This window comes from Marinobacter sediminicola (assembly GCF_031157525.1).
GTDB classification, from domain to species: domain Bacteria; phylum Pseudomonadota; class Gammaproteobacteria; order Pseudomonadales; family Oleiphilaceae; genus Marinobacter; species Marinobacter sediminicola.
This window is the reverse complement of the sequence record NZ_JAVIXR010000004.1, coordinates 344993-401774: the sequence shown is the minus strand read 5'-3', so window position 1 is coordinate 401774 and position 56782 is coordinate 344993. Positions and strand designations below refer to the sequence as shown.

Here is a 56782-nt window from a genome sequence, read left to right as displayed (position 1 = left end):
ATAAATCTTGTTGAGGTTTTTAACGGAAATATCCGGTTGCACGGGCGTATTCCTGTTTTCGAATGTGGGTCAGATATGCGAGCGCGGCATTTTCTCATGTATGGCGCTGGTTTAGAAATCTTTGCCTTGACGCAGATAGTGTTCATAATGCTTGGTGGTTTTCAACAGGGGGTTTAAGCCCGGTATCGGTATGTTACGAGCGATTTTGATTTCAGGTTTCGTTTTGGGCCTGGCGATAGTAGCTGTATTGGGTGTTCGCTGGTTACAAACCCCGGACAATGGGGCTGTAGCCGTTGCGCTACCTGCATGCGACTTACTCGGGCCTACCTGTGAATGGGAAACGGGATCGGGCGTTTGGAATGCTAGCCTGCAGAATATCGGCGACAAAGGGCAGGGCACGGAATACCAGCTAACCGTTTCTGCGCCGGTCGCACCAGAGCGCTTCATCGCAGTTTTGCGGGGGGAATCCATGTACATGGGAGAGTATCCCGTACCGCTGCGTAGGGGAGATAACGGGCAATATTCTGCGCAGTTTGTTGCACCTTTGTGCACCACGGGCACTGAAATGGTGTGGCGTGTTGATCTACAGAGTGGCCAGCAGCCCCTTTTAGAGTCCGTACCCTTGAAGCTTATATTTCAGAGTGAGGGCCATTGAGTAGACCAAACTGGCCCTTATTCACCCTATGCCTTGGCTGACAAAACCTTAGAAAAGTGTAAAATCATGCAAGAATTCGCGCTAACTTCAGAGAAAATATGATGGATTATGGGGAAAGTGTACAAAAAGTACTACTGAGGAAGATTCGCAAGGCAGAACAAGATCTGATGCAGCTGAAGTTGGATTATTGCCGTTTTGTTTTTGGCCTTACCCATCGGGCCAGAGTGTTGTCGGGTGGAGATACCTACCTGATTCTCTCAGTAGATGTGGAGTCTATGAAATCTACGGAGGATGGTGCATTTACTCGCCCGTCCGTTGCAGGTGTGCCAGTAGAGACGCCGAACCAGACAGATCCAATGCCCTTGGGCACAGACTGGGTATTGGAGCAGCACAACAAAAGTTAAGAAATCAGATCAGTGCGTTCGCGGTAATAGCTGAGTAAAGACTGCTTTCAGGCTGAACGTACTGGTGGGTCTGCCAGAATTCCGCGCCTTCAAGCCCGGCGCGGAAACAGGCCAGCAGTACACCGCAGGAAGTCAGCGTTGCAATCGCCTGCACGGCCTCTGACTGTCGAATACCGGTTTTACGGGCGGCGATCTGGGCCACCAAGCCCGCCAATGAATCACTGTGCCGTTCTGATTGGTCGCACAGAGCGCAACCGGCTCCGTATAGCCAGGCTGCGGCGTATGCACGAACCGTTTCCGGCGCTTCATTCAGCTGTAGGCCACTTATTCGACAATCCCGCTCTTGAAGCCCTGCAAGAATGTGCAGCTGGGTAAACAACTCTGTACGATCTGCAGAAGCTAGACGTTTCTGCTTTTGAACAACCGGCTTTTCTTTGCGTGTTACCGGTAGGAGTTGGTTGTCAGTTGCAGTAGCTAGTAGAGGTTCGGAGCGAGTCAGCATTAGCATTCGCCACACCAGGGTCACAACCAAAACCAGTAGGCCGACCTGAGTCAGTACAACAAGTCCTTCGATCATGAGCGGTGCTACCTTGAATGAACTATTACAGAACGTTTCAACAGTGTAACGGATTGTATCCTTAAGTCGCCGCGAACTCTTGGTCATTACCGGCCTTTAAGCCGACCGACCTGCAGAAATTGTGACAAGGTTCCCAGTGGCTAGTGAAAGAGAGAAGGCCCCAATACCACTAAAGGCAGCCTGATGACGGTTATTCTGGTACTCCACACTCTTTTGGTTCTCACGTTTACCATTCGGATTTTGCTCCGGGATGATCTCTCGCCTCCTGGCCGGCTTGCATGGTTTGTGGTTCTCAATTTGTTGCCTTATTTCGGCAGCGCAATTTATTTCCTGTTCGGCGAAACAGATATTGGCAATCGCGCAAGCAAGCGACACAAAGAAGTTTTCCACGAAATAAGGGCGAAAGCGTCCTGGTTTATGGGTGATGCTGCCAATACCGAGGCGCTAATTGAGCCGGTGTATCGGCCTGCATTTCGTTATGCAGGTTCCATCAATGGCTTCCATCCTTCAACGGGTAATACCGCCGAGCTGATGAAAGACGGCAATGAAACTCTTGAAAGAATGGTGGCCGATATAGATGCAGCTACCGATCACGTTCACGTGCTCTATTACATCTGGCTTGACGACAATACCGGTCACGCCATTGCTGAAGCCCTGATTCGAGCGGCTCATAGGGGAGTGGTATGCCGGGCCATGGCGGATGGGCTGGGTTCACGTGCGATTATTAACTCCCCGCTCTGGCAACGTATGGAAGAGGCGGGCGTTCGTATGGCGGTTGCTCTATCCTTGAAGCATCCTATTCGCACCATTCTGACCAGCCGGCTGGATCTCCGGAACCACCGCAAAATTACGGTAATTGATGCTCGCATCACTTATTGCGGCAGCCGGAACTCAGCAGACCCGGAGTTTCTGATCAAGGCAAAATACGCGCCCTGGGTCGATATCATGCTTCGGTTTACCGGGCCGGTAGTGGTTCAGAATCAATTGCTGTTTGCCAGTGACTGGATGCAGGCCACCAACGAGTCACTGGATGGCATACCATTATCGTCAGGGCGTGGCGAAGGCGGTTTTCCTGCACAGGTTATGGGCGTTGGCCCAACTGAGCGCCACGGTGCCACGCCTCATCTCTTTGCTAACCTGTTTGCCTGCGCCCAAAGCGAACTGATCCTTTCTACGCCTTATTTCGTTCCGGACGCTACGGTTCTGGAAGCCCTTTGTGCCGCTGCATACAGGGGCGTGAAAGTTGCGCTGATCTTCCCCAAAATTAATGATAGCTTGATTGTGGCCGCTGCCAGCCGCAGCTATTATCATCGGCTTCTCGATGCGGGCTGCGTTATTCATGAGTTCAAAGGAGGGTTACTGCATGCAAAGACCCTCACCATTGATGGAAAAATCAGCCTGATAGGGTCGTCGAATCTCGACTTGAGAAGCTTCGATCTCAACTACGAAAACAATATCCTTCTGCAAGATGAGGCCACAACAAAGGCCATTAAGGAACGCCAGCAGAGCTATATCGACCGATCTGAGGTGGTCAGTTTGCCAGAGGTTCTTGCCTGGCATTATCACGAAAGGATTTGGCACAACGTTATCGCAACCATTGGTCCTGTTTTATAACCACGGGTATCTGCGACAAACCGGAAACTCAAAATGAAATCAGGATGTATCAGGTTCAGCGTCTGTCTGAGCCTTTGTTTAACTGCGGGTGGTGGTTACGCCAGCCTGCCGGACACCCGAACGTCTGTTAACGAAGTGCCCGCAGGCACAGTTGGCCTTGGGGCCGCCTTGCGCAGAGGGACTAGCCCTTACGTTGGGGTGGATAATATATCCGGCGTACTCAATGACAGCAAAGCAGACCTTATTCCGCTATATCTCTATGAAGGAAAATGGCTTTTTGCCCATGGCACTTCAGCGGGAGCGCACCTTGTTAAATCGGATTGGTTGAATGTCGATTTGCTTGCCAAGTATAGGTTTAACCGGCTTGAATCGGATGCTACCCCTTATTTCAATGGCATCAGCGATAGGGATCAGACTGTCGATATGGGCTTCTCAGCCACGGTTTTTGGCGATTGGGGCGCACTTTCAACAACTTGGGCAAATGATGTTCTTGGTGTTCACAACGGTTATGAGTGGGACTTTACCTACTCCTACGGCTGGGAACTTGGCCGCTGGTCTTTCACGCCGTTTGTCAGCTACGTGTACCAGGACAGCGACCTTACAGATTACTACTATGGCGTTGACGCCAATGAGGCGAGGGCTGACAGGCCCGTCTATGAGCCTGATTCCGCAACTTTCTGGCGCGCCGGCATTAACTCTTCTTATCAGGCAACATCACGCTTGCTGCTGTTTACAAACGTCGCCTCCCAACATGTGGATAGCGAGATCTACAACAGCCCGCTGGTGGACGAGTCGCAGCTTGTTTCGGCCACATTCGGTTTTGCCTACCTGTTCGGGAACGCACTGAACGATTCAACCAAGCAGCCTGGCTCTGAGCGCTCAGGGGAGTGGTCATGGCGACTGAATTCTGGCTATCAGGCAGAAGGTCCATTTACTCGAACACTCACAGGCACTCTAAAGCGCAGCGAAGATGTTCACGCCTACATGGCCGGCTTAACGCTGGGAAAACTGATTTCTGACGGCAAGTACGTCGATTACTGGGGCAGGCTGTCGCTCAACCGGCGTTTCGAAAACGGATACCAGGATGATTTTGGTGAATACAACGCGTATGTGATGGCCATGACGCCAGCTAACCCGCCTTGGTCATCGAAGGAGTGGTTTCGTTTCGGGATTGGCTTTGGCTTTTCTTACGCCACGGAAGTGCCTTATGTAGAGCAGGTCAAACAAGCAAAGCGTGAGCGAAATACCTCACGTTTCCTCAATTACCTTGAGGGGCAGCTTGATGTGCCACTTCGCCTGTTTACTGATAACAAAGCGGTAAGCAACTGTTATGGCGGCGTTTCCTTACTGCACCGCTCAGGTATCTTTGCCAAATCTGATATTCTGGGCAGCGTTTCAGGCGGTTCCGATATGGTGTCTGGGCACATAGAGTGTAAGCGCTAAGATTCTATTCTCTATGGCGCTGTGCCTTAGCAAGTTGGCATGGTCTGGAGTGCAAGCTTTCGACGTATATAGCGCCCTAGTGTATCCACACCGATGTTGAGCAGGGCGGTTACCAGTATCAGTACCATGGCTCGATCAAACCGGATGTTCTGTATGGCACTGTCTACATAGAAACCCAGGGTGTAGATGCCGAGAATCCCCAGAATGGCTGTTTCCCGCATGATGATTTCCCAGCGATAGAACAAAAACGCCAAAAACGAACGGTAAACACGGGGCACCAGTTCCCAGCCATATCGATTTAAGCCGCTTGGCGCATCCGGGCGAAGTTTGATTGAGCTGGTTTGCCGGCCTATCAGGTGCCCAATGATGCCGCCATTGTGCAACGCCAAAGCTACAACCGCTGGCAACATGGAAGGCCCCCAGAGCTGCAAAAGAATATAAGCCAGAATGTACTCAGGTGTAGAGCGCGCAATCACCAATGCAACATGGCCGGCATTGCGCCTTATGGGGCCGCCAAAGTGATTTGAGATCAACGGGAATGCCAGCAACGATATAATCCCCGTAGCCACCAAGGCAATCTGAGTGAGCACAATGGTGTTCCAGATGCCCGGCATGGCCTCGTTAATCATCAAGTCATTCAACCAGGGGGTAAGGCCCGCGAGACCTTCGCCGTTCCGCAGTGGCGCAGGCACTATGTCTTCCGTAAAGAAACGCTGCACGTTGCCCCACACAATGGGCAAACCCTCGCCAAGAAAGAAGGGGGCACCAAGAATGTATACAGGCAGAAGCTTTGGCCGCACCCAGAGGGGCATGGTGGCAATCAGGATGTAAAACAGAATCAGCATGGCGCCGGCGTCTGAATACAGCCCTTGGGAGAACGAGGCCTCCAGATAAAACCCGAGTGTTGGCAAACCAACAAAGCCAAGAATCGCGCTGGAGCGCAAGCCGCATTCAAGGCGGTAAGCAGTATAGGTGCGCATTTTCACCCAGCAATCGGGGATGCGGGTATAGAGAAACGCAGAGATAACTCCGGTGCCCGGAGGCAAGGCCCGACCGGGTTCCGGATCTGCCTCTTCGAGAATTTCCGAGTACACCTTGGCGAAAATGCCCGCGTAGGGGATAGCAATAGCCAGCACGCCCGTTAAGGGGTGAAAGCCAAAAAACTGCAGAAAAATCAGCGCCCAGAACAGTTCGTGTATGGCACGCACAAAGGCGCAGAACATGCGCACGGGTAAGGACCGGTACACCAGCGCCAGAAGGAACCCGGCAATACCACCTAGCGCCACACCAACAAACGCAAAAGCAACCGTTCTTAACAGGGCAGTCATCAGCCCTTCGCTACTGAAGAAGTTGGGCGTTACGATTCCCAGGAAGAAATTACCAAGATCTCGCCAGGGGTTGGAGGCTGTAATGGCAATATCGGCAAACAGAAGCCCCACCAAGGCAATGGCAAGGAAAATAAGGCTGGTACGAACCGTTGGGGAAGAGAGCATGAAACGGCCGGGTTACCTAGTAAAGAGACATGATGTCTGAAGCCGCAAGGCGTTCGGCAGCTTCGTCCAGGGCGATTTGCCCATCCTGTATGCCAACAATTCTGGTGCAGTATTTCAGCGCCAGTTCCACATCGTGCAGCGCAATAATGCTGGTTGAAAAGCCGTCCCGCAGCAGTGTCATTACCGAATGCGCCATAGGGCCATCCAGCGCCGAAACCGGCTCATCTGCGAGCAGCACCGGTGCATTACGATAGAGAGCACGGGCAATGGCAACTCGCTGTCGCTGACCACCCGACAGGGATGCCGTGGGTGTCCACAGCTTTTCTGTCATGCCAAGTGACTGCAACAAGCTGTTTACTTCGGTACGGTCCTTGGCGAAGGGGCGCGCCAGGGTAACCGTGTTGTACCAGGTGGCATGTTTATCCAACTGCCCCATGTAGACGTTATGGAACACAGAGAGGGCGCTCACCAAACCCAGCTCTTGCGGGATGAGGGAAGAATCCCGGTTAACGCGTTCGTGGATAAGCCGAATGAGGGTGGATTTTCCCGCACCGCTTTTACCCACCAGCGCAATCTTTTCGCCCGGGTTAATCTGCAGCGACAGCGGGCCTATAACCCGCTTGCCGCTGAATGAAGCCGTAAGGCCAGAGAAATCAAAGCCTGACATCAATCGAGGATTCCAATCTCTTCGGCTGTTTTACGAATCGGCTCATAGTCGTCGTTGGAGGCAGGAATAAAGCCTGAACGCGGAAAGCTTTCAAGCAGTTCGGGGTTATCCAGATTCAGCAGTGCTTCGGTAACACGCTTCTTGAAGCCTTCACCAAACCGCTCATCTACATCTCCACGAATGGTCCATTGGTAATCAGGGTATGCAGGTGTTTTCCAGATAACCTGAACGGCATCGGTATCAATGTTTCCGTCACCCAGTTCTTTCTCCCAAACCTGGAAGTTAAGTGCGCCTACATCGTAAGTGCCGGCCTCAACCAAACGAAGGGTACGCGTGTGGTTGCCACTGAAGCCAACCCGCGAAAAGAAATCCTCTGGCTTGGAATCAAACGTATCGCGCACATAAAATTCAGGCATAAGGCGACCAGATGTTGAACCCTTGGATCCAAAGGTGAAGGTTTTGCCCTTGAGCTGGCTTTCCAGATCGCTCAGTTCACCAGCCGGTTTAATACCTGTGTTGGTATTGGCAATAAAGTAGGTCTCGAACGCTTCGTCTTCAACGCCTTGAGCGATCGCTTCTGACCCTTCAACCAGTCGTCGGGCCTGTACGCCGGAAAGGCCGCCAAACCATGCCAACTGCACCTGGTTGTTACGGAATGCTGAAACCGCCGCAGCGTATGATTTTACCGGGATGTAACGCACTTCAACATCCAACTGCTCAGAAAGGTAATCCGCCACACCGCGAAAACGCTCTACCAGTTTGGTTTCGTCTTCGTCGGGGATTGCGGTAAATACAAACGTCTCCGCCGATGCGGTAACCGCGGTGACGCAGAACAAACTGGAAACCACTAACTTCCGTATAAGATTCAAAGCCATTTGAATTCCTTGATCGGTTGTGTGATTGATATAGCAAAGGCGTAGGATACTCTGATTGTTGCCGAGCCTGAACAGCTATACGTTTTGCGTGTTTAAATAGGTCAGGTTTCCGGGCACTATTCTCCGGAAACGCGATGCAAGTCTATCAAAGTTTCACCCGGGCCCTGAAACAGTGTCCTTATACCAAAGATACCTATGGATATTATCATCATCACGCCTGCGGCCCCTGGCTCGAAAGCTGGCAACAGGGCTACTGCAGAACGTTGGCAGGGGTTGCTGGAACGTTCAGGGCATCAGGTGTCAGTTGTCACGGAATATCGTGGTGAACCCTGTGAGCTATTCTTAGCCCTTCATGCTTGGCGCAGCTACGATGCCGTGCACTTGTTTCGTGAGACCTGGCCGGGCAAACCTTTGGTGGTGGCTCTTACGGGAACAGACATATATGGGCACCAGTACAAATATCCTGAGCAAACCCTTTGCTCCATGCAGGCGGCCGACGCGCTGATTGGACTGCATGCACAAGTGGGGGACGATATCCCTGAGAGTTTTCGGGACAAGCTGGTCACGCTTTTTCAGTCAGCTGATAAGCCGGCAGGAGTGCCCGGAAATGGTGGCCCTGCCACACATGATTTTGATGTGTGTGTTATCGGCCACCTCAGGGCTGAAAAGGACTCACTGCGGGCGGCTAAGGCCGCAAGGTTGTTGCCCACAACATCTCGAATCCGTGTTTTGTGCGCGGGCAAGGCCCACGATGAACATTGGGAAAAACTTGCGACCCAGGAAGTAGATGAGAACCCAAGGTTTCACTGGCTTGGCGAGCTTGAGAAAGCCGATGTTGTGCAGCTGATGGCGAATAGCCAGTTATTGGTAATGAGCTCGGTGATGGAAGGTGGGGCCAACGTGGTATCGGAAGCCTGTCGAGCGGGTTTACCGGTGATTGCCTCTGATATTTCCGGTAATACTGGGTTGCTTGGTAAGGATTACGCCGGGTATTACCCGGTGGGCGACACGTCTGCGTTGGCCGCTGTGCTTGAACTGGCTGAAACCGATTCAGCATTTTTGGAGCAATTACGAGAGCAAGTGAACCAGCTGGCAAGCCAGTTTACGCCTGAAAAAGAACAGGAATCCCTGGAGCGGGCGCTTGCATTTGCGGTGCAGCGCTGCTCCGGGAATGAATCCTGAATTCAATCCTTTAAGGTAATCGGCTCGATTGGCCCGCTTTCATCCTGCGGGGTGATCCGACCGATTATTGCGGTATGCGGGTAGCCAAGGGCTTTTAGCTCTCGAACACACTCTTCTGCTTTATCTGCCGCAATACTCGCCAACAAGCCGCCGGCAGTTTGTGGATCAAAAATCAGCGGATAGCGTGGGTGATTCACCCATTTTTCCTGATCCCGAATACCACGACGCAAGCGTATGTTGGCCGGTTGAAGAGAACTGAGAATGCCTGCGGCAGCGGTTTCTTCCGCACCCGGCAAGATGGGAATGGCAGAGAGGTCCAATTCCGCATCCACACCGGATGGCCGAGTCATTTCAACCAAATGCCCCAACAATCCAAAACCGGTCACATCGGTACAGGCTTTGGAGCCTAAACGACGCAGGCAGTCTGCTGCCGCTTTGTTCGACTGTACCATTGAGGCGAGGGCAGAATCGATCCAGCGGCCTTTGGCCGCCAAACGGGCGTGGGCTGCAAAGAGCGTTCCGGTGCCTATTGGCTTGGTGATAATGAGTACATCGCCCGCCCGCAAGCCACCTTTGCTCATTACTTCATCAGGATCGATCAAGCCATTAACGGCAAAGCCCAGCGCAAGCTCTTGGCCTTCACCTGTATGACCGCCCACCAGAGCACAGCCGGCTTCATTCAGCACATCCACGGCGCCAGACATCATCTGGAAAACCACGTCTTCCACCTTGGATTCGATACCGTAAGGTACCGTCGCGACGGCAGTCGCGCTTTGGGCTTCCGCGCCCATGGCAAAAACGTCACCCAAGGCATGGTTGGCGGCAACGCGGCCAAACGTATAGGGATCGTCAATAAAAGCCCTGAAAAAGTCGACAGTATGCACCACCGCTTTCCCTGGCGGGACTCTCAGTACGGCAGCATCATCGGGCGCATGCAGGCCTATAATAATATCGTCCCGTTCGATGGGGCGTAGCTCGCCCAGGGCGCGGGAAAGAACCGTACTGCCTACCTTGGCACCGCAACCACCGCAGCGCATGGCAACCGCAGAAATGGCTTGTGATGCTTCCTCAGGATTCTGGGCTGCCGTGGTGTCGGGTAGAACGCCAGATTCTTCCATGGGAGGAAGGTCGGTGAATTTTTCCATGAACCGACGGTCGATCCAGTCTTTCCAGCGCCACACCAGGGCACCATCGAACTGCAAATCGCCACGAGAGGCTACGGCATACTTGTCACCGGTACTGATCAACGCCAGCCATTTTTTCTGGGGGTGGAAATCTTTCGGGGCTTTGCCCAATGCCATGCGTTTAAGGTTGTCCGCCAGTGGTGGGCCTTGACGCACGGCAAACACACCCGCTTTTTCACGGGGGTGATTAACCACATTAGCTATATCACCGACGGCAAAAATGCTGTCGTCGTTTTCAACCTGCAAGGTGTCACGCACCCGGAGGAACAGGCCGTCGTCCAGTGCCAGGCCGGTTTCTTGAAGCCAGGCGGGCCCGCCAGCTCGGGTAACCCAAAGAACTTCATCTACCTGCTGGGTTTCGCCAGAGGCAGTGCGCAACAACCCATCGCTGACTTTTTCTACCGGGGACCCAAGGTGGAGCTTTACGCCACGATCAGAGAGTGTATTTCGGAAAATCTCACGCACTTTGGTGTTGTGGGTCGGAAGAATTTCTTTGGCTGCATCAAATAAATGGAAGTGCAGCTGGTCGGAATCCCGCCCACGCTTTTCCAGCTCGTTCTTGAGGCGGAATTGCATCGCGAGTGTGAGTTCCACGCCTCCCGCACCTGCACCTACAACGCCAACCGTCAGAGGCCCCTGGTGATTCTCGATACGGGAGAGCAGCGAAAGCCACCGGTTGTTGAAACCCGTGATTGGCTTTACAGGCACCGCGAATTCAGAAGCCCCTTCAACCTCATTCACTCTGGGGGAAGAGCCAATGTTGATCGAAAGTATGTCGTAAGGCACATCCGGACGACCTTTGCAGATCACGCGTTTGCTGTTGCGATCTATGCCTATGGCTTCAGAACGATAGAATCGTGCGCCGGCAAATTCAGCCAGCCGGCTCAGGTCGATGTGCACATCGTCGTAGCTGTAATGCCCAGCCACATAACCTGGCAGCATTCCGGAGTAGGGGGTGTGAGTGTCACGGCAAATGAGGGTCAAGCGCACGCCGGGAACCGGTTTCATTGCAAACCGTTTCAGTACCCCGACGTGGCTGTGCCCGCCGCCAATCAGGACTATGTCCCGTAATACAGGCTGCTCAGGCGTTCGCATCAGTTAATTTTCTTGGCTTCGGCTGTGAGTTGGTCGAACCCCTTGATGCTGGAGAAAGCCTTCAGCTTTTCCGTATCCGCTGCCGATGGATTGGCAATCTGGTCAATGGAGGTAATGCCGGCGTCTTTCATCTTTTTGGCTGTGGCAGGCCCAATGCCTTTAACCAAGGTAAGATCGCTTCTGTCCGCGGCTTTCTTAGCCTTGGCTGCCGGTGCTTTCTTTGCTGCGGGCTTTTTGGCTGCTGCCTTTTTAGGTGCGGCTTTTTTGACCGCAGGTGCTTTTGCCTTGGTTTCTTTGGCAGTAGTACTTTTGGCCGGCGCTTTCTTTAGCTGCTTCTTGCTCTCTTTCTCGGCTTTGCGTATATCTTCTTTGGAGGCAACACCCAAACGCTCGAGGATGTTGGATTGCAGTTCGTGGAACTCTTCCAGCCGGCGCTCAAACTCATCGGTAAAGCGCTTCATTTCGCGCTCACGAAGCTCATCCACTTCTTTCAGTAATCTGCGCACCGGGTCTTGAACCTGATGCTGCAGAGAGTCGAAGTGTTTCATGGCATCGTTGATCAACGTTTCTATCTGGGCAGAGGTTTTTTCAAATTCTTTGTTGACCTTCTTTACAATTTTATCAACGCTCGATTTGGCATTTTTCGCCATGGTATTGACTCCTTGCAGGCGGGTAGAACGGATAGGAATCAGGCCATATGCCGCATGTTGGACACAGAACCCGAGGAACGTCGTGACTTCAACGACTGCTTTTTGGAAAGCACCTCTCTGATACGGCGTAATTTTTCTTCAAGAGTGGTGTCACCATCTGACTTTAAATCGGAAAAGTCGATCGAATAAAAAAAGTTGCTGCAGTGCTTTCTGCGTTCAGTAATCAACCCAGACACATTCTCCGCCCGGATTTTATCAAACGGCATGTCCATAATCAGATCGAGCGTGACGGTATCGCCTGGATTGAACATCTTGTCCGTCTTCATAACGCACCCGTATGAGTCCAATTCAAAAAGCGCAGCCTCAACCCGTTCCTTACGGAAGAGACCATGCCGAATTGTGAATCGGGCAATAAGATCGGGCAACGCTTCGTTCATGAATACCAAGTCTCTACAGATCCGGTTTGGATATTGATTAAACAATTGATTAAACAATAGACACTGAAATCGGGATTTGCAACGCCATCAGTGCCATACGATAAACCTTTAACACTGTTCTTCAACAGCTATCGGGTGATAATTTCATACATATCAATTCTACGGTCTTTAAGGTTGGTAACAGACCCTTCATTGCGGACCAATGTGAGCTTTTCCAGATCCATATCCGAGAACATGATCATCTCGGTATTGGGTGTTGTTTCAGCCATGACTGCATCGTGTGGGAATGCGAAATCAGACGGCGAAAATACCGATGACTGAGCGTACTGCACATCCAGGTTTTCCACTTTCGGCAAGTTCCCGACGCTGCCCGTGATGACCACATAGCACTCGTTTTCAATAGCCCGGGCCTGGGCGCAATGACGAACCCGCAAATAGCCGTTCTTGGTGTCTGTCCAGAAAGGCACGCAGATTATGTCAACTTCCTTCATGGCTGCAATTCGCCCAAGTTCGGGGAATTCGATGTCATAACAGATAAGGATCGCAACCCGCCCTGAGTCTGTATCGAATACTTCGAACTTGTTTCCACCTTCAACAACCCAGTCGCGGCGTTCATGAGGGGTAATGTGGATCTTGCGCTGTTCGTCTACCCGGCCATCACGATGGCAAAGATAGGACACGTTATAGACCCGGTCGTTCTCCAGCAATGGCATGGAACCGGTGATGATATTGATGTTGTAGCTCACCGCCATCTCTGACATACGGTCCCGGAACTGCTGCGTAAAGCCGGCGAGGAACCGTATGGCTCGGGTTTGATCTACTTGATCGGTCAAGCCCATTAGCGGCGCGTTGAAAAACTCCGGGAAAAGCGCGAAGTCGCTCTTGTAATCAGAAAGAGCATCAACAAAGTACTCAACCTGCTCAAGTACTTCCTCGACCGAACCGAACTCACGCATCTGCCACTGAACGGCGCCCATACGAACCTGGGTTTTCTTTTCGTTCAACACAGAGGAGGGCGGGGTATAGAGAATATTTCGCCACTCCAGCAAGGTTGCATACCCCAGAGACTTTTCATCCTCCGGCAGGTATTTGTGCATCAGCCGGGTAACCTGAAAATCGTTGGAAAGCTGGAAGCTCAAAATCGGATCGTAGATGTCTTTGCGGTCAACGCGATCAATGTATTCGGCCGGAGAATACTGTTCTGAATATTTGTGATAACCAGGTATCCGCCCACCAGCAAGAATAGCGCGCAGGTTGATTGAGCGGCAAAGTTCCTTGCGAGCTTCGTACAGCCGGCGACCAAGCCGGTAGCCGCGATATTCAGGATGAATAAACACATCCAGCCCATAAAGCGAGTCGCCCTTTGGATTATGCCGGATCTGCTCATTGCTCAGAATCAGGTCGTCATAGGTGTGAGGGTTACTGAATCGCTCATACTTGACCGAGACTGTCAGGGCGACGGCCACCAGCTGGCCGTTATCTTCAATGCAAATCTGACCGTCCGGGAACTGTTCAACCAGCGCTTTAATGGTATCTTTGGGCCAAGCTCCGCCAATGTCGTCGTAAACCCGATCCATGAGTACCTGGAGCTGTTCATAATCATCAAGCTTCAGGTTGCGGAGATTTAAGTGCAGCTCTTCATGGGCCATTCAGTAGGGCTCCTGTACGGCGGTGAAATGAATGTTCGAAACAAGTTTATCAGAAGGCATTAAAGAGTTCGCACAGACCGCCGTTAATCAATGAAGTAAATTCAGGAGTACGCCGTGCATCTTACATTTGGTCAAAAACTGCTGGTCACCTTCAGCATTCTCCTGATATTGGTGATGGCGGCCTTTACCATTTCCGGAAACCTCCGCCTGCAGAATACATCGCAAACCTATGTGGATTCGTTAATCGAAAACACAGCGGAGCAGAATACGTCGAGTATTGCTGAATGGCTCAACACACGCCTTGTCATGACTGAATCAACAGCTAAAGCCCTCGAAACAGTGTCAGACGATTCACAGGCACATACGTTGTTGCAGGCGATTTCAACCGGCGGCAATTTCAAGGATGTGTACGTTGGCCGCGCCGATGGTTTCATGCTGATGAAAACCCAGGCCGACACCGATGCATTGCCTGAAGGCTATGACCCTCGCACTCGCCCCTGGTACAAGAGGGCCATGGATCTCGGGCGTGGATCCTTTACTACGCCTTATCTCGACGCTGCAACCGGCGAGATTGTTATCTCAACCTTCGCGCCTGTGAGGCGTGGGCCGTATCAAGGCGTTGCCGGCGCGGATATTACACTCAATGCCATTGAGCAAATGTTGTCAGTGATCAACCTGGCAGGCACCGGGTATGCAGCTCTGATCAGTAAAGACGGCACAGTTCTGTACCATCCGAACAAAAGCCTGATTGGCAAAAAAATCAGCTCACTGCTTGGTGAGGCTCCAAAGCTGAACAAAGACGTGCACAGCTATGAGCAGGAAGGTTCTGCCTGGAGCGCCAGCTTTCACTCAATCAGCAATGCCCGTGGTGTTGACTGGTATCTGGGTACCTTCGTTAACCAGGACAAAATAAACGCCCCTGTGCGAAGCGCCATGATAACCGGTGCGATTATCGCCATCGTTGGGCTTTTGGTGTCGCTCGTCGTGCTTCATCTGGGAATTCGCACCTTGATGGCGCCCGTGCGCAGGTTGAATGCTGCCATGGCAGACATTGGATCAAACGATGCTGACCTCACCCAGCGCCTGGATGACAGCGCCCGTGATGAATTTGGGCAGTTGGCTGCAAGTTTTAATCAGTTTGTCGGTAAAATCCATCAGGTTGTTCGTGAAGTCCAACAGGGAAGCGGCGAGCTGGCCAGCAACGTAACCGCCCTGAGAAATACAGCCAAGACTAGCCGCAGCAGCGTTGACAATCAGCAGGCCGAAATCGATATGGTCGCGGCGGCGATAAACGAGATGTCCGCAGCGGCGCATGAAATTGCACAAAATGCTCAGCAAACCGCAGATGCGGCCAACACTGCAGATGACGACAGTCGTGCATCGCTGGAAACCATGTCTGCCTCGCGGGATGCGGTGCAAAAGCTTTCCCACGAAGTAAGCGCGGCTGCCGAGGTCATCGACTCACTGGGGCGCGATGTTGCCTCCATCACAACCGTGCTGGAAGTTATTCAGGGCATTGCTGAGCAGACCAACCTGTTGGCACTGAACGCCGCCATTGAAGCTGCGCGGGCAGGGGATGCTGGTCGCGGTTTTGCAGTGGTTGCCGACGAAGTAAGAAACCTTGCAAGACGAACTCAAACAAGCACTGAAGAAATCAACAATATGATTGAGCGCCTGCAAACGGGTGCCAATGACGCGGTAGAGGTAATGAAAGCATCAACCGCGGTGTCTAACGTGAGCATGGAAAAAGCTCAGGATGCCATGGATTCCCTGAACCGTATTACTGGCGCCATTACCGCCATTAGCGAGATGACCTCTCAGATTGCTACGGCCTCTGAGGAGCAAACATCGGTAACGGAAGAGCTGAATTCGTCGATTACCCGTATTGCGGATCAAGGCCAGGAAGCCGCTGCAGCCGCAAGCGAAAACGATGTTTATAGTGGGCATATCGAAAAGATTGGCCACACCCTCGATGGTAACGTATCTCGCTTTCGGGTTTGATTGAGGCTCAGTTGCGAAGCAACTCAATGCGCCAGCGTAGGTTATTCAGTGTATCGCGGCCAATGTTGCCTGATTCCTCGCTCAGGAAAGGGTTATCCAGAACGATGATCGTGCGCTTATCCAGATTGAGGGTGGCGACTGCCTCACCATAATACTGGTCAAGAAACACACCAAAGCTGCCATCACGGATAGCGCGCTCCATTCCCAGTTGCAAACGATGCGCTGTTACCTGGTCTTCCGGACCCACAAACAGGTACGAGGGCATGGGGTAGGCCAGCACAAGGTTGGGTTCTACCGTCATCTCTGGGTCGTTTTCCATTTGCAGGTCGTTAATCACCTCACTGACACCTCTGGCAAAGCAGTCGAAACGGTGTTTTCTCAGCATTCCAAATAGAATTTCATAACGGGAGTGGGTAATCACAGGTATTTCGTTGTTTCTGAGAATTGGTGTGTCTGGCCAGTGATCACCTTGACCAATTCGTACACCACTTTCGCGAAGATCGTCGAGGGAGTGGATATCCTCGAACAGTGACAGGCTTTCTGGCATCACCACGCACACGCGAAAGCCAAGCAGCCCTCCATCTACAGGTACTGGAACAGGCGTCAAAAACTGCTCCCGCTCTGCCGAAGTGGCCACATTGGCGATATCCACCATGCGGTTAACGCCTCGGGCCAGTTCGCGCAATGCCCGTCCCTGGCTAAGCTCCTGGCTCCGGATAATGCGGAACTCCCCATACTCGGGTGTTTTTTCCAATGCCAGAGTAACCAGCGCATGGATGGCGGGGCTATCGAAATTCCGATACCAGAGAACATACTCCTGAACAGGGGGCGGCGCCGGATTTGCCTGAACAAAGCCACTCAACAGAAGCGCACAAAAGAGCGCCAGGGAGAGCCTGGTTGCAACAGGCAGTTTGGGGCCTGCGTGACCACAAGTCAGAATGGTGTGGGCATATGGCACTATCCGTATCCTTGTGAAATGTTCCGAATCCATTCCAGCAAGCGAAAGCCAGCTGCTTTGACGTTATAACAATGATTTCAAGTAATGACACTTTAGATCAGAATTCTCCGGAGAGCCGCCAAATCTCACCACAAATATGTAAAAGAGTGTTGCGATGTGTGTTCGGCATTGTAATGATCCGCCTCAATAAAACTATCGGAGCAGAATAATGGCATTTATAGACAGTATTATCGGGGCCACCGGTCAATGGATTTCCACCACGGATCCTAAAGCAACCTTGGCAAAACCCCTGGAGTGGTTAAAGAAGACCGGGGGCTACGCTGCCGTTAACCGTCTAATAGGGATGTCGATCCCGTTCGCGCCCCGGAACCGGTTCAGCGTTGAAGAGGTTCGCCCAGGTTACGTGCGGGCGCGTATTCAACTCAAAGGTAACAAAAACCACTTTGGCAGCTTGTACGCAGGAGCCTACTTTCTTGTGGCGGAAATTCCGGGTGGGGTACTGACACTATTTGATCTTGGCCCAGCCTACACACCGATCCTGAAGGAAATGACTCTGCAGTTTTTGCTGCCCGCCAATTCGGATGTGACGGTAGAGTTTGAATTATCACCGGAAGAAGTTGCAGGGATTCTCGCGGATGCCGACGCTACTGGTCGGGCGAAGTTCAGCCTCACCGGAGAACTGCGGGATATGGAGGGCAATCACGTTGCTACATCCATCGCTCAGTACCGGGTTCGCAAGAAAGGCTTCAAGCCCGCGGCATAATGGAAAGCCTGAGGTTGTTCCTCAGGCTGGATCCAGCTCGGCAATGGCGGCGAGAAATATCTCGCCGTATTTCTCCAGTTTTGCCGCACCCACACCGCTCACGCCGCCAAGCTCATCGAGCGTTTTCGGTTTGCGTTCCAGCATGTCGAACAGCGTGGTGTCGTGGAAAATAACGTAAGGCGGCACGCCTTGCTTGTCCGCAAGCTCCTTACGGCACGCTCTTAGTGCCTCCCAGCCCACGTGGTCTGTCACTTGGTCTTTAACCGGGCTGCCGGCTCTTCCACCTGAAGAGCGGCTTGAAGTCTTCTTAACTATTGGGTCCTTGCGCAATTCAACCTTGTGCTCGCCTTTCAGCAAGGGGCGGCATTCCTCAGTGAGCTGCAGCGCGCCATAGCCATCGGGATCTGTTCTCAAATAGCCGTTAGCCACCAGTTGACGGAACACCGACTTCCATTCGCTAACCGAAAACTCCGCACCAATGCCGTAGGTTGATACCTGGTGATGCCCCAATTGGAGGACGCGCTCATTTTCTGAACCTCGCAACACATCAATAAGGTGGGTAACGCCAAAACGTTGCCCGGTGCGGAACACGCAAGACAGTGCTTTTTGAACGGCAACTGTGCCGTCCCAGGTTGCAGGTGGATTCAGGCAGGTATCACAGTTACCACAGGGAATATCCAGCGCATCGCCAAAATAGTTCAACAGGACTTGCCGACGGCACTTGGTCACCTCACACAGCCCGAGCATGGCATCCAACTTCTGCCGCTCAATGCGCTTGAAGTGATCGTTCCCCTGGGAGGCTTCCAGCATCTGCCGCAGCTTGATCACGTCCTGAAGGCCATACACCATCCAGGCCGTAGAAGGCTTTCCATCACGGCCCGCACGGCCGGTTTCCTGGTAATAGGCTTCCAGGCTTTTAGGTAAGTCGAGGTGTGCTACAAAGCGCACATCTGGTTTATCTATGCCCATACCGAAGGCGATGGTGGCGACAATAATCACACCATCTTCCCGGAGAAAGCGCTCCTGATTGCGAGCCCGATCGTTTGCCGGAAGCCCGGCATGGTAGGGCAATGCGGTGTAACCTTTCTGGGAAAGCATCTTCGCGGTGGCATCCACTTTGTTGCGAGACAAGCAATAAACTATGCCGCAGTCAGCTTCATGCTCTGCTTTAATAAAGTCCAGCAACTGCTTGTTCGCATTCACCTTCGGAGCTATACGGTATTGAATATTTGGGCGATCAAAACCGCTAATGAAGTGCCGCGCCTCGGTGAGGGACAGACGCTCCGCGATCTCTTTGCGAGTACGCTCGTCGGCCGTTGCCGTTAACGCAATTCGGGGAATAGCTGGGAACTCATTCGCGAGTACCGCCAGTTGCAGATAGTCAGAACGGAAGTCATGCCCCCATTGAGATACGCAGTGGGCTTCGTCAATGGCGAATAACGAAATAGACGCATCGTGCAGCAGCTGGAGTGTACGGGGTTGAATGAGCCTCTCTGGCGCGCAATAAAGAAGATCAAGTTCACCGGTGCTCAGTGCGTACTCGGTTGCGCGTGCCTGTTCAAAATCCATCGTTGAATTGAGAAAAGCCGCTTTCACACCCAACTCACGCAACGCTGCAACCTGATCTTGCATCAAGGCGATCAGTGGCGAGATAACAATGGCCGTGCCGGTTCGAACAAGCGCAGGAACCTGATAGCAGAGGGATTTACCGCCGCCAGTGGGCATGAGCACCAAGGCATCGCCACCAGATACGACCTCATGGATGATATCCCCCTGCAGAGGGCGGAACGATTCGTACCCGAACACTTCGTGCAAAACCTGTTCGGGGCTTCTGCCAGATGTAGTGGGCCTCTCGGCAGAAAGCTGTTCAAAGTCCTGATCGGGATACATAGAATAACCGGTTATTCGCGAGGCTGGGGTGAAATCAGGTGGAGGATGATATCAGATTCACCACAAGGAATGGCCGGGCAAGACGTGTTTTTGGGAAGCAAACCCATGGGAAAACCGATACAATACCGCCGTTTTAAGCCTAGGTTTAACATCTCAAGATAACTGACACACAACAACAGGGCAGCCATGCAGGAATTTGACGCCATCCGTCCCTATTCGGACGAAGAAACCGGCCCGGCAATTCAGCGGTTGGTTAACGACCAGGAATTTCTGGATATGGTCGGGCGCTTCAAGTCGCCACTACTTGCTCGCTGGGCCCCGGCACCCTTGCGTTTTTTTACCCGGCGCTGGCTGTCTAGCCGATTTGGCCACTTCACAAAAGTAGATGATTTGCAGGCTGGGCTTTCCGGCTATATTGGTGCGCTGATTGAAAGCACAACAGCCCGTGTCACCAGCAGCGGCCTGGAGAATTTGAGCAAGCAGGGGGCCTACCTGTTCATCTCCAATCACAGGGACATTGTTTTTGATCCCATGGTGGTCAACTACCTGCTGTTCCATAACGATCTGCGCACCACACGCATCGCTATTGGCGATAACCTGCTTGCCAACCGGGTGTTTGCAGAGATGATGCGACTGAACAAGAGCTTCATTGTCCGCCGTGATATGACCAGCCCTCGGGAAATGCGTGATGCATATATTACGCTCTCGGGCTTTATCAATCACAGCGTTGCGAACAACGAGAATATCTGGATAGCCCAGCGGGAAGGGCGTGCTAAAGACGGTCGTGATTTTACCGATCCGGCGATCATAAAAATGTTTTATATGAGCTGTAAAAAAAGCGGGCTGAGCTTTGCCGAAGCTATGAACAAGCTTCGCATTGTCCCTGTATCTATATCCTACGAATACGATCCCTGTGACGCTGATAAGGCCCGCGAGCTGGAAACCAAGGCCCGCAGTGGCAACTATAAAAAAGCGGAAGGCGAAGATACTGAGCAAATCATGAAAGGTCTAACCCAGTTCAAAGGCCATGTACACGTGCATTTTGGCGCCCCGATCATCAGTGCCCCAGAGAATGCAAAAGAGTTAGCCGCCGTGATCGACACGGAAGTTCACGCGAACTATCACTTGCACGCATCCAACCTGATCGCCTACGAAATGCGCGGGCAGAGCTCCCAGGGAGCTAGCAGCCTGGATGTGATTCGGGAGTCGGTCGTAACCGCAGGAAACTGGTCGGAGGCCGATATTCAGGCAGCCCGTGCGGAAATGGAAAACAGGCTCGAAGCTTGTGATCCCGCGATTCGACCCTATCTATTGGATATGTATGCCAATCCGGTTCAGAGCGCACTGGATGCAAGCGCCAAGTTGAACGCACCGGAATAATCCGGACACCAATCCAATTCCCCTTTCAGATACACGAGGTACTGCGTGCAGGATCTACAATATATTGAGCTGGAAACCCGCCCCAACCCCACAGCCGCAGTTATCTGGCTGCATGGCCTTGGCGCAAGCGGACATGATTTTGAACCCGTAGTGCCAGAGTTGGGCTTGCCAGACGATGCAGCGGTGCGTTTTATCTTCCCCCACGCCCCTAATATGCCAGTTACCATCAATGGCGGAATGTCCATGCCAGCCTGGTACGATATTAAAGCGATGGATATTGACCGGATTGTGGATACCGATCAGTTGATGGAGTCGGCCCGTGCGGTAGGCAAGTTAATTGACCGGGAAATTGAACGTGGAATTCCCGCGGAAAACATTGTTATTGCTGGATTTTCTCAGGGTGGGGCGGTTGCTTACGAGCTAGGCCTGACATACCCGAAACGTCTCGCGGGCATTCTGGCACTTTCTACCTACTTCGCTACAGCGAAAACAGTAAAGCCTTCCGAGGCGAGTGTAGGGATTCCTATCAATGTTTATCACGGGACCTTTGATCCCATGGTTCAGGAATCGCTTGGTGTGCGCAGTGTGGAAGCACTCAAGGAAATGGGCTACGAGCCGGCGTATATGACCTTCCCGATGGAGCACAGTGTGTGCCTTGAGGAAATTCAGGAGATCGGGCGCTTCATTCGCAAGCACGCCCTCTAAGAACTATTAAAACTTGCCGGCATTCAGGTTCAGGTACAAAACGTTAACTGCGCCAGAATGCCGGTGAGAGCACAATCACCACACTCAGTATTTCCAGTCGCCCCATTAGCATGCCTACCGCAAGAATCCACTTGGCGGCGTCTGGCAATGGGCCGAAGTTCCCCGCAGGTCCGATGATGTCGCCCAAACCAGGGCCTACGTTGGTGAGCGCAGTCAATGCGCCTGACAACGACGTGATGAAGTCGAGTTGCATGGCGGCTAGCGATACCGTGATCAGCAACAGACACAGCAGGAAGATAAACGTATAGGCGATCATCGACGCGATAATGTCATCACTGACCGCCCGTCCATTGTAGTTACGCGAGAGTACCGCCCGTGGGTGCAGCAAACGGATCAATTGCTCACGAAGTACAATCAACGAAAGCTGAAAGCGAAAAATCTTCATGCCTCCGGACGTTGAGCCGGAACAGCCGCCAATAAACATCAGGAAGAAAAACAACACAAACGCCAGCGGCCCCCAAGCTGAATAGTCTTCAGATGCATAACCGGTTGTGGTTACCACGGAGGTCACGTTGAATAAGGTAGCAATGTAGTTGTGTACCGGGTCAAAAGGCACAGGCGAGACAGCCCACCTGTAAAGCGTGAGAAGGGCAGGCACAACCAGCAGTATGGTTAGAAACAGCCTTACCTGCTGATCCCGGAACAACACGCCACGTTGCCCGTGCATCTCTCTGACAAAAAGGAAAAATGGCAGGCTGCCAATCATCATGAAAAACGAGGCTTCCACCAAAATCAAATCGTTAAATTTACCCATGCTCATATCCGACGTGGAGAATCCTCCAGTCGCGATACTGGTTAGGCCATGGTTAAAAGCATCGAACAACGTCATGCCAGATAGCCAGTAAGTGACGACCGCGACGGTTGAGAAGACAAGATAAACAATGAGAAGCCCGCGGCTCAGGGTTTTCATTCTTGGGAGGGCTTTATCTGTCCACTCTGAAGACTCAGTAGCAAACAATCGCATACCGCCAACACGCAGGAACGGAAGCACCGCTACGAACATGCCGATTATCCCTATGCCCCCGATCCACTGCAGAATCGATCGCCAAAGAAGCAGATCTTTATCCATGGTGTCCAGGCCACTGAATACAGTAGCGCCTGTGGTTGTGATGCCTGAGGCGCCTTCAAAAAAAGCATCTGCAGCGGAAATGCCGTCATCACTAAGGTAAAAAGGAAGTGCGGAGAGCAGGGAGATAATGAACCAGGACGATACGGTAAGCACGAACATATACCGCGGTTTTAAGTCTCTGGGCTTGCGGTACGTAGAGGCAATGCCGAATAACCCGATTCCGAAAACGATGGCTGCAGACTCCACAAACGACGCCGCATTGGGCGCATCCGAGCCAAGCATCAGAAACACAGGCAGCGTCATGAATATGCTGAGCAGCACAAACATGAGACTTACAATAAAGATAACAGGGTAGAGGTTTCTCAATGGATGCCCGAGCTAGCTGAACCGAGAGAGGGCGACAGAATACCTGTGGCAACGTTCAACCGCAAGGAAACTCACGGTTTCCAGCATGATTGCCGTGGTATTAAAACACCGTCAGCAAAGGGCTTTTTACGGTTTCTGGTGTGGAAAAGCCGTGTAGATTGTTGCAGTCTGATTAGCAGATAGTTTTGGAATTGGGGAAACGACATTGAACCACCTGGCGCACCTATTTCTTGCCCCTGACTCGCCTGAAGCGCGGGTGGGCAGCATGCTTGGTGATTTCACCCGTGGTTTGGACATTGCAGCGCTCCCGGATTCAGTAAGGCTGGGGGTTCGGCACCACTTGGCCGTAGACAGTTTCACCGATAAACATCCAGAGGTATTAGCCAGCAAGCGGCTTTTTTCTACCCAACGCCGCCGATTTTCCGGTATAGCCCTGGATGTTCTATACGACCACTTTCTTTTACAGCATTGGAGCGAGTTCACTGATGCAGATCAAAACAGCTTTATCAGCGCCGTTTATGCAGAGCTGCAGGATAACGAAGACCTGATGCCCCCTGTTATGGCCAGAACAACCCGACACCTTGTCTCCCACGACTGGTTCGGGTCCTATCGCGATCTCGATAACATTGGATTCGCCCTTGACCGAGTGGCTACACGCATTCGTTTTCAGAATTCTTTTGCGGGAATTATTGAGGAAATACGACCATTGCACTCAGAGCTTGAAGAACGTTTCTTGTCATTTTTCCCGGATTTACAATCATTTGCAGGAGGAATTGAATGAAGTCTCTGATCCCCTTAGCCCTTGCCACTACGTTCATGGTTCCTGCTACAGCCCTGGCGGAGAAAGCAGACAAAAGCGGCATACCGGTTCCCGAAACGCTCGGTTTTGTAGAGTGGGTCGTGATGAACGATACCGGCTTGAGGCTTAAAGCTCGGCTGGATACCGGTGCGAAAACCTCATCGCTGCACGCGGTGAACGTAGAAGAGTTCAAGCAAGACGATCAGAAATGGGTGAAATTCCAGATTCCGCTGGCCGACCATAAAGACCACCCTACGACAGATGACAGCACTATTGAACACGAAGAGGTGATTCTTGAGCTGGAGCGGCCCGTAGAGCGCACGGTGCTAATCAAACGAAAAGGTGCTCCATCCCAGAGACGCTACGTTGTGATGATGGATTTCTGCATTGCCGGTACCAGCCACAAAACCCAGTTTTCTTTGACTGATCGCGGAAACTTCTCCTATCCGGTACTGCTCGGTCGCCGCTTCATGAGAGACGACAATATACTGATCGATTCTGCAGACAGCTTTATAGCCAGCAAGGAATGCGAGTACATGTCCATGGAAGAGCTTGTAGACAAGCAGCAGGCGAAACTCGTTAAGCTAAGCACGGCCAGCTGACAGCTGACAGCTGGCCGCTAACACCTAAACGTAGAAATCCAGATCTTCCTGGGCTTTCAACAAATCCCGCATTTTTATTGGGTCGTCGCCATTAAAGAAGACCAAGCCCCAGTGAGTTCCAAAAGCTGCCCTGTCGGGCACCATTTCTTCAGTTGGTTCCAACAACTCATGGGACTCGAAGTAGGGGTGTTCAGTGGTTTCTTTCGGCATTTCAAGTTTACTGACCACCCGCCGCCTTGGGTACACACCGAAGCAGCCCGCGTAACCCTTCGCATCAACGACTTCGCGAGGGAAGAAGGCATCAACCTCCTCCTTGGTGCTTTTAGGATCGAACACCAACATTGAGGCTTGATACGCACTGAATCCGTAGGCTCTCTCAATAAGTTCGAATGCCTTGAATCCGGGCGGGCGATAGGCGACTTCACCAAAATACATTTCGCCGTCTGCAGTCACAAAGTACTCGGGATGAATCAATCCAAACTTTATCTCAAAGGTCTTGATCAGTAGCTCGATTTGCTTGGTGATTGCATTACGCCAGCTCTCGAGTTCTTCGGTAGCAGGCACGAACACGGAGTATCCCAGCGTCACGTATTCAGAAATATTCAGGAACTTGATTTTCCCATCGTGAATCCAAGCTTCAACAGCGAATTCCCAGCCATCCAGGTGGCTTTCCATCAACAGGGGATATTCTTCAGCGGGTATGGAGTCTATTTCCTCAACCTTGCGAATCATTCGGTGCCCAAGGCAACCTGCCTTGTCGAACGCCTTAACGTGAATCGGGTCGTCAGGATCTCCATCCAACTTGAGCAGTGTCTGGTTGACTCTTTTCATAAAGCGGACAACGTCATCTTTCTCGTGAGCTTCTTCGAAGATTCCGACACGAATTCCGCCAAGCTGCGCTCGACGTTTCATCAACGATTTGTCCCGGAATAGAATAGACTGCCCAAACATACGTGGGCTGTCGAGGAGCACTGAGTTTATAGCCCCGGACCACTCAACGGTTTCTTCAAAAAGAGGTATGGCAACATCCACGCCTTCGGCCTTCAGCCTTTGTGCTATTTCATAAGACCGGTCATTTAAGCGGAGAAAATCCCAGGAAATGAAAGGTATCTTGTTTGCGGTACAAAAATCCTCAGCCCACTCCGGAGCGACCACAATATAGCGGCGATCAAACTTTTGCGCTGCCTTGATGGCATTGACACTCCAGCCGAGTAGGGCGATGTAGCCCTTGCTGGGATCCTTGGGTGTTTCTGTTCCTTTGACCGAATCCATTTCTGGATCGAGCCAAGCCTGTACCTGTGTGGGTAACTGCTTTTCTGATGCTATCGACATTACTGTTCTCCTTGCTGATAAACCCAGACAAGGCGCATGCGTTTAAACGCACCGAGAAGCTGAGCGATTTATAATGTGCTCTGAGTATCAATATAGCCCTGATAGTTGCATTTAGAAACGAAACTCCGGAATAGATTGACTATGAAACCTCTTCCGGGCATTGCTGCTGCACCCTTACTGTTTGCAGAATTTGCATCGCGCCGGCGTGTCTTTCACTATGATTCAAGGGAAGAGGTAGATTTGACTGTTATTACTGACGCAGACTCAACTGACTGATCTCAGAAACATTGAAATTGGCGGGTCGACATTATGAACATAGTTATCATCGGCGCAGGCATTATGGGCACCACCTTTGCGACCTTGGCAAAGGAGTTGGCTCCCGATTTGGACATAACCATTCTGGAACGACTGAACCGTGCAGGCGGCGGCAACTCGTGGGCTTTTAACAACGCGGGTACCGGGCACGAAGCCAACTGCGAACTTAACTATACACCGGTCGACGGCGAAGTCCTTTCTGTTGAAAAAGCTCTCAAAATCCACGCCCAATTCAATGTAGCCAAACAGTTCTGGGCGTATCTGGTGGGAAAAGGTGCAATCAAACAGCCGTCAACCTTTATCAATCAGACCAAGCATTGCACGCTTGTTTCCGAATCCGCCATTGACGAGCTTAAACTGCGATTCGAAGAGATGTCCGCGCACCACTTTTTTGATCACATGCGCTACTCAGACGACTTCGACGAGATTAAAAGCTGGATTCCCCTGACAATGGATGGTCGCCCTCGCCATGAAAAAATGGCTGCCACCGTTATAGATACAGGTACCGACGTAAACTTTGGCTCTTTAACAGAACAAATGGCCGCTTATGCAGTGGAGAGTTTAGGCGTTAAGATCGAATACGGAACTCACGTTACACGTGCACACCGGAGTCCCACCGGGCGCTGGGTGATAAACGCCAATAGTAACGGGCAAACCCTTCAATATCGCGCCGACGCCCTCTTTGTCGGCGCGGGTGGTGGAGCCTTTCCCTTGCTCAAAAGAAGCCACCTGCCATCCCGGAGTCGATACGCAGGCTTTCCTGTAGGCGGGAGGTTTTTGCAGGCCCAAATAACGGAAGAGCAGGCTCAGAACTACAGAGCCAAAACCTACGGCCGAGCTAAGGTTGGCGCCCCTCCCATGTCTGTTCCGCACCTGGATTTGCGGGCGGTAGATGGCAAGTACTATTTGCTGTTTGGGCCGTTCGCCTCTTTCAAGCCGGTGCTGGAAAAGGGGCGTGGATTTTTCGATTATCTTACATCAATCAGGCTGCACGATATCCCCAGCTTGCTTAACGTCGCCTTGCGACATTCTCACTTGGTGAGATACCTGATTTCTGAAACCTTCAAAGGTGAAAAAAGCTTATTTGAGGAGCTTGAAAACTTTGCTCCCGGATTGAGCAGCAGGTTTGACTGGAAGCCGATTGATGCTGGCCAGCGCGTACAAATCATTAAAGATCGTGACTTGCAGATGGGTACCGAGATTCTTGTGTCCAAGGATAAGACCTACGGCACCTTATTAGGAGCATCTCCTGGCGCCTCTGTTTCACCAGAGGTGATTTTGCGCTGCCTGGAACAGATGTTGCCATCTGTTTTTTCAAACGAAGACGTGAAGGCCAAGAAAAAGCAGATATTTCCAGAGGACAATCTGGATGCGTTAATCGATCATCCTGATCGTTACCGAGAGATTCGCGATGCAGTGAACAAGCGATTAGGGATCGTGTGACGCCCATACAGATTCAACCTGCGCAAGTGCTTGTGCTTTCTCATCATCGTTTAGCCAGCTACCGGTGAAGCTGTTTTTCACCAATTGCACCACCTGCGCGGGCGATAAGCCGAGGTTCTTGATGATTGCATGGAAATTGGCGTTCATGTAGCCACCAAAGTAGGCAGGATCATCGGAGTTTAAGGTTACTTTCAAACCTTTGGCCATCATCTCCGGTAACGGATGCTTTTTCATATCATCCACAACCCGCAATCGCTTATTGGAAAGAGGGCATACGGTTAGCGTCAGCTCTTTTTCCACAAGCAGTGTGGTCAGATCCGCATCTTCCAAAGCGCGATTACCATGATCAATACGGTGAACGTTTAGCTGATTAATCGCCTGCCAAACATACTCTGGTGGGCCTTCTTCTCCCGCATGGGCGGTTACCAAAAGGCCGAGTTCATGGCACTTTTTGAACACACGTACAAACTTCTCAGGCGGGTGTCCCAACTCGGAGGAGTCCAACCCGACCCCATCAATGCGATCAAGGTGGGGAAGGGCGAGCTCCTGTGTTTCGAAAGCGCTTTCTTCGGACAAATGGCGCAAAAACGACATGATCAAGCGAAAACTCATGCCCAAATTTTCCTGGGCATGAGTGAGTGCTCGATATATTCCATTAATTTGTGATTCAAGCGCGACGCCACGGGCCAGATGGGCTTGGGGATCGAAAAATACTTCCGTATGAATCACGTTGTCATGATGGCTGCGCTCAAGATAAGCCCATGTAAGATCATAAAAATCCTGCTCGGTTAGAAGCACGGACATGCCGTTGTAATATATATCGAGAAATTCCTGAAGGTTATTGAACTGGTAGGCTTGGCGCAGAGCCTCTTCATTTTCGTAAGGAAGAGATACGTTATTGCGGCGTGCCAGCAAGAACATGAGTTCTGGCTCAAGACTGCCTTCAAGATGCATATGAAGCTCGGCCTTTGGCAACTTCTCGGCAAGTGCGAGTGTAAACGAATCCATGTAGGCTCCTCAGCTGGATATAGCGGTAAATGAAGGTAAGCTTAGATAGAGTGATTCTATGTGATATACCAATCAAAACTCTACTTAGCAGGGTGTGCAATGAACCCTCATCCTGAACTGATTTTCTGTCTTACAGGAGCGTACAAATGAGCACAGATGCGAAGCACCCGGATGAGGCGTATGAGCAGGACTGCTCTGAACCTGCGGAATGTAAAGAAGTTCATTTGCTAATCGAGCCTCGCGACAGGGATCTGGGCGGCTTTTCGGTTAGACGCGTGTTGCCAACCATGCAACGCCGAATGGTTGGCCCGTGGATTTTCTTTGATCACATGGGACCGGCGGAATTTCCCGCAGGAGAGGGTATCAATGTGCGCCCGCACCCGCACATCAATCTCGCCACGGTCACATACCTTTTTGAAGGTGAAATACTGCACCGGGATTCTCTGGGAAGTCTCCAGCCCATTCGCCCTGGGGATGTAAACCTCATGGTTGCAGGCAAGGGCATTACACATTCCGAGCGTGAACGGCCAGAAGTGACTGAAACCGCACATCGCTTACACGGGCTCCAGCTTTGGTTGGCTTTGCCGGAAGAAGATGAAGAGATTGACCCGGCTTTTTATCATTACCCGGACGCCGACATTCCCCGCGTTGAAGTGAACAACGTTCCGATTCGCGTGATTATGGGCAGTGCCTATGGTGAAACGTCGCCGGTCAAGGTATTTGCCGACACGCTTTACGTTGAAGCCCACCTGAAGGCCGGGCAAAGCATCAGCGTGCCAGAAGCAGACGAGCGTGCAGTTTACGTGGCTGCGGGCGAACTGCGTGCGGGAGGCACAACAATACCCGAGTTCGCAATGGCCGTGTTATCCGACAAGCCTGGGCTTGAACTAACGGCAACACGCGACGCCCGGATTGCGATCGTTGGCGGTGAGCATCTGGGTAAGCGTTACATGGAGTGGAACTTTGTCTCTAGCCGCCACGACCGCATCGAACAAGCCAAGTCAGAGTGGAAAGCTCAAACTTTCCCCAAAGTGGTCGGTGATGACGAAGAGTTTATTCCATTGCCGGAATAGTCTTATCTAACGAGCTACCGCAAGGAAAAACAGGGCTCAGGGCAGGGTTACCGGAAAATTAAAACGCCGTAAATTTAGGTTTCATCTATGGCTATCGCGCATTTGATGGGCCAAATTACAAGAAGAGGTAAACCAACTCTGTTTATTTTGAGGAGAAGTGCTGATGACTATTAGAAAAAACTTGCTGATCGCATCTATTGCTACCGCGGGTATCGTTACGGCTGGCACTGCATCGGCCGCGGACATGTACAAGTCTGGCGTTGGCGCGCTGTACGCAGGGCTGAACTACACCTTTGTAAACATTGACGGGCAAGGTGCAGACGCAGACGTTGGAACTCTGTCGGGCAAAGTTGGTGTAATGGCGAATGAGTACATTGGTCTGGAAGCTCGTGCCGGTTTTGGTGTGGACGACGATAGCATTGCCGGAATGGATGTAGCGCTCGACAACTTCTTTGGCGGCTACGCGACCTTCAACATGGTTAATCAAAGCCCGTTTACGCCGTATGCAGTTCTCGGCTTCACTCGGGTTGAACTTGAGGTTGGTAACTCTTCGGACGATGAGTCAGATTTCTCTTACGGTGCAGGCGTAAACTTCGAGATGGCCCAGAATTTGTCGGGTAACGTCGAGTACATGCGTTACTACGACGATAACGACGTTACCGTTGACGGTATAGGTTTGGGCGTTCAGTTCAATTTCTGATCCAGTTGCCATGAAAATGCCCGTGTGCTTCTCGAGGAAGGACCACGGGCATTATTCGTTATGCCGTGTTCATTTGTTCAACTATGAATACGATTTAACATAATATACATTATGCGCAGTATGGTTTGGTTGTGCGGTGACCACCTTTCGTATCTGGGGTGCCTTTGCCCTTTAAATGTACCCGGCGGCGGTTAGCCAGTTTCAGCGAATGCTTCACCGACCACACGGGGAATTTTCCATGACGTCATGCCAACGCTCCTGAAGGAGCGTTTCAATATGATCACGAATCCAGATAACACCGGGATCCCTGTCGTGGCGGGCGTGCCAAATCAGGTACAAGCTGGTCGAGTCGACTTCGAAAGGCAGATCGCCCATCCACAAGCCATTCACGAAGCCACAATCCTGACTGATCATTTCAGGAATTGCAGCAATCAGATTGGTTTCTCGCAATATCTCAGGAACAACGGAAAAATGATTGACGGTGGCAGCAATGCGTCGGGTTTTGCCTTTTTGGTCCAGATGATTGTCAACGAAACCATGTGCGTCTCCGGACATGCTGACCAGTAAGTGGCGGGCCTCCAGAAACTCATCCATGGTTATCTGCCTGCCAGCAAGTGGATGATCCGCCCGCATGGCCAGCGCATAGCCAGCTTCAAACAACCAGGTGCTGCGAAGACTATGATCATGGTGATTCAACACACCAACTGCGAGATCGACATGGGCTTCACGTAGCGCCCCGTGAGCCCCCTCTGGGGTATACGGCACGGCATAAAGGTCGATGCCAGGCGCCTCTCGCTCAAGCAATTCAATCAACTCACGCCAAATCAGCTCTACGATCACGTCGGTCGCGGCGACACGGAACGTCCTTTGCGAAGTGCCCGGATCGAACTGGGTGGCGTGCACAGCGTTGGTCAGCGCAAACAACGGCCCACCAATCTGGTCCCAGAGACTCAGTGCATAGGAGGTTGGCACTATATTCCGCCCTTTGCGAATGAAAAGTGGATCGTTCCAGAGGCCCCGCATTCGGGAAATAGCATTGGAGACTGCCGGCTGAGTCATAGCGAGCCTGTCAGCTGCGCGGGTGACCGAACGCTCAGTCATGATTGCGTCAAAGATATAGAGCAGTTGAAGTTCTTGAGATTTCATCGCTGGGTTACCTGGCACAGGAAAAGCTGTTTTCAGTTTGAACGGTAAAAGTTGTCGTCGCAACTGAGCTTAACCGGCAAGGTAAATTGGTCAGGTGGAACCTAGCCGCTTACTGAATACCAGCCCGCCCCATGCCAGGGTGCGGTTGCCATTGCCACTCTTGATCTCGGAACTCTGAACCCGGAGGACATAGCTCAATTCTGTACCCCCAAAAAAGCTGTGGGTGTAACCGGCCCATACTTCCGCAAGAAGTATATTCAGGTCATTTGCGCGAAGCTCATGGTCCGAATCACGGAACTGGCCCTGTAAAAAGGCGTTGTAGGCCCGAGCTTTAACTGACATGCCGCCCCAAAAATAGTTTTCCCGGCCTCCCGGTGTTGATACGGACGGGGCCCGTTCGCCATAGGCCATCAACTCTGGGTTAAAACGATTGTCCGGTGATGAGATAAGTCCATCGCGAAAAACCAATGCGGCGCCGAACTCAGTCAGGTAGCCGACAGAACCAAAATATGTGACTTTGAGCTTTCGGTCAGGCTGACTAGCCATCAGGTACTGGTGATAGGCTGCTGAATAGCGAAGAGTCGGCTCGCCTCCTTCTGAGATTTGATGCTCCCAACCCTCGGCCCGGTCGCTGCCGGTTGCCTTATGGATAGCGTTCTGGCCGGATTCGAATACATCGAGACCCAAAGCCCCCAAAGTCAACGACGTAGTCCATCCAGTCCCAGACCCTGGCTGCTGGTAGCTCCTGCTTGAGGAGATATACACCAGACTGCTGAAGGGACGATCAGCTGTATCGATTGTCTTCGATTCTATTGTCTCCGGTGTAAACCCATAAATGCCAAACTCCAGAGCCGTGCTGACAGGCTCCGCCGAAAGCCGCATAGGTTCGGCGAGTAACGTCTGGTCAATATTACCGGTCATGCGTGAAAACACATTATTGCTGAACTCTACCGAGTTTGAGGAATAAGTTACTGAAACCCCGGCGGTATAATCCCTGTCGGTCTGAGTTGGAGCGAGCAGGTCGTTATCGGTGGAGATTGCCAGTACGGAATTGGTGCTTTCTGCATTGGTTGTCGCAGACAACATCGCCAAAACAAACAAAAGGGTAAGTGAAAGGTATTGCATGGCCAACTCCGAGGTATCAATGATCGGAAACAAGTTGGCACTATTCTTAGGGTGAAGATGGGTTAGAACAAATCAGCTATCCGTATTCTATTCATCACCAGGATTGATGAATAGGTATTTTTGCCATCAAAAACTGCCCATAACTATCTAGACAATTTCGAGGGCTCACTTAACTCGACCCGTGCAATCTTCTGATAATTAACATTTAAATGAGAAGCTTTATGTGTATAGCATATCAAGGGCTTGAATTTTCAATTGACCCCTCTCAAACACTCGAATCATTCTGAGTGATGTAATGCATATCGATTTCAAATTATTCACAGGCGAGTTCGGCCGGCATACTTTGCTGCAACTGAGGTCGTACAGGTTAACGACCTCAACAGTCGAACCACACCGGAGAACTTGTTATGCACAAAATTGCACTGATCACCATCGCCACCCTCATCGCCATCGCTGCACTGCCCGCTCACGCAAGCCTCGCAGACCGAAAGTCAGACGAGGCCACTGAAGCAACAGCACAACCAGCACCTTATAACGGACAAGTCGTTATTCGAGGTCAAATTCAGCCAGAAAGTCACGGCTAGATCGTAAAAGTTTTTCCTGCGAGGCGCTAGGGACGGCGCGTTTTACTGATTACCGAGTTCAACCGCCTCCCCCTCTATACGACCACCCTCCCCGCCCACAAGCTAAACATCGCCGGGTACAAGCGTTCATTATCCTTTAGGAAACAGTAGCGTAAACGTGAAGCGCAATCCCCATTCAGGGCCATTGTCTGGCGCGTCAAGGTAATAGCGCGCGCCGCCCTGAAAGCTTACGAGCTGGTCGCCCAGTTTGGTTACTTTGCTGTACGCAACATTCAGTGGGACGGTCCACTGCTCAGCCTCCCAGTTATAGGTAGATTCCAGAGCGACGTTCACAGTGCGACCTTTGCCAAGACCCTTCGCAAGGAATGGCTGCAAATAGGTAGCGTTGACGTCCTCACGATCGCTCTCACCGGCAAAGGACCAGATGTGATTAGCCAACGCACCGTACGTCCATCCACCGGTCGTTTGTTTCAGTGCAACAACTGTGGGGCCAGCACCCCATTTTTCTGTCCCAAGCAGGTCGTCGCTTGCAGTAGGAATCAGAAGAACCGGTCCGGCACCCCAAGTCCATCCGTTTGCCGTCAGCGCCTTTGGTGAGAAAAACAGGCTCTGCGTTACATCGCCAAGGCCAGACTGGTCGCCAGCGCCCGGAAAGATCTCATCCTGGAAAACGAGCGGAACAATCGTGCGGGAGATCATATTCCAGTCTTCACTGATAGAAACAGGTACTACTGGCTGCACATTAAGGGTGTACTTATAACCGTCATCCCGAGCGCCAATACCGTCATCATAGTTCAGCTGCATCGGCACGCTGGTAAGGCTGGCTATGGGGTTTGCAAGTTGCTTGGCAAGCTCATCAGCAGAACCCTGCGCATAGACAGCAGAGCAACCGATGCCCAGCGGTATTGCCAAAACAGTCAACGAGCAAGCTTGCCGCAAAAGCACACGCCTTTTCAAAGGTGAATACATGATCGATTCTCCGGACGAGAGGAAGGCTACCGCCGACATAGTGAGATTATATTTGTCGTTCTTGGCGATGGTTTGGATCGCCAACAGCTAGGTCAATCGCGGGCAGACGACAACGTATGTTCTACGCTAATGGCAAGCGATTCCTGGTAAAGGGCATCCACTTGATCACCAACATGAATCTTCGCCAGATCAACTTCCTCGCCAACCGCCAATGTGACCGTGTGCTCAGCACCCTCAAAGGTCACTGTGCGAAGCTCTGAATCGATAGCGCGCACCACACCCCGGGCATGGATCGTCGAACGCAGCGTTCCGCCCGGTTTTTCACCAGGTTCGGCACGGTCCAGCGTCACCGCATCAACGCGCGCGCGCATGTCTGAGTTGGCATCAGCAGGGCTGAGTGCCAACGCAACGCCAATGCTGTAGGTCACAACAACCCTGTCTCCGGCACGAATCTGTGCCAGATTGCGGGCCTCCTCGCCAACATTCAGGCGAACGAGTTCGTCATCCTCAGTGCGCAGCACCAACACACGGTTACCCCAATCAACTGCCACAACAATGGCTGTCGCCCTAACGCCCTCTCCCATCGCCACGGCTGGCATTTCGCGCTCGGAAACAGCATTGCCTGCGGGGACGGCCGCCAGCACGGGCGCTGTAACCATCAAACACAACAGACCGGCACCCAAAGCTCTTACTGTGAATTTCATATCTTTTCCTTTGTGAATTGTTGATATCCACGGCCACACTCAAAGCGTGACCGGCAGCCAGGTATTAGTCTATTGCTTAGATCAATTAGCCGTCAGTTCTATTTCGCCGGGCTGCCAGGTTTTGTCGAACCACGGAGCCAAAGGTCCATAGAGGCGCAGGATTGGGTACCAACCCTTATTTGGCACAGTCTGAATCCAGTTACTCTTGTTCTTTTCGGGTGCATCTGGTCCGAAATAAAGCGTTACCGATCCATCCGGGTTCTCAGCCAGGTCATCGCGTTTGTTGTTCTTGCTAGGGAACGGTTGACGGGTTTGCAGTTCGGACCGAGTCTGCGGGTCATAAACCACGACCGACCAGAAGTCAGCGGCAGGAACATTGGCAGGAATGTTCAGCTGATAGTTGTTGTTGCCATTAAGGTAATCGCCATTCTTGTCGACCGATGTAACCGCGTACTGTGATCCTTTACCCACCATTTCCAGGACCATTGCGGGCGTATTAACGGTGGCTTGATAGAAAAATAGAGCCCGGGCATCCAGATTACGCCCGCCCATGCCGTCATTTTTCAACCATTTGTAAGAGCCGCCAACAAAACCTGTTCCCCAACCACTGTCGGGATAGTAGGCAAACCCTTCCAGCCGAGGACGAAACACAATTGCACGAGCAGTCGCATTACCTATTGCAGCGGCTTGTGTCAGTATTTTCTTCATTCGGGCGTCGGGATTGAATGGTTTTCCTTTCTCAATACCTATGGAAGCAAATAGGCCGCGCAATTGGGGCTCGAGCATTGATACGGGCTCGCGCTCGATCACCGTGTGGAGTTCTTCATAGAAATCGAAGTCGTTCGCGTGAATGGTATTGAAGCTTTTTCCCGAACCACTGATGAACTCCATCTTTGGAGGATTATCAGCGTCTTTCAGCGAGTAAATCTTGAGGCCATTCTCAAACATCGCGGTTGCTACATCGGGCTTTCCGTCTACCAGAAATCCACGCAAGAACAACAGATTGACATAGCTGGTGGATTTGGAGACGAAGTACGTTTCTCCATCAATCTCAGCCTTCATGCCGCCCTCTGGAGGATTAAGGTCACCGTCATAGTCCGGCGGCAAGATCAGGTACTTGCCGCCCTTACCCGCATCAGGACCGGGGATTCCCATGTCTGTCACAAAACGGAAGTAGGCGTCGTCCACGGTTCCAGGCGCGGAATTAGCAGGAATTTCCACGACGGTAGCCCCATCCTTCTTGAGATCGAGAAAGGCTATGCAGTAGACCGTGTCGGTGTTACCGGTAAGGAACAGCGGACTGGAATCAAGTAGATTATCCATAATGATGGCTTTGTTCGACGCGTCCACGCCCATGCTAACAAAACCTAAACGCATGCCCTCCATAGATGTAGCGGGAATGCCGTTCAAAAAAGTTTCGGTTCCTCGAATGAGATCAAGGTTGTCGTAGACCTTCTCAACGGTTGCCTCATCAGGCATGCCATCGAAAAAATTCAGTGTCCCGATGGATGTTTCCACTTCGTCCGGAGTCATTATTTTCGCCGGAATTTTGTGGTTGTAACCCGGCGTGATGTCTTCCGCGTAAGCAGCAGGGAGCACCCCTGTAGAGAGTGCGGCAGTGAGAAGAACGATCGTACTGTGTTTCATATCTGCTCCATAAGGAATATATCCAACCCACGGGCCTGGTAGCTATCCGCTACTCAAGGGATTGCGGTTCAATCAGCAACCGCAATTCCGGGTGGCTGCCAGGTGCCCTTTCCAGGCGGAAGTACAGTTGAAGCCTCATTTGCTGGTGCTGGCCAATACATGCGTAGCGCCATATAAATCGGACCATCCGGCGCAGGAAGCCAGTTCGACTCTTTGTCCTTACCGGGCGAGTTGTGCTGTATGTAGAGGGTCAGAGTACCGTCGGCATTCTTCTTCATGTCCGGCACCATTGCCGAATTGACCAGATAACGATTGATCGGGTTTTCGACCAATAGTTGGCTGTCTCCGTAGTACATAGTCACAGACCAGAATGCATTTACTGGTGGTAGTTGGTCGGCGGCGAAGGTGAGTGTGTAGTCATGCTTGCTGCCATCCAGTAGCTGGCCTTTGCTGTCACTGCGGGCCAGCAAATACATAGCCTCGGCGGCATCGTTGCCGTAGATACCAGCCTTAGCGCCGCCGGCACGCTTGAGCCAGTCACCGTTATAGAAAGTGCTATCGCCCCACATGGAACCGACTTGCCATCCGTTGACGTCCGTTGCACCACTAGCCACAAACTGGTTGACCTTGGCGTCACCTGCTTTCATTCCCGCAGCCATCGCCTGCTGTTGTTCCGGCGAGAGACTGATCATGTCGAAAGTGCGCCCCGGCTCAACACCGATACTGGCCAGCTTGGCACGAATGTTTTTGTCTCGGTCTGACTCGGGAATGTATTCAAGTGCTGCGCTGAGATAACTCCAAAAATGGGCTTTGACCCCGGCCGAATTAGCAGGGATGAAATCTATTTCCGGTGACGCGGCTGGCGCGGGCGAGCCCTGGAACGTCGACAGCAGGTCGACTTTGTACCCGGCCTGGACCTCCTCTACTTTGGGCATGTCCTGGGCATCGAACAGCTGGGTGCGAAAAATGACGAACATGAACGGCGTCGACGAATGGAAAACCTTACCAACGCCTTCTGGCGTATCGCCTTGCCAGTCAGGACCGGCAACCGCATAGGAACCGGCTTCATTTCCGGTTGCACGGCTGCCAATATAGCCGGCATTGTAAAGGTTCCCATCGACCAGTTGCGCCGAGTAATAACGGCCCTTGCCGACCTCTGGAACCGTAATTACGACAGGCTCGGCGCGCAGATCCAGCCAGGCAATCGAATAAGGCGTATCGCTGTTCGGGCTGAGGATTGTAGTGTCTTTATAGGTATAGAGACGCGGCTCGTTCTTTATGTGGTTGAACGGTGCTTTGTACTGACCTGAGTTCTTGTCGACAACATACTCGTTCATGACGGCGTAGTTCATGACGAGCGGCAGGCCGTAAATATAGCCCTCTTCAGCGATGGCTTTGAATTGGTCCACGCTGACTTTATCTGCAGATGTTGCAGTTGCGGTGGTGCTGACGAGCGCCACAAAGGCCACCATGATTACTATCATTCGACTTTTCATAACAACTCCATGAGGCAAAGATTCCATCTGCAGTTTAAGTATTAGTCAGGTACTTCTTGATTATGGTGTGGTCGCTGCATTATGAGTATTGGCATTATGGGAGAGCCAAACTGCCCCTGAGGGCAGCCGCATCGTTTCCGGTCGTCCACGAACCCGCCTAGCCGCTGATATATGTGTAGACATCCCGGATTTCGACGGAGTAATACCGTTTCTTGTCAGGACGCACGGAATTTATGCCGCGGCCGCTCGCACTATGGCGTCAAGCAAACTGGTGCCGGTGAACGGCTTTAGAAGGTAGTCAGACGCGCCAGAGCGGATGGCGCTATCGCGTTGCCCAAGAGAGTCATGGCCGGTAATAAAAATACAAGGCGGAAGGGGGCCGCCTTTTCGCAGAGTGCAGAAGAGATCAATGCCAGAGATTCCGGGCAGACAGATATCCAGCACCAGGCAGTCACACTGTCTGGCTTGGTCGATGCCCTGTTCCATCAGAGTTTTTGCGGAGCAAAAAGTTGTAACGTTGCATCCAGCGGCCTGCAGCATGCGTTGCATAGCATGGCGCAAGCTTGCATCGTTCTCGACCAGGACAATATCCAAATTGTGGTCCGACATGCCGTCTGACTCCCTGGAGTTGCAGCACGGAAGATCCGCACGCAATCAAGGGTTAGCATCCCTGAATCAGGCTGAATACAACATTGGCTACTGGGGCGAGCGGCCTGCCCTTCGGGGCAAAACCGGATGGTGCTGTTTATTCTATGTTGAGCCGGGTCGCGATTTTGATGAGGTCTACAAACTGATGGATATGGAATTTTTCCATCACTTTTGCGCGGTGTGCTTTGATCGTGCGTTCACAAGTGCCCAGGTCATAGGCAATCTGCTTATTGAGGCGTCCAGCGGTAACCTGAACAAACACTTCTTTCTCTCTTGGAGATAGAGACTGATAGCTTGCCTGAAGCTCACGTTCTTTGGCCTGCGCCTCGCGGTCTGCACAATTCTGTGCAATAGCTGCACGAACTGCAGCAAGCAAACACTCGCGCTCGACGGGTTTGGTCAGAAAATCCACAGCGCCGGACTTAATCGCAGCCACTCCCATACTGATATCGCCATGCCCCGTGAGGAACACCACGGGAAGCGCATCATCTCGCTGCGCCAAAGCGTTATGTAATTCGGGGCCACTCGGTCCACCCGGCATGTCTACGTCCAGAAGGATGCATCCAGCACCGCCCGCCTGCCAGTTCAGCAGGAAATCTCCTGCTCCGGAATACGTTCGCACATTAAGCCCGGCCGCTCCAAGTAACCGCGCCAGGGCCGTGCGCAGTGATTCATCGTCATCAATAACATGCACGGTAGCCTGCATTTCCGTGGTCATACCGGCTCCCCCGCTGAATGATTGGCTTCACCGGCTACGTATGCTGCCGGAATGGTGAAGCGGAACAAAGCGCCGCCATCACTATGATTCTCCGCGTGAATGCGACCACCATGGAATTCGACGATCGATCGTACAATGGGAAGCCCAAGACCCAAACCATGCTCCTTAGTTGTAAAAAAGGCGCTGAACAAATTATCCCGCTGCAATTCCGGTAGACCATTGCCGTAATCGCGCACCACGACGTCAACTCTTCCGGGTTGCGGCAGGGCCGCGGAAAATTTGATCTTGGCCTGCGATTCGGGCAAATCCATCAGCGCATCCATCGCATTTAACAAAAGATTGAGCATAGCCTGTCGAAGCAAAACCGGATCGCCGCGCACATGCACTGCTTCCGAGCTGAACTCAGTCAGGATTGTAACTCCGCGGCTCTCAGCGATCGGAGCGACCAACTGCAAGATTTCTCTGGCAACAACCTGCAGATCAAATTCGATAAACTTGGGTTTCCGTTTTTGCACAAGGGTTCGAACCTGGCGAACAACCTCGCTTGCCCGCAAGCCATCCTTGCGAATGTCGGCGAGGATCAGGCGCACTTCGTCAAGATCCGGATCGGCTTTAGCCAACATGAGTTCAGCAGCATCCGCATTACTCAGTATGGCCCCAAGTGGTTGGTTAATCTCATGTGCTATCGAGGCAGAAAGCTGGCCCACAACAGTCAGACGTGAAGCGTGCAACAGCTCGACCCGACCTTCGGCCATCGTATTCCTGCCCTCGGAGCACAGGCGCCGCTTCAGTAAGAGTGCAACAATCAACAATCCCTGTACGACCACCATGGCGATTAGAACGATAGCTTGCCAGTGTTCGACGGGCCAAAATCTGCCTTCTAATGGAGCCTCCCCATCGGCCGTGGCGATCGACGGTCCCAGAATAAAAAACCATAAGACAACGCTAGCCGCAGGGGTAATCGCGTTAACCCTTGCTTGTTTCAAAATCCCTACCCTCCGTGGCACTCGGCACTCGCTATTAGGGAGCAGTATTGTGATGCTGTTTCAATTGGCTTTCTTCAGCCTACTATAAATCGAATTCAAGATAGGCCTGCGAGCTCCTGATGGCTATCGTGAATGCGCACGGGTGCCGATTTTTTGAAAGGCAAACGTACAGCTGTTATGTGCCTGCCCGAGCAAGCGTGAGGCTTGGGCACTCATCAAATACACTCTTGTACTGTGTAGTAAATAGGCTCAAGTGGTTGAAGCCCAAACTCAGAGCCTCGTTCGTCACCGTTGTTTGGCCACCGGACGCCTTTAATTTGCTGCGTACCTCGTGCAGCCGTAACAACCGCAAATAGCGGGACGGGCTTGTTCCGAACGCTTCAGAAAAGGCGTATTCCAGATATCGACGGCTAGTGTTCATAGCCACACACAGATCGTCAACGCTGAGTGGCTCTGTCATTCTCTCGCGCATATAGCATTCGGCTCTTTTCGCTGTCATGAAATGGCCCCGGGCCTGAGTCATGACTTTCGCCGTAGGGACATCCGTATCACTCAGTACGGCACCCAGCGCGTTGCGCAGATCGGTCATCAACCATTCTTCAGCCAGACTTCCCAATGGAAACTCGACTGGCCGAACGAGGTTTGTGATCGCTTGCCACAGATCTGTTAGCTTTGTGGGTGTGGGCCTGAAAGATGAGCCGGAAGAAGCATGAGTCACGTTGGTGAGCAACATGATTTGTTCGAGGGATTCGATCCACTCGGGGCGAAAAACGAGGGAGGTCCACCCATAAACTGGCGACAAGTAGCCGTTAAGTTCCACGCCTGGCGGGCACACTAGCAGTTGCGAGTCATCAATGGGATTACCGTTCCACATAGCCTGAGCGCCATTTGCAAAGACCGCTATGCTGAATCGCGCAGGGTCCAACTCGCCCACCGCACGAATAGGCAAGTTCGCAGTACCAACGTCGACAGAAAGGCCATCAAATGACATCTGGTCAAGCGAGATATCGAGTTTGCCGGACTTCAGTTGCAGAAATTCCAGATTGGAACCACTAACGGCATGGTTAACCTCGTCCAGATCATGAAACCGAGCCGGAGGCTGATAACCATCCCCTAGAATGTTGGACGCCTGGCCCATGGAGCGCTCCTTGCGATGGTAAAATAATCCTGTTTAAGTTTAAGCTTAAGCTTAAGCCAATCACCATTTCACCGCTATAAACTTCTCAACAGTTAACATCATGGCAAAGCTAAGCGCCCATTGGTTTTCCTTGCAAACCTATGACGCTATACTAGATTAAGAACAAGTATATTAACTTTGTAATCAGGCCGTGCTGTTGAACCACGGATAGGTCGGAGGCCTGAATTCACGATGCTAAAAAAACGAGTTCAGCGAGTGTGCTTACCCGCAGTTTTCGTCACTGCCCTTACCTCAACACAAGCATATTCTGCCAATCTGGATGACAAGCCCACAGTTCCTGACAAGGGGATGATTCAACTCGGGACTTTGTTCGTTTTCGATTCGGACACAACCTTTTCGGCCAGCAGTACCAAGTCGGGGCTCGGCACCACAATCGATTTCAGCAAGGATCTCGATGGTGACTCGGCTATAACCACCCCTACCTTCGAATTCTATTACCGATTTACAGACCATCACAGAATAGAGATGGGGGCGTTTCAGTTGGAGCGCGAAGGCAGCCAAGTGTTGAACAGAAGCTTCACATTCCAGGACCGCACGTTTTCTGCGAGTAGCCAAGTCGACAGCCGTATCGAAAACAACATATACAAGTTGGCGTATGGGTACAGTTTCTATCATCTGGATAAGGTTGAGCTGGCAGTATCTGCAGGATTTACCGTACTGGATTACGAGATTGAGTTAGTATCGTCCGCCGGAGGCTTTACCGAAGCAGCATCCACGACTGCTCCCATGCCTGTCTTCGGATTCAGAATGGATTACTCCGTTACGCCGCGGTTAACCGCCAGGTTCCGTACTGACAGCTTCTATTTCGACTTTGAAGATAAAGTTCGTGGCTCACTACTCGATATTCAAGTTGGACTGGAATATCGTGCACTCGATAGTTTTGCCATTGGTGCCTCATTATCACGACTGGCGATCGCTGTGAACATGAATGGTACGGAGTTTAAAGGTCGGGTAGATGATCTTTATCGTGGCGCCCGGTTATACGGCGCATTTTTCTTCTAAAAGCTGAGACAACAACAATGCACAAGCGTCTTCCACTCTTCAAGGCACTGCTCGTCTGTGGCGCCGGCACACTTGCACTCACAGGTTGTGCGGTGGGTAGCTCGCCAAAATTAGGCGTTGATGATCCCTGCGCGAGCCTGAAAGCTATAACGGCAGACTACGAGAATGGATTCGAAAAGACCAAAGGGTCCGGATCTAATTACCGGTCGTTCAAACTATACAGTGCCAAGGTAGAGCTTGTTAAAGGACATTGCGAAATTTGGGAATGGGCGGGAGGTGAATTAGCCTACTCCTGCTCAGCAACCACGCCGCAAAGCGAAGTGGCCGAACAGCGTTACTCTAAAACAAAAGATTTTGTTCAGGCATGCGTGGGCAGCAGTTGGGAGCAAAAAGAAGTAGAGCGGGAGCAAGACGGTAAGCCGCTGGGGCCGGCAACCATCTTTACTTCACCTTCTGTACCAGGGCTTATTATATCTGTCCAGAACAACGTGCCGCCCAAAGCTCACCGCCAGCTTCAGAGCAACGTCCTTTACATTGGAAGTAAGGGAAAGCACCCAATATAGGGTGCTAGCGGAAGGTACTGACCGGCCTCAACCTGCCATGGGTTTTGGTGTGATTTCCACATAAACCGTCATAATTTTATTTTCAACCAGGTCGTCGATGTGGCTCATGAGCGATGAAAGCTCAACGTCAACGGCCTTTTCTTCCGATTGACCAAATCGACAATCAAAACCCCAGTATTTCACGCCATCTGGCAGGGGCTTTTTCCGCTCATTTTTCAGAAACTTTTTAATGTCGTGCTTTATCGAGTCGACGACGCGCGGCACTTTGATTTTAGGGTGGTTTAACTTATAGGTCTTTTTCATTGGAATCCTGCTGGATTGGCCAGCCTCTGTGTGCGCCGGCGAAGTTTAATGGCGCGCAGTGTATAGGCTGGGGAGCGATTCTGCCATTAATAGCCGTTCTGATGATCACGATGAGCAGCTATAATGGGATGCGCCGCCAACCCCAAAGAGCGCCAGGGGTTTCAGGCGGTAGTAGTTTTCTTCAACCTGTTGCGACTGCTCGGTGTATGGCTGCGTCATCACGCTTTGTAATTCCCGCAACAATTCATAGTCTCCCGCTTCCGCCTGTTCGTAGGCTGGCACAACTTGCCAATCCCGCAGGCTGTATTTGGGGTTTACCTGCTTCATCCGGCCTACAGACCCTTCGCCAGAACGCACGGAGGCTCCATTGGCCGCTTTGTCGACACCTGCCAGCGCTTTCCATTGCTCAAGCCACGCAGACCAACGCTTGTCGAAGCCGTCCGAATCTGCCGCATACGCCTGGCTTCTATAAAAGCTCTTTTTAAGCGGGCCTATATCGTCAGGCAGCGTTGAAAGCTCACGGAAAAACAATGTGTAATCTGCCGGAGTCTGCATCATCAACTCAGCCAGACTACGAAACAAATCCGGATCAAATGCCTCCAGCCCCAGCTTTGCAGCCCACATGGTTTCCATCTCGGCCTGCATAATGCCGGCAAAGTGCTCTCTGATCTGATTGAGTTGTTGTAGGCAGTGCGGGTGTTCGGTTAACAACGGCTGCAATGCCACACAAAACATGTGGAAGTTTGCCTCGGCTGCGACCGGCTGGTTCAAAAATGCGTAGTGCTCTCCCCCACCCGTCCAGGGCTGGAAGCGCGGATTGAATGCATCGCAGAATCCGAAGGGGCCGTAATCCAGTGTATAACCGCCGGCGGCGCAGTTATCGCTGTTAAAGTTGCCTTGGCAAAACCCGACTCGAATCCAGTTTGCCACCAGCGATGCCAACCCACCTCGAAATGCCAGCGCCAAGGCTACAACTTTATCCTGCAGCGACAGTTTGGAGTCAATTTCAGCGCTGTACTCACGTTCGATCAAGTGCAGCACAATCTGCTCAAGCTCTGCCATCGCTTGTGGGTGCTCATTCTTACGTGCACGACGCCCGAATAATTCAAGCTGGCCAACCCGGATGAACGACGGCGCCACCCGTGTGCTAATCGCTACGGGCTCCAGAACCAGTGTGTCCGGGTCTCTTGAGCGGGAGCCCTCGGAATACCAGGGCCGCCTGACCTTCTCGGTTTTCGACACGTAAAGGCTCAATGATCGTGACGTGGGAACGCCCAGCGCATGCATGTGCTCCTGCGCCAAAAACTCCCGAACGCTGGATCGTAACACCGCTCGACCATCGCCACCGCGACAGTATGGCGTGGGGCCACCGCCCTTTAGTTGCATTTCCCAACGCTGCCCATTGGTGACTGCTTCCAATACCGATATGGCGCGGCCATCGCCGTATCCGTTACCCGTTTGAAACGGGCATTGCTGAACGTACTCGGTACCCATAATGGACAAAGCGTATCCGCTGGCCCAGCCAAGTTTACTCATGGGTGCAGGAACAGATGATAAATCGCCGGAGAACATTGCCATGAAATCATCCGTTTTCGCCAGTTCATCGGCAAAACCCAGCTCGCGGAACAAATTGAAGCTGTGGGCCACATACTCGGGATTTTCTATGCGCGTGGGGACAACGGGCACGTAGTGGCCGCTTAAGACCTGCCTCGGCGCGTGGTCGCGTCCATTTTCTGTTGCATCCGGATCGCGGCTGAGAAATTTCATCAGCGAATAGTCCGCCAATAGGGTCAGTTCGTTGAGGGTTTTAATAGGAGCACGCACTTGAGCCGTTTTGGCGCCAATATTGGACGGTTGTTTAATTATGGCAATTCTCGTAAGGCCGGATTCAATCATATCTTTAGTAGTCTGCCCAAGCGACGGTTCTCAGGCGTGAATTGATGAGAACAAAGCATGCAGAAAGCACCATGCGGGGCTTCCTGTCGAGATGCCTGCCTAATACAGTCTTTGACCTTAACTTAGTCTAAACCAGGACCTGCCGCGTGGTAGCAATATAGTGATGCACCTGGCGCTCGGTTTCAGGGTCAACCATGGTTTCCGGGCGACGCCCCCTGGGGCATGGCATGCGGGGTGTTGTGCCAAACAACCTGCAAATCAGCGGTCGTTCCTCGTACACGGTGCATCCGCTGGGGCCAAGGTGCACGCAGTTGAAATCGTTCAACGCCGTCTCATGCTCGGCATCGGATTTAACCGGCAGGCGCGACATTTCTTCCGAAGACGTTGTCACCGGGCCACAGCAATCATGGCAGCCGGGCACACACTCGAATGTTGGAATGTCCTCGCGCAGTCGCGCGATTATGTCCCGGTTACGATACATTGATATCACCGTTTGGTTCTGGGTAGCTTGTCGTATGTAAACTCGCCCTAAGATACAATGCCCGGCTACCATTTTACCAATCCGGGAACCCTGTAATTCATGCCTGCACCCTCACCTGCCACGGAGAATTACTCTCGCCAGAAAGTCATTCTGATTATATTTTCACTTGCCATGGGTGGTTTCGGCATCGGCACTGGTGAGTTTGCCATTATGGGGTTAATGCCAAATGTGGCCCAGGATTTCGGTGTTACCGAGCCCCAAGTTGGCCATTTAATCAGTGCCTACGCGCTAGGCGTTGTTGTTGGAGCGCCTGTACTCGCCATTTTTGGTGCGCAGTTTTTTCGCAAACACCTGCTCATTGGTTTGATGGCATTTTACGCCCTGGGCAATCTGGCCAGTGCAATGGCGGGCAGTTACGAAGTACTGATGGTTTCCCGGTTTATTGCCGGCCTGCCTCACGGAGCTTACTTTGGCGTTGCGGCTTTGGTCGCTGCATCGCTGGTACCTCTCAATCAAAGAGCCAAGGCGGTGAGCTTTATCATGATGGGGCTGGCACTGGCTTTGTTGTTTGGCAACCCACTGGCAACGCTATTGGGGCAACATCTTGAATGGCGATACGCCTTTGGTTTTGTGGCAGCGGTGGCCACATTAACAACACTGCTTGTGTCCGCCATTTTGCCTTTGAACCGTGATGAAATTCGCCACAGCTCTCTGAGCGAAGTGCGCTCCTTCAACCGCCCGCAAATCTGGTATCCCCTGGCCATCGGTTCAATCGGATTTGCTGGAATGTTTTGCGTGTTCAGCTATCTGGCACCCACGCTGCTGAACGTGACCCAAGTGGAGCCCATCTGGATTCCTTTCGCCTTGTTTGTGTTTGGGTTAGGCGGCTTTGTCGGTAACATACTGGGTGGCTGGCTTTTTGATCGCTTTCAATTCAAAAGCGTAGGGCTGATTTTGCTATGGGCAGCGGTTGTGCTGGCTCTGTTTCCTCTCGCCACCGGCTCTCTCTGGAGTATTCTGATTGCCTGCTTTCTGGTTGCGTTGATGGTGGCTATGGGCCCTGCCCTGCAAACCCATTTGATGGATGTTGCCCACGGCGCGCAAACCCTTGCAGCGGCTTCCCACCATGCCGCATTCAATCTGGCTAACGCACTTGGGCCCTGGCTGGGCGGTATGGCAATCAGTGCGGGCATGGGCTGGCAGGTTACCGGGTATGTGGGGTCCGCTACCGCGGTTGCGGGGCTGATCATTTTTTTCGTTGCACATAAACAGCTTAGCACTAAACAATAAGCACGCTATACCTTCAGGGCGTGTGCCTCCCCAATCTCGGCCCAGTGGGTAATGCACTGTTTGTCGCCATCCCAGAAGTATTTCAAGTGCGGCCCCTGCACGGGGATAGAAACGGCTTTCGGCTTGAACGCTGCAATACATTCACCACCCGGGTGCCGAACGCTGTTGTATAACAGCCCGTTTGAACCTTTTTTCCGCCATCGAGCTGCAAATGTCTGGCTTAAGCCGTAATCATCCGCATCCGGATTATGCAGATCTTTGAATTCAGGCCCGCGGATGTCGTGCATCCTCATCACTACGGAACCAATGTAGGCTCTCATGGTGAGCGCTATGGAGTCCTCGTTGGCGGCCGCCAGCTCTCGCTCTTTATGAAACACAGTCTCACGAATAGCGCCTTCCAGTGAGTTGGCAGCGTAGTAAACCCCAAAATGACGATCCGCAAAGCGACTTCCAAAACCAATATGCGTGAAGGATGCCATCACCGGGGAACTACCGGGGCCGCTGATTCTGTCGCAGGGCTGTACCAGATGGATATCCCCGGCTTCATCCCGCAATCGGGGATTGGTCATGCTTTCAATTTCGAATGCCAGTTCAAACTCGTCTGGTTCGTAAATACGCTCGAACAAGTCTATCGGTGGGTAATGGCTGGGGATGATCCTGTAGGTTTCCCATTCTGGAAGGTGCAGCGGAGGGGTTGCGAACATCACCACCCCCGCTTGGCATCGAAATACTGGCGGGTCATCATCAGATTCATCATGGAGCCTTGGATCATGAACTCCATGGCAGACTTGCCACAGAAGGGTATTTCCGTCGTTTTCAAGCGAATTCTGCGGTTTGCTCGCTCATGGGTGGGATACAGAACTTGCAAGGCTTTATAGATGCCCAGAATGTAGCTGATGCGCTCCATTGTGTCGTTAGAGAGCCTGGTTGGGTTTAGCTTGGCGTAGTTGTAGAGCGTTGTTCTGGAGGGGCCGCCAAGCAGCTTGCTCCGCTCTTCAGCATTACACCCCCACTCTTCCGTTATCCGGAAAAAGCCTTTTAGTGCCACACGCCCTTTTTCAGCTTCGCGATCACTTTCAGTGCTTCTACGTTCAACTACAGCTGTCATGGCTTGCCTCCCGAACCTTGCATTGTTCACATATGAACAATATATCTCAATCAGACCAACTATGTCACCCTAGCTTTGTCTGGTGTTCCTTGACAGAGAGCCCTGAGCAGGGGGAATAATACCGAGATGACCGCTTCTGCCTGCAATCAAGCCATGTGCGTCGATCATCATTTCTTGGATAGTAAAAGCTTCGCTTGATCCGCATAGTCTGAACGCAGCTTGGGAGCCCAGCTAAATGGTGTCAGTCAAAACATTACACGGCTCAGCACAACTGCTCCTGGATGCTACCAGTGGCGTTACCGATATTACGGAAAAAATGCACCGCACTATCGCGCGAGATGCCAACCCACTTTACCGGCTGCTCGATGCTGCAGGCTTGCCTAGGGTCGAACAACGAAGGCACATCACGTACCGGGCTATTCAATCAACCACCTATGCAGTGAAGCAGGGTCTGCACTACTCCCTCTCCAAATTCTCAGGGAGTGAGGGGCACTCACATTCTTTACAAAGTGTGAGAGTCGCGGCTGCATTGAATGGCGTGTGCGGCGATCACCTGGAAGCCAGTAATAACCCCCTTGCGATCAAGATGAATTTTCGAAACAGTCTCGGCCAGAAGGTACAGCCCGGCTCGGACAATCTCAGCGCATTGGTTCCGGATGCCAGCCAGCGTATCGTAGTTTTGGTTCACGGTTTATGCCTCTCCCATGAGTACTGGAAGGGGCACAGCGAAGGCAACCTGGGCACAGAGCTACAGCGCGCCCGAGGCTTCACCCCCTTATACCTCAATTACAATACTGGCCGACATATTTCGAGCAATGGCAATGAGTTAAGTGAACAACTTCAAGCGTTGGTTGAAGCCTGGCCGATTGAGGTTGAAGAACTCACATTGATTGGCCATAGCATGGGCGGGCTCGTTATACGCAGCGCCTGCTGGTATGGCAGTGAACTCAACCGGCCCTGGACAGAGCTGTTGAGGAATGCCCTTTATCTTGGCTCACCACACCACGGTTCGCCGGTAGCCAAGGCCGGGCATATGCTGACCTTTATCATGAGGCAGTTTCGCTATGTAAGCCCCTTGGCGCTGGGCCGACACACCAGTGCGGGCATCAAGGACTTGCGGCACGGCAACCTGCTGGACGATGACTGGGAAGGCATTAATCAAGATGATTTTCACCCGGATGGCCGCAAACCGGTTCCGCTTCTCGAGGGCGCCCGACATTACTTTATATCCGCAGCTATAGGTAAACACGAGTCGGATATTCCCAGCATCATAATGGGTGATTTACTGGTACGTCTGGACAGCGCCAAAGGGCACCATGCGGACGATACGAGAAGGCTGCCCGTACGCCCGGAAGATTGTCGGGTATTTGAAAAGCTCAATCACCTGGATCTGCTCGATAACAAGGTAGTGCACGACCAGATACTGGAATGGCTCGCGTAGCCGGCCCTAGCCAGCATTCCCACCTCGGTACTCCTCCATAATCAGCGCCACCAACTCGTCGGCAGGCAATTCCCGCGCCATGGGTGCACCCTGTCCTGCCCATTGTGCGGCGAATTCATGATTCCCGAGCTTCGATGCTGCCGCGTTCAGGCGCTTGGCGGCATCGTAAGCAACCGGATAATCTGCCATCGGCGGACTTTCGCCGGCTTCGCCGAAGGAAATCAGTCGGTTAACGATTCCCCGTGCCGGGCGACCAGAAAGCACCTTTGTTAAACGTGTTTCTGCTGCCTTCTCACTCTTGAGTGCTTCACGGTAGGCCTTATTCGCAGACGACTCCGGGCATAACACAAACGCTGTTCCGAGTTGCACCGCCGCCGCACCTGCCTCAATCGCAGCCTTTACTCCAAAACCGTCCATTACGCCACCAGCGGCGATAACAGGCAGCTTAGTCTTCTGGGTCAGCAGACGCACAAGCACGAAGGTACTCAAGCATTGATCTGTGGCTTCCGGCTTGAACATGCCTCTGTGACCACCTGCCTCGAAGCCTTGCGCCACTATGGCGTCAATGCCTGCCGCTTCAATTGTTGCGGCTTCGTCAAGGCAGGTAGCCGTTGCCATGGTGAAAATGCCTGCCTCCTTCATTGAGGCAATACGTTCTGGCGATGGAATTCCAAAGTGAAAGCTGACAACCGCCGGTTTCAATTCTAGCAGCATGGCTAATGCTTCATCGTCTTCAATAAACGATGTATAGATTTCGCCAAGCGTATCCGGAGGCGCGATGCCTGCTTCCTCGAATAACGGTGCCAAATATTCGACCCAGGCTGCCTCTGCGACCCCATCCCGACGTGCAGGCTTGTGACAGAACACATTCACATTGAAAGGCCCACTGGTTAGCGCGTGAGCCCGCTCGATCATCTTTCGGGCATCTGCCGTTGTGCTGGCACCGATCCCCAGCGAACCCAAGCCGCCTGCATTGGTGACCGCAGCAGCCAGTTCGGGTGTTGAAACTCCGGCCATGGGTGCTTGCACGATCGGATAGCGAATACCTATACGGGCTATAAGACGGCTGGACGTATTCATAGGGGAAACCTGAGTGTGTAGAGAGTCAGTTTGGGCGCTCAGAGCATGCCCTTTTAAGAATAGGAGTGTACCGCAGATTACTGCATTCTGGGGCAGCCGCGTAAGGCGAACCTGGCCCGTTTATGCAATGTTTTCACGGGCGTCTTTGACAAACAGCTAATAACAGACAAAGGTTCAGGGGTATAGCATGGTCTAAAGCCAAGGAGCGTTTAATAAACAAAGCTCCCTAATCGAATATATCGTGGGACTTAGCGAATGACCTTTGCACGCATTGCCGGCACTGGCTCTTACCTGCCAGAGAACATTGTTACGAATAAAGATCTCGAAAAGTCGGTTGATACCACGGACAAATGGATCCGTGAGCGCACCGGGATTGAGCAGCGACACATTGCCGTGAAAGGCCAGACAACCGTCGATCTTGCTGAACAAGCTGCGCTGAACGCTATTGACGCAGCCGGCATAGACGCGAGTGAGATTGACCTGATTGTGTTTGCTACATCTACTCCAGATAAGATTTTCCCAAGCTCAGCCTGCATTTTGCAAGCCCGGTTGGGGATTCGTGGATGCCCGGCTTTCGATATTCAGGCCGTGTGCAGCGGCTTCGTTTACGCTCTCTCGGTCGCCGACAAATTTATAAAAACCGGATCCAGCAAAAAAGCGTTGGTCATTGGCGCTGAAGTCTTCTCGCGGATCATTGACTGGTCCGACCGAGGCACCTGCGTGCTCTTCGGTGATGGTGCGGGCGCCGTGATACTGGAGGCGCACGAAGAAACAGGTATTCTTTCAACCCATATTCATGCTGATGGCCAATACGAAGAACTGCTTCACGTGCCCTGTGGGATTGCGAGCAACTACGACCAAGTTAAAGCGGGTAAAGCGTTTGTAGAAATGAAAGGGAACGAAGTGTTCAAGGTTGCGGTAAACACCTTGGGCAAGATCGTTGATGAAACCCTTGAGGCCAACCAGATGCAAAAGTCAGACGTTGATTGGCTGGTCCCGCATCAGGCCAATCTACGCATCATTTCGGCTACAGCAAAAAAACTGAGCATGCCAATGGATCAGGTTGTGGTGACGGTGAACAAACACGGCAACACCTCAGCAGCCTCAATTCCTCTCGCCCTTGACGTCGCTGTAAGAGACGGGCGCATTCAACGCAACGAAGTAGTTTTGCTTGAAGCCTTTGGCGGAGGTTTTACCTGGGGATCAGCTCTTTTACGCTATTGAGCTTTATAAAGGCTTCCATAATTCGAAAGCACTCCGCTCTCTTTTTTGTAAAGGACAGCAATGATGGTCGAATTCACGACAGCCGTAGTTGAGCAATTAAAGAAAAACCTGGGAGATACACTCGACGCTTTTGGCGGCCATGAGGTCGCTTGGCGTGAAGTTGGCGCCTACGTGCTCAGCCAAGTCGTGATTTCGATTCTGTATTTGGTTTTGTTTTTGGGTGTTTACCTGGTGGTCATTGGGCTTTGCCGATTGGTAGCCGGAAAGCGCAATGTTGATAGCCCGATGTTCAGGCACGGCAGAAGTGGTTTGCGTTATCTGACCGGCCTTGGCGCCCTTCTGATAATACTGGCGCAATTTGGAGCTGGCATAGAGTTTCTGAAAGCAGTTGCCAGAGCGGGCTTGTTAGCGCTGGGGTTCTACGTAGCGTGGTTAGTTGTCCGTCGCCTGACCGCCGAAACCTTGCGCCGCAACCAACTGGATGCATCCATCCAACAGTTAGCGGGCAATGTGCTTTCTGTTGTAATGGCGACCTTTGCGGTGGTTACCATTCTTGCTCAATTCGGGTTTGATCTGCTGTCGATTGTGGCCGGCTTGGGCATTGTGGGCATAGCCGTAGGGTTCGCGGCTCAGTCGACGCTCTCAAACTTCATCGCTGGTATCACCTTGCTGATTGAGCGGCCGTTTCGAATTGGCGACTGGGTTACGATTAATGGTCAGGATGGCAAGGTGGTGAAGATTGCTTTGCGCACCACGTGGCTGCGGACTCGCGATAACATTTTCACGATGATTCCCAATGATAGCGTGGCGTCGTCAGAGATTGTGAATTACAGCGCAGAAGGTGCCACAAGACTGAACATCCCTGTCGGTATTGCTTACAAAGAGTCTGCCAAAGCCGCAAGAGATATCATTATGCCGGTGCTTTTGGGGCACCCGGAAGTACTGCAATCACCGGGCATGGAACCACGGGTAGTGCTTAAAAATCTAAGCGATTCATCCGTCGACCTCGAAGTAAAAATATGGATTACACCAGACAATCTGGATGTTCAGCCGGGCATCATGGCCGAAGTGCTGGAGCAGATTAAAGAGACCCTTGATGAAGCTGGCATCGAAATACCCTTCCCACACCTCCAGCTTTTTGTTGATGACGCGAAAGGCTTGAAGCCATTGTTTGAGCCACTTTATCCAAAAGCATGTGCCGATCACCCCGAAGAGCGTGAATAAACGAGCTGCTTAGCTCCCGATTGAGTGTATTTCCCGGGTAAGTCGGATACACTGTATGCCTATACAGTAAATCAGACATTCACTGCGAGGAATGACCATGGCGGTACAAGCAGTCTATTTTTCCGATAGGGACGGCCTGGATATGGCATTAAAAAATCCTGAGACCATGCTTTTCACATCGAAAGCGGATGCCGATGCCAGAGATAAGGTGTTGGAGCTGGCAGAAGAGATTCAGGTATACCTGGCCCGCAAGGTAGAGGGGCTTGGCGACGATCTGGCGGAAAAGTGCGCCATGGCAATTGCTGAGGATAAGGATTTATTCCAGAAATCTCTGAAAAAGCCGGATTTGCTGAACGCAACCCACGAGTAGTTCTCCCTGGGGAAAATGGCGCTACCCCAAGCAGACTATCATTTCTTCAAAGTAGCCAGGTAATGCCTGGCTTTTTGCATTCTCGATTTTTTATCAATGAACTTGCATCGCCAAACAATTCATAGGATGATTCGATGATCAGCTGAACGGATGATCTACAATGCTTAAGAAGATTCAAAAAGGTTCCTTGGTAGAAACCGCCATAGAAAGCCTGAGGCACGCGATAGAAACCAAGCAATGGTTGGTTGGAGACAGGCTTCCGGTAGAAGCTGAACTGTCGGAGGCCCTTGGTGTTAGTCGCAACACCGTGCGCGAAGCGGTGCGAGTACTTGCCCACGTAGGGATGCTTGAAACCCGGCAGGGAGACGGCACCTATGTGAGGGCCACCCGGGATGCCGGGGAAACCCTTAAGCGGATTGCCCGTACCCAGCTCACAGATCAACTTGAAGTCAGGATTATGCTGGAAACCGAAGCTGCAAAGCTGGCGGCGCAACGGCGCACCGACCAGGATATTCGCGCCATGACCACGGCTCTTGATGCCAGGGGTAAGGCTGATTCGGACATGCAAGCGCGTATTCGTCACGATGAAGCATTCCACCACGCTCTCGTAGCCGCGTCCCATAATTCGGCGCTCTCGGAGCTTTACGACTACTTTTCCCACGCCATAACCCAAACCATCGAGCGCACTGAGCTTGATGCCGACCTGCCGGAGCCAACCCAGGAAGATCATGAACTGCTTCTTGCGGCCGTTCGTCGTCAGGATTCAGAAAAAGCGGAAAAGCTCGCTCGATCACTCCTCTCCCCTAGCCTTCAAGCCTCAAGAAAGAGAGACGCCTGACCATGAAGTTCCGGCCAGACACCTTTACTATTATGTTACTGGGCGCCGTTGCCCTCGCCTCGTTTTTGCCGGCCACAGGCAGTATTGGGGAACTACTGGCAACTGCGGGAACCGTCGCGGTCGCCCTGCTCTTCTTTTTCCATGGTGCAGCCCTTTCCCGGGAGCAAATTGTTGCCGGAGCTTCTCACTGGCGGGTGCACATACTTATTACGGCGCTTACGTTCGGTTTCTTCCCACTTGTCGTGCTCCCCATAAATGGCATGAACAGCATCGCACCCTCCTGGATGCCTGCCGATTTGGGGCTTGGATTCCTGTATCTGGGCGTATTGCCGTCTGCTGTCTCTTCATCCATTGCGTACACAGCTTTGGCCCGCGGTAACGTACCTGCGGCGATATGCAGCGCCGCGGCATCGAACGTATTCGGAATGATGCTGACGCCCTTCCTGCTACTCTTGCTGGTGAGCTCTGCGGGCAGTGGGGATTTTGCGGTGGGTGACGCTCTTAAAGATATCGTATTACAGCTACTGCTACCTTTTGCTGTCGGCCACGCCATGCGCCCTGTATTGGGAGGATTTCTGGGTCGGAACGAACACTTGATGGCACGCTACGATAAATGCGTGATCTGGTTGATCGTGTACTCCGCCTTCTCCCATTCCGTAGAAAGTGGTCTTTGGCAGAATCTGCCGGTCAAAGCCATAGTTCTCACCATACTGCTGTGTATCGCGCTACTCGCCCTTTTTATGTTTTTTGCGCGTTTCCTGGTGCGGCGATTCGGATTCAGTCTGGAGGATGAAGCTGCAGTGGTTTTCTGCGGTTCGAAAAAGAGTCTGGCGTCGGGTCTACCCATGGCAAAAGTGCTGTTTTCCGGGCACCCGGGTTTTGGAATGATCGTGTTACCAATTATGTGCTACAACCAGGTTCAAGTTATTCTTGGCGCAATATTGGCCAAGAGATATCGAGAAAAAATCGCAGAGTCGCAGTCAGCACCCAGTGATCAGGAGGTATGAGAGGCGGCAATCAGCCGCCACCCATACCACCGAAAATCGTAGCGAGGATCACAAGCCCGATAATCCAGCCTATGACGGCCGGCCAAAAGTTAACCATTTGCGGTGAATCGTCATCTAAAGACTCCCGCGACGGGTCGGGATCAGGGTCTGGATATCGGCGCTCCTCTTCCAGAGCTGCGACTTCCTGAAGGCTTTGCCATTCAAACCACTCCGCCAGAAAGATAACTACCGGGGGTGGAAAACTGCCATTCTCAGCCATAGGCCGAAGCTGCGGCTCCAGTTGCCTGCCAAGCTCCTGGCGCAACAGCACCTGATCAGCAGGGGGCTCACGAAGGATGGCCTTCCATATGCCCACATCCCTGCTTCGGCCGGGATCATTCAAAAGCGCCTTGATCTGGATCACAACCTCACGAACAACCTGCCCTTCCGAGGCGTCAAGATCGCGATCAACTTCGCTCAAACTCTTATCAGGCATATTGAAAACCTATCAACTCTTAACATTTTTAGGAGAGACAAATAGTGTGTAGTCAAATACGATAGCAAAAAACATAAAAGCAAACGTTACACCTATTCACTCGGCAGATTATAGAACGACACCTATGTTCGTTACGAATTTCGGCAAAATCGCTTTTCGTCGTCCAACATTACACTGCACAAACATTGCGGTAACGGCTTTGGCGGCATCCATATTATTCGGCTCAATGCCTGCCGCAGCACAATCGCCCGCTGATGACGCTCAACCTATCGGGTTCTATGGGTTTAATGACGAGCTACCAGAAGTTCTAACCACTACCCGGCTCAGACAGCCCAAAACACGGGTTCCTGGAACCACGACCGTCATTGAAGGCGAAATGATCCGGGACCTTGGCATTATGAACCTTGTTGAGGTGTTTCGGCTGGTTCCCGGCATGGTTGTGGCTGAAGTCGGAAGCAACTCACCGGTTACTACATATCACGGTACCGTGCATTATGAGCAACGAAGGATGCAAGTGTTGGTCGATGGCCGCACGGCTCACCGGGCAACCTTGTCAGATATGGACTGGCAAACCATGCCGGTGCCATTAGAACTCATTGAGCGTATAGAAGTAAGCAGAGGCCCCAACTCGGCTGCCTACGGCATCAATGCTTTTCTGGGCACCATCAACATTATTACGCGAAACCCCGCTGACACGTCTGGCGCAGAGGTACGGGTTGTTCGTGGTTCAAGAAACTATATCCGCACGTTTGCCTCCGTTGGTGATGCCAATGACAGTTACGACTGGCGACTAGCCTTTGAGAAGCGCAAATTTGGTGGGTTTGATTACCAGAGCGGAGGGGCTGACCCTGAGCCCTTCCATGACAGCCA

General features: G+C 52.1%; 56 protein-coding genes (2 of these 56 cut by a window edge). 25 read left to right on the top strand and 31 right to left on the bottom strand.

Translation table 11 applies throughout. The annotated features are described in order from the left end of the window. Nucleotides 1-42, bottom strand: the start of a protein-coding gene (locus RG807_RS08700) for an ABC transporter ATP-binding protein (protein WP_309044548.1). 894 nt of this gene lie to the left of the window's left edge; only the first 42 of its 936 coding nucleotides appear in the window; it begins with the start codon at nt 40-42; the stop codon falls past the left edge of the window. Between the two features lie 148 nt (nt 43-190). On the opposite strand from RG807_RS08700, the gene RG807_RS08695 reads away from it, so the two are divergent. Then, the gene (locus RG807_RS08695) at nt 191-655 is read left to right on the top strand and encodes a hypothetical protein (protein WP_309044547.1); all 465 of its coding nucleotides are present in this window, start codon (nt 191-193) and stop codon (nt 653-655) included. Between the two features lie 98 nt (nt 656-753). Further along, nucleotides 754-1059, top strand: a complete 306-nt coding sequence (locus RG807_RS08690) for a hypothetical protein (RefSeq protein ID WP_309044546.1) — start codon at nt 754-756, stop codon at nt 1057-1059. A 4-nt stretch (nt 1060-1063) separates the two neighbouring features. On the opposite strand, the gene RG807_RS08685 is transcribed toward RG807_RS08690, so the two are convergent. After that, nucleotides 1064-1636 (bottom strand): hypothetical protein, encoded by a 573-nt coding sequence (locus tag RG807_RS08685; protein ID WP_309044545.1) that lies wholly within the window; start codon nt 1634-1636, stop codon nt 1064-1066. A 183-nt stretch (nt 1637-1819) separates the two neighbouring features. Between RG807_RS08685 and cls the strand changes: the two genes are divergently transcribed. Both cls and RG807_RS08675 read left to right on the top strand, forming a co-directional pair. Next, nucleotides 1820-3250, top strand: a complete 1431-nt coding sequence (cls, locus tag RG807_RS08680) for a cardiolipin synthase (protein WP_309044544.1) — start codon at nt 1820-1822, stop codon at nt 3248-3250. Nucleotides 3251-3283: 33 nt separating this feature from the next. Further along, nucleotides 3284-4693, top strand: a complete 1410-nt coding sequence (locus RG807_RS08675; RefSeq protein WP_309044543.1) for a MipA/OmpV family protein — start codon at nt 3284-3286, stop codon at nt 4691-4693. Nucleotides 4694-4719: 26 nt separating this feature from the next. On the opposite strand, the gene RG807_RS08670 is transcribed toward RG807_RS08675, so the two are convergent. From RG807_RS08670 to RG807_RS08660, 3 genes are read right to left on the bottom strand one after another with little or no spacing between them, the layout of a single operon-like run. Further along, nucleotides 4720-6186 (bottom strand): PhnE/PtxC family ABC transporter permease, encoded by a 1467-nt coding sequence (locus RG807_RS08670; protein WP_309044542.1) that lies wholly within the window; start codon nt 6184-6186, stop codon nt 4720-4722. Nucleotides 6187-6202: 16 nt separating this feature from the next. Further along, the gene (locus RG807_RS08665) at nt 6203-6853 is read right to left on the bottom strand and encodes an ATP-binding cassette domain-containing protein (RefSeq protein ID WP_309044541.1); all 651 of its coding nucleotides are present in this window, start codon (nt 6851-6853) and stop codon (nt 6203-6205) included. Further along, on the bottom strand, nt 6853-7728 hold the full coding sequence (locus tag RG807_RS08660; RefSeq protein ID WP_309044540.1) for a putative selenate ABC transporter substrate-binding protein: 876 nt from the start codon (nt 7726-7728) through the stop codon (nt 6853-6855). Before RG807_RS08660 ends, RG807_RS08665 begins: the two co-directional genes overlap by 1 nt. A 195-nt stretch (nt 7729-7923) precedes the next feature. Here RG807_RS08660 and senB point away from each other — a divergent pair, with 195 nt between their 5' ends. Then, the gene (gene senB / locus RG807_RS08655) at nt 7924-8910 is read left to right on the top strand and encodes a selenoneine biosynthesis selenosugar synthase SenB (RefSeq protein WP_309044539.1); all 987 of its coding nucleotides are present in this window, start codon (nt 7924-7926) and stop codon (nt 8908-8910) included. 2 nt (nt 8911-8912) lie between these two features. Here the strand turns inward: senB and selD are convergent, their stop codons facing one another. The 4 genes from selD to RG807_RS08635 form a co-directional block, all read right to left on the bottom strand. Then, complete coding sequence (gene selD / locus RG807_RS08650; protein WP_309044538.1) at nt 8913-11189, bottom strand: selenide, water dikinase SelD; 2277 nt, start codon at nt 11187-11189, stop codon at nt 8913-8915. Then, the gene (locus RG807_RS08645) at nt 11189-11839 is read right to left on the bottom strand and encodes a helix-hairpin-helix domain-containing protein (RefSeq protein ID WP_309044537.1); all 651 of its coding nucleotides are present in this window, start codon (nt 11837-11839) and stop codon (nt 11189-11191) included. The genes selD and RG807_RS08645 overlap by 1 nt, the downstream gene beginning before the upstream one ends. A gap of 38 nt (nt 11840-11877) precedes the next feature. Then, on the bottom strand, nt 11878-12276 hold the full coding sequence (locus RG807_RS08640) for a hypothetical protein (RefSeq protein ID WP_309044536.1): 399 nt from the start codon (nt 12274-12276) through the stop codon (nt 11878-11880). Between the two features lie 128 nt (nt 12277-12404). After that, nucleotides 12405-13925 (bottom strand): bifunctional GNAT family N-acetyltransferase/carbon-nitrogen hydrolase family protein, encoded by a 1521-nt coding sequence (locus tag RG807_RS08635; RefSeq protein WP_298447113.1) that lies wholly within the window; start codon nt 13923-13925, stop codon nt 12405-12407. A gap of 114 nt (nt 13926-14039) precedes the next feature. Between RG807_RS08635 and RG807_RS08630 the strand changes: the two genes are divergently transcribed. Further along, nucleotides 14040-15926, top strand: coding sequence for a methyl-accepting chemotaxis protein (locus RG807_RS08630; RefSeq protein WP_309044535.1), 1887 nt, complete (start codon nt 14040-14042; stop codon nt 15924-15926). A gap of 7 nt (nt 15927-15933) precedes the next feature. Here RG807_RS08630 and RG807_RS08625 read toward each other — a convergent pair whose 3' ends face one another. Then, nucleotides 15934-16884 (bottom strand): hypothetical protein, encoded by a 951-nt coding sequence (locus RG807_RS08625; RefSeq protein ID WP_309044534.1) that lies wholly within the window; start codon nt 16882-16884, stop codon nt 15934-15936. Nucleotides 16885-17092: 208 nt separating this feature from the next. On the opposite strand from RG807_RS08625, the gene RG807_RS08620 reads away from it, so the two are divergent. Next, complete coding sequence (locus RG807_RS08620; protein WP_309044533.1) at nt 17093-17647, top strand: DUF4442 domain-containing protein; 555 nt, start codon at nt 17093-17095, stop codon at nt 17645-17647. 21 nt (nt 17648-17668) lie between these two features. On the opposite strand, the gene recQ is transcribed toward RG807_RS08620, so the two are convergent. Further along, a complete protein-coding gene (gene recQ, locus RG807_RS08615) occupies nt 17669-19537 on the bottom strand; it encodes a DNA helicase RecQ (RefSeq protein WP_309044531.1) in 1869 nt (622 codons plus the stop codon). A 186-nt stretch (nt 19538-19723) separates the two neighbouring features. Between recQ and RG807_RS08610 the strand changes: the two genes are divergently transcribed. Then, entirely contained in the window at nt 19724-20917 is a 1194-nt protein-coding gene (locus tag RG807_RS08610) for a 1-acyl-sn-glycerol-3-phosphate acyltransferase (RefSeq protein WP_309044530.1), read from the top strand. Between the two features lie 45 nt (nt 20918-20962). Next, nucleotides 20963-21622 (top strand): alpha/beta hydrolase, encoded by a 660-nt coding sequence (locus RG807_RS08605; RefSeq protein WP_309044529.1) that lies wholly within the window; start codon nt 20963-20965, stop codon nt 21620-21622. A gap of 43 nt (nt 21623-21665) precedes the next feature. Here RG807_RS08605 and RG807_RS08600 read toward each other — a convergent pair whose 3' ends face one another. Next, on the bottom strand, nt 21666-23078 hold the full coding sequence (locus tag RG807_RS08600) for a TrkH family potassium uptake protein (protein WP_309044581.1): 1413 nt from the start codon (nt 23076-23078) through the stop codon (nt 21666-21668). A gap of 244 nt (nt 23079-23322) precedes the next feature. Here RG807_RS08600 and RG807_RS08595 point away from each other — a divergent pair, with 244 nt between their 5' ends. Together RG807_RS08595 and RG807_RS08590 are read left to right on the top strand one after the other, a co-directional pair. Beyond that, nucleotides 23323-23898 carry an acyl carrier protein phosphodiesterase gene (locus tag RG807_RS08595; RefSeq protein WP_309044528.1) on the top strand — a complete coding sequence of 192 codons (576 nt, stop codon included), beginning with the start codon at nt 23323-23325 and terminating at the stop codon, nt 23896-23898. Next, nucleotides 23895-24518: an ATP-dependent zinc protease family protein gene (locus RG807_RS08590; protein WP_309044527.1), complete on the top strand. Its 624-nt coding sequence runs from the start codon at nt 23895-23897 to the stop codon at nt 24516-24518. Before RG807_RS08595 ends, RG807_RS08590 begins: the two co-directional genes overlap by 4 nt. A 24-nt stretch (nt 24519-24542) precedes the next feature. Here the strand turns inward: RG807_RS08590 and RG807_RS08585 are convergent, their stop codons facing one another. Beyond that, a complete protein-coding gene (locus tag RG807_RS08585) occupies nt 24543-25850 on the bottom strand; it encodes an ATP-grasp domain-containing protein (RefSeq protein ID WP_309044526.1) in 1308 nt (435 codons plus the stop codon). Between the two features lie 309 nt (nt 25851-26159). Between RG807_RS08585 and RG807_RS08580 the strand changes: the two genes are divergently transcribed. Then, complete coding sequence (locus tag RG807_RS08580) at nt 26160-27608, top strand: malate:quinone oxidoreductase (protein WP_309044525.1); 1449 nt, start codon at nt 26160-26162, stop codon at nt 27606-27608. Here the strand turns inward: RG807_RS08580 and RG807_RS08575 are convergent. Continuing rightward, on the bottom strand, nt 27594-28616 hold the full coding sequence (locus tag RG807_RS08575) for an adenosine deaminase (RefSeq protein WP_309044524.1): 1023 nt from the start codon (nt 28614-28616) through the stop codon (nt 27594-27596). The genes RG807_RS08580 and RG807_RS08575 overlap by 15 nt on opposite strands. Before the next feature lie 146 nt (nt 28617-28762). Here RG807_RS08575 and RG807_RS08570 point away from each other — a divergent pair, with 146 nt between their 5' ends. Both RG807_RS08570 and RG807_RS08565 read left to right on the top strand, forming a co-directional pair. Further along, on the top strand, nt 28763-29689 hold the full coding sequence (locus RG807_RS08570) for a pirin family protein (RefSeq protein ID WP_309044523.1): 927 nt from the start codon (nt 28763-28765) through the stop codon (nt 29687-29689). Between the two features lie 163 nt (nt 29690-29852). Continuing rightward, nucleotides 29853-30389, top strand: coding sequence for a porin family protein (locus RG807_RS08565; RefSeq protein ID WP_309044522.1), 537 nt, complete (start codon nt 29853-29855; stop codon nt 30387-30389). Nucleotides 30390-30602: 213 nt separating this feature from the next. On the opposite strand, the gene RG807_RS08560 is transcribed toward RG807_RS08565, so the two are convergent. Beyond that, nucleotides 30603-31535, bottom strand: a complete 933-nt coding sequence (locus RG807_RS08560) for a LysR family transcriptional regulator (RefSeq protein WP_309044521.1) — start codon at nt 31533-31535, stop codon at nt 30603-30605. Nucleotides 31536-31625: 90 nt separating this feature from the next. Next, on the bottom strand, nt 31626-32660 hold the full coding sequence (locus tag RG807_RS08555; protein WP_309044520.1) for a lipid A deacylase LpxR family protein: 1035 nt from the start codon (nt 32658-32660) through the stop codon (nt 31626-31628). Nucleotides 32661-33067: 407 nt separating this feature from the next. Between RG807_RS08555 and RG807_RS08550 the strand changes: the two genes are divergently transcribed. Then, nucleotides 33068-33244, top strand: a complete 177-nt coding sequence (locus tag RG807_RS08550) for a hypothetical protein (RefSeq protein WP_309044519.1) — start codon at nt 33068-33070, stop codon at nt 33242-33244. A gap of 129 nt (nt 33245-33373) precedes the next feature. On the opposite strand, the gene RG807_RS08545 is transcribed toward RG807_RS08550, so the two are convergent. The 8 genes from RG807_RS08545 to RG807_RS08510 all read right to left on the bottom strand — a co-directional run bounded on the left by RG807_RS08545 (nt 33374) and on the right by RG807_RS08510 (nt 41550). After that, on the bottom strand, nt 33374-34213 hold the full coding sequence (locus RG807_RS08545; RefSeq protein ID WP_309044518.1) for a transporter family protein: 840 nt from the start codon (nt 34211-34213) through the stop codon (nt 33374-33376). Nucleotides 34214-34305: 92 nt separating this feature from the next. Beyond that, a complete protein-coding gene (locus RG807_RS08540) occupies nt 34306-34917 on the bottom strand; it encodes a hypothetical protein (RefSeq protein ID WP_309044517.1) in 612 nt (203 codons plus the stop codon). Nucleotides 34918-34998: 81 nt separating this feature from the next. Continuing rightward, on the bottom strand, nt 34999-36564 hold the full coding sequence (locus RG807_RS08535) for a DUF1254 domain-containing protein (protein WP_309044516.1): 1566 nt from the start codon (nt 36562-36564) through the stop codon (nt 34999-35001). A 68-nt stretch (nt 36565-36632) separates the two neighbouring features. Beyond that, the gene (locus RG807_RS08530; protein ID WP_309044515.1) at nt 36633-38060 is read right to left on the bottom strand and encodes a DUF1254 domain-containing protein; all 1428 of its coding nucleotides are present in this window, start codon (nt 38058-38060) and stop codon (nt 36633-36635) included. Between the two features lie 231 nt (nt 38061-38291). Further along, nucleotides 38292-38669 (bottom strand): response regulator transcription factor, encoded by a 378-nt coding sequence (locus RG807_RS08525; protein ID WP_309044514.1) that lies wholly within the window; start codon nt 38667-38669, stop codon nt 38292-38294. A 136-nt stretch (nt 38670-38805) separates the two neighbouring features. After that, nucleotides 38806-39426: a response regulator transcription factor gene (locus tag RG807_RS08520; protein WP_309044513.1), complete on the bottom strand. Its 621-nt coding sequence runs from the start codon at nt 39424-39426 to the stop codon at nt 38806-38808. Next, a complete protein-coding gene (locus tag RG807_RS08515; RefSeq protein WP_309044512.1) occupies nt 39423-40412 on the bottom strand; it encodes a sensor histidine kinase in 990 nt (329 codons plus the stop codon). The genes RG807_RS08520 and RG807_RS08515 overlap by 4 nt, the downstream gene beginning before the upstream one ends. Before the next feature lie 175 nt (nt 40413-40587). Then, complete coding sequence (locus tag RG807_RS08510) at nt 40588-41550, bottom strand: helix-turn-helix domain-containing protein (protein ID WP_309044511.1); 963 nt, start codon at nt 41548-41550, stop codon at nt 40588-40590. Between the two features lie 231 nt (nt 41551-41781). Between RG807_RS08510 and RG807_RS08505 the strand changes: the two genes are divergently transcribed. Together RG807_RS08505 and RG807_RS08500 are read left to right on the top strand one after the other, a co-directional pair. Then, nucleotides 41782-42612 (top strand): hypothetical protein, encoded by an 831-nt coding sequence (locus RG807_RS08505; protein WP_309044510.1) that lies wholly within the window; start codon nt 41782-41784, stop codon nt 42610-42612. Between the two features lie 17 nt (nt 42613-42629). After that, nucleotides 42630-43175: a hypothetical protein gene (locus tag RG807_RS08500; protein WP_309044509.1), complete on the top strand. Its 546-nt coding sequence runs from the start codon at nt 42630-42632 to the stop codon at nt 43173-43175. Nucleotides 43176-43202: 27 nt separating this feature from the next. Here RG807_RS08500 and RG807_RS08495 read toward each other — a convergent pair whose 3' ends face one another. From RG807_RS08495 to RG807_RS08485, 3 genes are all read right to left on the bottom strand, one after another. Further along, nucleotides 43203-43478: a DUF6172 family protein gene (locus RG807_RS08495; RefSeq protein ID WP_309044508.1), complete on the bottom strand. Its 276-nt coding sequence runs from the start codon at nt 43476-43478 to the stop codon at nt 43203-43205. Between the two features lie 105 nt (nt 43479-43583). Beyond that, a complete protein-coding gene (locus tag RG807_RS08490; protein ID WP_309044507.1) occupies nt 43584-45245 on the bottom strand; it encodes a protein adenylyltransferase SelO in 1662 nt (553 codons plus the stop codon). Between the two features lie 256 nt (nt 45246-45501). Beyond that, complete coding sequence (locus tag RG807_RS08485) at nt 45502-45855, bottom strand: YkgJ family cysteine cluster protein (RefSeq protein ID WP_309044506.1); 354 nt, start codon at nt 45853-45855, stop codon at nt 45502-45504. Between the two features lie 99 nt (nt 45856-45954). Between RG807_RS08485 and RG807_RS08480 the strand changes: the two genes are divergently transcribed. Next, nucleotides 45955-47145, top strand: a complete 1191-nt coding sequence (locus RG807_RS08480) for an MFS transporter (RefSeq protein ID WP_309044505.1) — start codon at nt 45955-45957, stop codon at nt 47143-47145. Between the two features lie 5 nt (nt 47146-47150). Here the strand turns inward: RG807_RS08480 and RG807_RS08475 are convergent, their stop codons facing one another. Next, nucleotides 47151-47849 (bottom strand): RES family NAD+ phosphorylase, encoded by a 699-nt coding sequence (locus RG807_RS08475; protein WP_309044504.1) that lies wholly within the window; start codon nt 47847-47849, stop codon nt 47151-47153. Further along, nucleotides 47849-48253 (bottom strand): antitoxin Xre-like helix-turn-helix domain-containing protein, encoded by a 405-nt coding sequence (locus tag RG807_RS08470; protein ID WP_309044503.1) that lies wholly within the window; start codon nt 48251-48253, stop codon nt 47849-47851. The genes RG807_RS08475 and RG807_RS08470 overlap by 1 nt, the downstream gene beginning before the upstream one ends. Nucleotides 48254-48488: 235 nt before the next feature. Between RG807_RS08470 and RG807_RS08465 the strand changes: the two genes are divergently transcribed. Continuing rightward, nucleotides 48489-49694 carry an esterase/lipase family protein gene (locus RG807_RS08465; protein ID WP_309044502.1) on the top strand — a complete coding sequence of 402 codons (1206 nt, stop codon included), beginning with the start codon at nt 48489-48491 and terminating at the stop codon, nt 49692-49694. A 6-nt stretch (nt 49695-49700) separates the two neighbouring features. Here the strand turns inward: RG807_RS08465 and RG807_RS08460 are convergent, their stop codons facing one another. Further along, on the bottom strand, nt 49701-50774 hold the full coding sequence (locus RG807_RS08460; RefSeq protein ID WP_309044501.1) for an NAD(P)H-dependent flavin oxidoreductase: 1074 nt from the start codon (nt 50772-50774) through the stop codon (nt 49701-49703). A 255-nt stretch (nt 50775-51029) separates the two neighbouring features. On the opposite strand from RG807_RS08460, the gene RG807_RS08455 reads away from it, so the two are divergent. From RG807_RS08455 to RG807_RS08435, 5 genes are all read left to right on the top strand, one after another. Beyond that, entirely contained in the window at nt 51030-51998 is a 969-nt protein-coding gene (locus tag RG807_RS08455; protein ID WP_309044500.1) for a beta-ketoacyl-ACP synthase III, read from the top strand. 60 nt (nt 51999-52058) lie between these two features. Then, nucleotides 52059-53222 carry a mechanosensitive ion channel family protein gene (locus RG807_RS08450; protein ID WP_309044499.1) on the top strand — a complete coding sequence of 388 codons (1164 nt, stop codon included), beginning with the start codon at nt 52059-52061 and terminating at the stop codon, nt 53220-53222. Between the two features lie 97 nt (nt 53223-53319). Next, complete coding sequence (locus tag RG807_RS08445; RefSeq protein WP_309044498.1) at nt 53320-53592, top strand: YebG family protein; 273 nt, start codon at nt 53320-53322, stop codon at nt 53590-53592. 160 nt (nt 53593-53752) lie between these two features. Further along, complete coding sequence (locus RG807_RS08440; RefSeq protein WP_309044497.1) at nt 53753-54430, top strand: FadR/GntR family transcriptional regulator; 678 nt, start codon at nt 53753-53755, stop codon at nt 54428-54430. 2 nt (nt 54431-54432) lie between these two features. Then, nucleotides 54433-55437 carry a bile acid:sodium symporter family protein gene (locus RG807_RS08435; RefSeq protein ID WP_309044496.1) on the top strand — a complete coding sequence of 335 codons (1005 nt, stop codon included), beginning with the start codon at nt 54433-54435 and terminating at the stop codon, nt 55435-55437. Between the two features lie 10 nt (nt 55438-55447). Here RG807_RS08435 and RG807_RS08430 read toward each other — a convergent pair whose 3' ends face one another. Beyond that, on the bottom strand, nt 55448-55912 hold the full coding sequence (locus tag RG807_RS08430) for a hypothetical protein (RefSeq protein ID WP_309044495.1): 465 nt from the start codon (nt 55910-55912) through the stop codon (nt 55448-55450). Nucleotides 55913-56111: 199 nt separating this feature from the next. Here RG807_RS08430 and RG807_RS08425 point away from each other — a divergent pair, with 199 nt between their 5' ends. Further along, nucleotides 56112-56782: the start of a TonB-dependent receptor plug domain-containing protein gene (locus tag RG807_RS08425; protein WP_309044494.1), read on the top strand. 1447 nt of this gene lie beyond the right edge of the window; the window shows 671 of its 2118 coding nt (coding positions 1-671); it begins with the start codon at nt 56112-56114; the stop codon falls past the right edge of the window.

What these genes read in the sequence shown, in the direction of transcription:
- RG807_RS08590 (WP_309044527.1), top strand. Translation starts at nt 23,895, where the DNA reads ATGAAGTCTCTGATCCCCTTAGCCCTTGCCACTACGTTCATGGTTCCT.
- RG807_RS08530 (WP_309044515.1), bottom strand. Translation starts at nt 38,060, where the DNA reads ATGAAAAGTCGAATGATAGTAATCATGGTGGCCTTTGTGGCGCTCGTC.
- RG807_RS08610 (WP_309044530.1), top strand. Translation starts at nt 19,724, where the DNA reads ATGCAGGAATTTGACGCCATCCGTCCCTATTCGGACGAAGAAACCGGC.
- RG807_RS08545 (WP_309044518.1), bottom strand. Translation starts at nt 34,213, where the DNA reads ATGTATTCACCTTTGAAAAGGCGTGTGCTTTTGCGGCAAGCTTGCTCG.
- RG807_RS08660 (WP_309044540.1), bottom strand. Translation starts at nt 7,728, where the DNA reads ATGGCTTTGAATCTTATACGGAAGTTAGTGGTTTCCAGTTTGTTCTGC.
- selD (WP_309044538.1), bottom strand. Translation starts at nt 11,189, where the DNA reads ATGCGAACGCCTGAGCAGCCTGTATTACGGGACATAGTCCTGATTGGC.
- RG807_RS08520 (WP_309044513.1), bottom strand. Translation starts at nt 39,426, where the DNA reads ATGACCACGGAAATGCAGGCTACCGTGCATGTTATTGATGACGATGAA.
- RG807_RS08620 (WP_309044533.1), top strand. Translation starts at nt 17,093, where the DNA reads ATGGCATTTATAGACAGTATTATCGGGGCCACCGGTCAATGGATTTCC.
- RG807_RS08665 (WP_309044541.1), bottom strand. Translation starts at nt 6,853, where the DNA reads ATGTCAGGCTTTGATTTCTCTGGCCTTACGGCTTCATTCAGCGGCAAG.
- RG807_RS08645 (WP_309044537.1), bottom strand. Translation starts at nt 11,839, where the DNA reads ATGGCGAAAAATGCCAAATCGAGCGTTGATAAAATTGTAAAGAAGGTC.
- RG807_RS08455 (WP_309044500.1), top strand. Translation starts at nt 51,030, where the DNA reads ATGACCTTTGCACGCATTGCCGGCACTGGCTCTTACCTGCCAGAGAAC.
- RG807_RS08685 (WP_309044545.1), bottom strand. Translation starts at nt 1,636, where the DNA reads ATGATCGAAGGACTTGTTGTACTGACTCAGGTCGGCCTACTGGTTTTG.
- RG807_RS08675 (WP_309044543.1), top strand. Translation starts at nt 3,284, where the DNA reads ATGAAATCAGGATGTATCAGGTTCAGCGTCTGTCTGAGCCTTTGTTTA.
- RG807_RS08485 (WP_309044506.1), bottom strand. Translation starts at nt 45,855, where the DNA reads ATGTATCGTAACCGGGACATAATCGCGCGACTGCGCGAGGACATTCCA.
- RG807_RS08495 (WP_309044508.1), bottom strand. Translation starts at nt 43,478, where the DNA reads ATGAAAAAGACCTATAAGTTAAACCACCCTAAAATCAAAGTGCCGCGC.
- RG807_RS08560 (WP_309044521.1), bottom strand. Translation starts at nt 31,535, where the DNA reads ATGAAATCTCAAGAACTTCAACTGCTCTATATCTTTGACGCAATCATG.
- RG807_RS08440 (WP_309044497.1), top strand. Translation starts at nt 53,753, where the DNA reads ATGCTTAAGAAGATTCAAAAAGGTTCCTTGGTAGAAACCGCCATAGAA.
- RG807_RS08475 (WP_309044504.1), bottom strand. Translation starts at nt 47,849, where the DNA reads ATGTTCGCAACCCCTCCGCTGCACCTTCCAGAATGGGAAACCTACAGG.
- RG807_RS08635 (WP_298447113.1), bottom strand. Translation starts at nt 13,925, where the DNA reads ATGGCCCATGAAGAGCTGCACTTAAATCTCCGCAACCTGAAGCTTGAT.
- RG807_RS08690 (WP_309044546.1), top strand. Translation starts at nt 754, where the DNA reads ATGATGGATTATGGGGAAAGTGTACAAAAAGTACTACTGAGGAAGATT.
- RG807_RS08435 (WP_309044496.1), top strand. Translation starts at nt 54,433, where the DNA reads ATGAAGTTCCGGCCAGACACCTTTACTATTATGTTACTGGGCGCCGTT.
- RG807_RS08450 (WP_309044499.1), top strand. Translation starts at nt 52,059, where the DNA reads ATGATGGTCGAATTCACGACAGCCGTAGTTGAGCAATTAAAGAAAAAC.
- RG807_RS08490 (WP_309044507.1), bottom strand. Translation starts at nt 45,245, where the DNA reads ATGAAATTTCTCAGCCGCGATCCGGATGCAACAGAAAATGGACGCGAC.
- RG807_RS08480 (WP_309044505.1), top strand. Translation starts at nt 45,955, where the DNA reads ATGCCTGCACCCTCACCTGCCACGGAGAATTACTCTCGCCAGAAAGTC.
- RG807_RS08670 (WP_309044542.1), bottom strand. Translation starts at nt 6,186, where the DNA reads ATGCTCTCTTCCCCAACGGTTCGTACCAGCCTTATTTTCCTTGCCATT.
- RG807_RS08470 (WP_309044503.1), bottom strand. Translation starts at nt 48,253, where the DNA reads ATGACAGCTGTAGTTGAACGTAGAAGCACTGAAAGTGATCGCGAAGCT.
- RG807_RS08600 (WP_309044581.1), bottom strand. Translation starts at nt 23,078, where the DNA reads ATGTTTGTGCTGCTCAGCATATTCATGACGCTGCCTGTGTTTCTGATG.
- RG807_RS08500 (WP_309044509.1), top strand. Translation starts at nt 42,630, where the DNA reads ATGCACAAGCGTCTTCCACTCTTCAAGGCACTGCTCGTCTGTGGCGCC.
- RG807_RS08695 (WP_309044547.1), top strand. Translation starts at nt 191, where the DNA reads ATGTTACGAGCGATTTTGATTTCAGGTTTCGTTTTGGGCCTGGCGATA.
- RG807_RS08430 (WP_309044495.1), bottom strand. Translation starts at nt 55,912, where the DNA reads ATGCCTGATAAGAGTTTGAGCGAAGTTGATCGCGATCTTGACGCCTCG.
- RG807_RS08445 (WP_309044498.1), top strand. Translation starts at nt 53,320, where the DNA reads ATGGCGGTACAAGCAGTCTATTTTTCCGATAGGGACGGCCTGGATATG.
- RG807_RS08505 (WP_309044510.1), top strand. Translation starts at nt 41,782, where the DNA reads ATGCTAAAAAAACGAGTTCAGCGAGTGTGCTTACCCGCAGTTTTCGTC.
- RG807_RS08580 (WP_309044525.1), top strand. Translation starts at nt 26,160, where the DNA reads ATGAACATAGTTATCATCGGCGCAGGCATTATGGGCACCACCTTTGCG.
- RG807_RS08535 (WP_309044516.1), bottom strand. Translation starts at nt 36,564, where the DNA reads ATGAAACACAGTACGATCGTTCTTCTCACTGCCGCACTCTCTACAGGG.
- RG807_RS08465 (WP_309044502.1), top strand. Translation starts at nt 48,489, where the DNA reads ATGGTGTCAGTCAAAACATTACACGGCTCAGCACAACTGCTCCTGGAT.
- RG807_RS08460 (WP_309044501.1), bottom strand. Translation starts at nt 50,774, where the DNA reads ATGAATACGTCCAGCCGTCTTATAGCCCGTATAGGTATTCGCTATCCG.
- RG807_RS08555 (WP_309044520.1), bottom strand. Translation starts at nt 32,660, where the DNA reads ATGCAATACCTTTCACTTACCCTTTTGTTTGTTTTGGCGATGTTGTCT.
- RG807_RS08565 (WP_309044522.1), top strand. Translation starts at nt 29,853, where the DNA reads ATGACTATTAGAAAAAACTTGCTGATCGCATCTATTGCTACCGCGGGT.
- RG807_RS08550 (WP_309044519.1), top strand. Translation starts at nt 33,068, where the DNA reads ATGCACAAAATTGCACTGATCACCATCGCCACCCTCATCGCCATCGCT.
- RG807_RS08640 (WP_309044536.1), bottom strand. Translation starts at nt 12,276, where the DNA reads ATGAACGAAGCGTTGCCCGATCTTATTGCCCGATTCACAATTCGGCAT.
- senB (WP_309044539.1), top strand. Translation starts at nt 7,924, where the DNA reads ATGGATATTATCATCATCACGCCTGCGGCCCCTGGCTCGAAAGCTGGC.
- RG807_RS08510 (WP_309044511.1), bottom strand. Translation starts at nt 41,550, where the DNA reads ATGGGCCAGGCGTCCAACATTCTAGGGGATGGTTATCAGCCTCCGGCT.
- recQ (WP_309044531.1), bottom strand. Translation starts at nt 19,537, where the DNA reads ATGTATCCCGATCAGGACTTTGAACAGCTTTCTGCCGAGAGGCCCACT.
- RG807_RS08570 (WP_309044523.1), top strand. Translation starts at nt 28,763, where the DNA reads ATGAGCACAGATGCGAAGCACCCGGATGAGGCGTATGAGCAGGACTGC.
- cls (WP_309044544.1), top strand. Translation starts at nt 1,820, where the DNA reads ATGACGGTTATTCTGGTACTCCACACTCTTTTGGTTCTCACGTTTACC.
- RG807_RS08525 (WP_309044514.1), bottom strand. Translation starts at nt 38,669, where the DNA reads ATGTCGGACCACAATTTGGATATTGTCCTGGTCGAGAACGATGCAAGC.
- RG807_RS08585 (WP_309044526.1), bottom strand. Translation starts at nt 25,850, where the DNA reads ATGTCGATAGCATCAGAAAAGCAGTTACCCACACAGGTACAGGCTTGG.
- RG807_RS08575 (WP_309044524.1), bottom strand. Translation starts at nt 28,616, where the DNA reads ATGGATTCGTTTACACTCGCACTTGCCGAGAAGTTGCCAAAGGCCGAG.
- RG807_RS08540 (WP_309044517.1), bottom strand. Translation starts at nt 34,917, where the DNA reads ATGAAATTCACAGTAAGAGCTTTGGGTGCCGGTCTGTTGTGTTTGATG.